This is a genomic window from Streptomyces viridiviolaceus, assembly GCF_014650995.1.
GTDB classification, from domain to species: domain Bacteria; phylum Actinomycetota; class Actinomycetes; order Streptomycetales; family Streptomycetaceae; genus Streptomyces; species Streptomyces viridiviolaceus.
Genome location: NZ_BMWA01000040.1, coordinates 1 through 57,085, shown reverse-complemented (window position 1 = coordinate 57,085; position 57,085 = coordinate 1). Strand labels below are relative to the sequence as shown.

Genomic DNA, 57,085 nt, shown 5'->3' with positions numbered 1-57,085 from the left:
AGGTTCTCCACTGGAACATGGCGGGCGCCGCCCGCAACGACGGGGACGGCCCACCGGTGGACCGCTTGATGGAAAAGATCAGCGAACTCGACCCGGACGTCGTGACCATCAATGAGGTGTGTCACAGCCAGGCCACCTTCCTGCGGGACGAGCTGCAGGACGCCGGCATCCAGATGTCCTGGCACTTCGGGCGCGCCTCCAGCAACTGGTTCAACACCTGCAACGGCCTGTTCGGTGCGGATGCGTGGGCAGGGAACGCCATATTCACCAAGGCGCCCATCGGGGAGCAGAAGGACTACTGGTTCAGCGGGAACGAGATCGTCGAGGAACGCAGCAACGAGACGCGCGGGTTCACCTGCCTGACCGCCTACTTCGCGCTCGCCGTGCGGACCTGCTCCGTCCACACCGACCCGAACGACGACAACGCCCGCGCGCAGACGGCGGCCATCGCGGCCAAGTTCGCCTCCGACGTGGACCAGCGTCCGTACCTGCTGGCCGGTGACTTCAACGCTCCGCCGGCCGTGCACCAGCCCAGCATGTACGCCCCCGAGGCCGGGGGCGCCGGCAAGTTCTACGAGGTGGGCTGGCAGCAGCCGAACCTGGGAGACGCCACACACGAGTTGCAGTATTCGCCCGCAGAGTGAGCGGCCCGTCACGTCAGCGGTGACAAGGCGTACGGCTCTCGCCGCAACGGGTGGCCCGTCTCGCTCGCCTCGCTCGCGGTGGGGAGAGGGGAGCCTCCTGATCCGGGGTGCCGCCCCGACGCCGCACAGTGCCCTGTGCCTGAACTTGGGTCCTGATGCCGACGGCTCCGCTCGTACTTCACCGACGGTCGGCGGGGAGAGCTTTAATCATTTCCCCGTTGACCAGGACGACGAAGCAACCGCAGCCACCGGTGCAGTACTCAACCTCGCCCTCAGACGTACGGTGGCGGGATCGGAGCGTCCACAACTGCGCTTCCCCTTCAGTCGGCTCATGGCAGACAGGGCAGCAATCCTGTGTCGACGTGATGGTGACCGAGGGTACGGGTGTCATTCCACCAACATGCTGTCACTGTCTATTGCACTTCAACCATTACATAGAGCGGAAGGATCAGCTGTCAGGGGTGCCAGGCCGGGCCTCCAGTCCGGCAGGCCGCCCAACCCGCCGCACCGACCAGGCACCGGCCATGACGACCAGAGCAACCGCTGCGAGCTGGCGTACGGTCAGCTGCTCGCGCAGCAGAAGGAAACCGACGGCCGCCGCCACGGCGGGGCTCAGCGCGAGAAGCACACCGAAGGCGCGGGCATCGATACGCCGCAGCACCGTCATGTCCAGCGCGTACGGAATCAGCGAGGACAGAAGAGCCACGAGGAGACCGGTGAGGAGAACCGGTGGGTGGGCCGCCACCGCAACGCCGTCCGTGACAGCGGAGACCGGGGTCACGACGCAAGCACCGCAGGCCAGCGCCAGCGACAGGCCCGTCCAGTCAGGAAACAGCCGTCCGACCCGCCGACTCAGGGCCACATACCCGGCTCGGCACAGCGCGGCGGCGCCTCCCAGCACCAGTCCGGCGGTAGACAGCGAGGCCCCCGGGCCCGTCAGCAGCAGTACGCCCGACAGTGCCAGCAACGCCACGACGAGATGCTCCAGCCGGCGGGACAGAGCGATCGACAAGGCGAGCGGTCCGAGCAGTTCCACGGTCGCGGCCACGCCGATCGGCAGGCGGCTGATGACCTGGAAATACGCCACATTCATGGCCGCGAAGACCAAGCCGAGCGGGATCACTGCACGCCACTGCACCGCCGTGACCCCCCGCAGAGACGGCCGGACAAGCAGCCAAAGGATCACGGCGGAGAAGAACAGCCTCACACCGGCCAGAGCCGAGGGACCGACGAATGCGTACGCCTCCTTGGCGACGGCCGACCCCGCCTGAAGACTGGCAATTTGGACCAGCATCAACGCCGGTGCCGTCGAGTTCCCCTGCCGCGACAAGCGGGCAGCCTGCACCATCGTGCCTCCGAGATCTCGTCGTATCCGGTGCCCGGCAGGCCACCCACAGCCATACGGCGCTTCGGCCTGGAGCCCCGGCGCCGGCCCGGGTCAAACGATGATGTAATTGTCTTATGCAGTTCAACCATTACGGCGGTGAGGCCGCCCGACTCGCAGCTGACCTGGTCAACCTGACCGAGGCACCCCACCCTGCAGACCTGGAACGGCTCCTGGCTGTACACGGCGTGGTGAACCGCACGCTCACCAACGCGCAAGCCGAGACCATCTGGACATGGAGCCGGCGCCTGGCCGCATGTTTCGGGCGCCAGGACCTCGACGAGCGTTGCGATGCGGTCAATGCGCTCCTCGCCGAGGCTTCGAGCAGCCCCCGTATCTCTCTGCACGACGGACGGCCCCACCTGCACTACAGCGCTACCGGCGCGGACCCGGCCGCGCACATCCGCGCCATCACCGCGGCCGGACTCGCCTACGTCATCTGCTCCGCCGACGCCGAGCGACTGGGACGCTGTGCACGACGCGACTGCGCTCTGGCTTTCGTTGACACCTCCCGCAACGGCAGACGCGCCTACTGCTCGGTGCGCTGCGCCAACAACGACGCCGTGGCCCGCCACCGCGAGCGACGCCACGGAAGCGCAACACCGATAACCAGACCAACAACACCAGCCGCTTGCCATCGCCTGTCCTCGGGGTAACCAGCTGTGACTGAGCGCGGTAGTTGGCCGCGCAGAGCGGTGCTCGGGCAAGCCCCCTTCGGGTACGTCTGGAGTCGCTAGGCTCCGGGCTCATGACCAGTGATTTGGGGTTCACCTGCGCGTGCTGCGGGGCCCACCACCCTGAGCTGCCGATGAACTACACGGCCGAGGCCCCCGCCGTGTGGGATCCAGCCTTCGCCGACGCCGACGACTGCTTGCTCTCTACGGACCAGTGCGTGGTCCGCGGGCAGCACTACTTCGTCAAGGGCCTGATCGAGATACCAGTCATTGGCAGTGACGAGGTGTTCTCCTGGGGCGTCTGGGTCTCGCTCAGCCGAGAGAGCTTCTCCCGGGCCTCCTCTGATCTGTGGGACAGGCCCGGCCGCGAGGCCGAGAAGCCGTACTTCGGCTGGCTCACCACCGATCTTCCGGTGTACCCGACGACGACACTCAACCTGAAGACGCGCGTCCATACCCGCCCGGTCGGTGAGCGCCCCTTCATCGAGCTGGAGCCCACCGAGCACCCCCTCGCCATCGAGCAGCACAAAGGAATCAACCTGGAGCGCGTGCGTGAGATTGCGTCGGCCGTGCTCCACGCCGGAGACGGCGCGCAGCGGTAATGGCTGACCAGCCCGTATCGCCCGTCCCGGTCGCGCCTGCCGGCCTGAGCCGCAGGGCCCAGCGGTTCATCGAGACGGAGGGTATCCGCGTTCGCCGGCAGGACATACGGCGACACCGCGACGCGTGGATCGAGCACGGGATCCCTGCTGCGGAGATCGAACGGGCAACTGCTTTCCAGGACCGCTGGGGCGGCTGGCTGCATAGGTCACAAGCGCGGACAGCGGATGTCCACCGCTTCGGGAGGCGGCAGAGCCATCGAAGGATTCGAACGGCGCGCGAGTGTCAAGTCCGGAGCAATACCGGTCTGCAGAAGGCTCCGTGAGCGCTGCACCCCGCAGGAGGCTGTCAGTCCCCGTTCGTAGGATCACGGCATGTCTGATGCCTTCACCGTTTTGTGGACCCATGACACGTGCCGTGCGCTACGCAAGGCGGGCCGCGTGGGCGAGCGACCGCCGGTCGCCTTCAGCGGCGCTCACTCCTCCCTGCCCGCGTGGACGGGGGCTCGCGCTGGGGACGAGGTGTACGCGCTACACGTTAACCGGCGCGAGGTGTTCGTGGTGAGTCAGATGCGAGTGGTCGACATGGAGCGACGCGACTGCTGCGGCACGGCCCCCACAACCTGGGAGGACCCTGCGTATCCCGGGCACGGCGACTGGTCGATGCTCGGCGCCAGCGGGTGCGGCGCCGAGGCGGTGCACGTGGACGCGACGCCCGTACGCTTCGATGTGACCATCCCCGGTGAACTGCTTGCGAGGCTTACCTGGCGCAACCGCCGAGGTCAGACCCGCGGTCTGAAGTACGTGGTGGACGGCCGTCTCGAGAACTCAGTCAGCCTTCAGGGGTTCTACCGTCTGACCCTTGAGGCCGCTGACGAGTTGGCGGAAGTCGTCGGCAGCCCTGCCCCTTGATGCTGACGGACGAGCAAGGCATTAGCACCCAGCACGCGTCGCGCCTCTGTCTGCAGTAGTTCTGGAAAATCGAACATGGCCGGGCTGCTGTGCCTCCCGAAGTGGTGAACATCTGCTGTCCGTCCTAGAGATCAACGAAGCCAGTTCTGCCAATGGCTCGTTGGGACACGCGAGACACCAATCGGCTCTGGCCCGCTGACCACTACGGCAGACGGTAAGGGCCCGGCGTCCCGAAGCCGGGATGCCGGGCTCTTACCGGGGCGCGATCAGGCGGGGCGGATGTTCTCAGCCTGCGGGCCCTTCTGGCCCTGTGTGACGTCGAACTCGACCTTCTGGCCCTCCTGCAGCTCGCGGTAGCCCTGGCTGGCGATGTTGGAGTAGTGGGCGAAGACGTCGGGGCCGCCGCCCTCCTGCTCGATGAAGCCGAAGCCCTTCTCGCTGTTGAACCACTTCACTGTGCCCTTGGCCATGACTGTCTCCTTTGAGGGAAACCGAGCACGCACCCTGCGCGACCGGGAGGTGATCGCCCTGGTCCGGAGAGGCGCTGAACAGCAAGAACGCCCGTGAAGCGATCACGGGCGAACAGAACTTCGGAACCACGACTGCTGATCACAACGCTATAACGGCATGACGGAAGCCGCTAGCGAAAACGCGCCAGCATCCGGCCCGGAACGGAGGGCTGGATCGCCCGTGAGGCTTGGCCGATGGTGATCAAGCAGTTTCGCGCCCTGCTTCTGCACAAGGCTGCGGCGAGGCATGGCCTCTCCCCGCCGCCGACTGTTCTCCGGGCGGGCCCCACCGATCATGCGTGACTAGCCCCTCCCCACACGACGTCACCTTCGACTTCCCGGAAACGGCTCGAGACCACGGACGAGCCGCCCCCGCGTGACCTCGTCGTCGAGTTTCGATGGGGCTCTACATCGGCTTCCTGCATGGCGGGCAGGGGCGGCAAGCGCTTCTGGGACACCGCCATCTGTCTGCCAGGCGAAGTAAGCTGCCTCGGGGCCCTCTCAGCCCACTTGCTCCTGAGCGCCGAGGACACCCGAGTCTCGACTACTGCGAGTGGGCCCAGTGCCGAGGCCCGCCGGGAGGCAGCGAACGCCGGAGAACACGACAGGGTGCACGAGATCTTCTCCAGCACCGGGCGAACGGTTCGGCCACGGTAGGTGGTACCGCTTTCACCGCTCCCTGTCCCCAGTCGCCGGGGTGATCCGATCGTGCCGAGGCACGCTGCGGGTGCCCCGCTCCGTCGGGAAAAGGAGATCGCACAGGCAGTGGATCACCCTGTCCCGCTCTGCGGGTACCGTCAGGGTATGAGTCATCCGCACCCCGAGCTGAAAGCCGCCCCGCCCCTTCCCGAAGGAGGGCTGCGGGTCATCGCCCTGGGCGGCCTGGGTGAGATCGGCCGCAACATGACCGTCTTCGAGCACGCGGGCAAGCTGCTCATCGTCGACTGCGGCGTGCTGTTCCCCGAGGAGACCCAGCCCGGCGTGGACGTAATCCTGCCGGACTTCACCTCGATCCGGGACCGGTTGGACGACGTCGTGGCCGTGGTACTGACCCACGGCCACGAGGACCACATCGGCGGCGTGCCGTACCTGCTGCGCGAGCGGTCCGACATTCCGGTCGTCGGCTCCAAGCTGACGCTGGCGTTCCTGGAGGCCAAGCTCAAGGAACATGGCATCCGGCCGCGCACGGTGCGGGTGCGGGAGGGCGACCGGCGTGGCTTCGGGCCCTTCGACTGCGAGTTCGTGGCGGTCAACCACTCCATCCCGGACAGCCTCGCGGTTGCGATCCGCACCCGGGCCGGGATGGTGCTGCACACGGGGGACTTCAAGATGGACCAGTTCCCTCTCGACGACCGCATCACCGATCTGCGCGCCTTCGCCCGCCTCGGCGAGGAGGGCGTGGACCTGTTCCTCACCGACTCCACCAACGCCGAAGTACCCGGCTTCACCACCTCCGAGCGTGAGCTGAACCCGGCGATCGAGCAGGTGATGCGCACCGCGCCGCGCCGGGTTATCGTCTCCAGCTTCGCCAGCCACGTGCACCGTATCCAGCAGGTCCTGGACGCCGCCCACCAGCACGGCCGCAAGGTCGCCTTCGTCGGCCGGTCGATGGTCCGCAACATGGGCATTGCCCGTGACCTGGGTTATCTGAAGGTCCCGTCCGGTCTGGTCGTGACTACGAAGGAGCTGGAGAAGCTCCCGGACCACAAGATCACTCTGGTGTGCACCGGCTCCCAGGGCGAACCGATGGCCGCGCTGTCACGGATGGCCAACCGTGACCACATGATCCGCATCGGCAAGGGCGACACCGTCCTGCTCGCCAGCTCTCTCATCCCCGGCAACGAGAACGCCATCTACCGGGTGATCAACGGACTCACCCGGTGGGGCGCCCACGTGGTCCACAAGGGCAACGCCAAGGTGCACGTCTCCGGGCATGCCAGCGCCGGCGAACTCGTCTACTGTTACAACATCGTCAAGCCCCGCAACGTCATGCCCGTACACGGCGAATGGCGCCACCTGCGGGCCAATGCCGAACTCGCCATCCGTACCGGTGTCGACGCCGAGCGGGTGGTCATCGCCGAGGACGGCGTCGTCGTCGACCTGGTCGACGGGCGTGCGTCCATCACCGGCAAGGTCCCCGCCGGCAACGTCTACGTGGACGGCATGGAAGTCGGCGGCGCCACCGAAGCGTCCCTCAAGGACCGTCTCACCCTCGCCGCCGAAGGCGTGGTCACGGTGGTGGCGATCGTCGACGCGGACACCGGCGCCCTCGCCGAGGCCCCCGACTTCCTGGCCCGGGGATTCGTCCACGACGACGCCACGTTCGAGCCGGTCATCCCCATCATCGAGAAGACCCTGGCCACCGCGGCCGAGGAGGGCGTCGGGGACGCGCGCCAACTCGAACAACTCCTCGCCCGCGCCGTGGCGAACTGGGCGTTCCGCACCTACCGCCGCAAGCCCCTCATCATCCCCGTCATCATCGACGCCTGAGGCACAGCCCGGCAGCACGGCCCCCGGCCCCGGTCGCGGCCCCGCCGGCACCGAGGTCGGGCACGGGAGTCAGCAGCCACACCCGGCTCCTGACCGGCGGCCACCATGCAGGAGAAGCCGGTGCCCTGCGAACCGGAACACCGCGTCATATCGAAGGAATGCGAAACTCGAATTCGGGACGGTCCCACGGCACGGCGGGCGGGTTCGCGAACGCGGTCCCGATCCGCACTGCACCTGCGCGGTGATAGAAGTCCGCGGCGGGAAGATGCGACACGACCCTGACACGATCCAGCCCGGCGGCACGGGCCTCGGACTGCATGTGCGCGACGAGCAGCCGTCCAATACCCCGTCCCTGCGCTTCGTCGGCGACGAACAGCAGGTCGAGCTCCGGTGGAGCGAGGACGAGCGAGTAGAACCCGAGGACCCGGCCTCCATGCTCGTCGGCGCCGACGGCTACGAATGCGCGGTGGGCCTCGATGTAATCAGGACCGACCCGGTAGCCCGCGACTGCGGCTGCGTACTTACCCTCGTAGGCGCCTGAGCCACGCACGAGCCGCGTGAGCCGTTTGGCATCCCGCGCAACGGCCCTCCGTATCGTGACCGGCTGGCTGATCGGGGAAGTACGTGAACTCATCGGGAGAGTATTTCGCACCGGGAAGTGCCTTCGTGCGGCAGGTCGGCCGCTCGGGCAGGATTCCTGCACCGCTGCCGGGAACCACTCCCCCAAGCCCCGATCGACCACGTCAATGCCGCCGAATCGGCCGACCGCCAGCAGCAACCGGACGCCCGGCAACGCGCGCCGTCGCCGTGTCCTCGCTCCGGATGCTTCCAAAGAGGACAACCGAGTACAACGGCGCCCGCGCCGGACGCTGCAACCCAGCTATTCGGAAGCCCCGCCGAGCCGCACCGGCGGGGCTTCTCATCGAGTGCCGCTCTCACGCGCCTATCGCCAACTGCATCGCTCCCACCGGACAGGAAGCCTCTGACCTGGCATTACGCGCCCGGTTTGGACTGCTCGGACGCCCATGGACGGTATTTACAACCTGTTGAGGAGTCGACCTGCGGCTTCGGCTGCTTTGAGGCTGCGGACCATGTCGTCGAGGCTGGTGAAGTAGATCGAGTAGCCGGCCCGGCAGGCCGCGACTGCGAGAGCGACGGCGATGTGCTCTTGCCGACCCCGGGCGGGCCCAGCAGGGCGGCGTTCGCCTAGGACTCCACGAAGGACAGGGTGGCCAGGTCTTTGACCTTGCGTGGGTCGAGGTCGGGCTGGAAGGCAAAGTCGTACTCGTCGATCGTTTTGTGGTGTGGGAGCCGGGAGAGTCGCAGGCCCTGGCGGAAGCGGCGGTCGTCGCGGACGGCGAGTTCCCCGGACAGCACCAAGTCGAGGTAGCCCATCTTTCCTTCGTCGGCCCGCCGGATGTACTCGTTGATGGTTTCGGTCAGGTGGGGCAGGCCGAGCTTGCCGGCCGTGGTGCGGATGCGGGTGCGGGTGCTGACCAGCTCGCTCAAGACGTTTCCCTCGTGCTCGGGTGGGTGGTGAAGGGGCGGGTGCCGGTCAGCTCGTCATAGACCGACAGCCTCCATGCGTGGCTGGACAACCAACGCCAGCACAGACCGACCCTCGGACTCGGGGGCAGCACGAGGGCCGGCCTCGCTTCACCGACAAGGACTGCTGCGGCAAGTCGTAACACGGCACCACCCACGTCTACTGCGGGCGGGGTAGAGGAATGTCTCCCGGCCACAAGGGGCGCCCAGCTTCCGTCCGGGCGAGCTTCCTGCCGATTTCGACCAGGACCTCGCTCCGGTCGACGGGCCCGAAGACCTGGTAGCCCTCGGTCGTCGGATCGTAGGCACGGACCTCGCTGCGCGGGCCTGAGCACACCAGCGCGCGGGCGATGGGCGGCAGACCCAGGCCGAGAGCGTCGCACGCGCTGTCCTGGGTGAGCTGGAGCAGGTCCGCGGTGATCGCTGCCCAGTCACCGACTTGAGGCCAGAGCGCGCCGCCGTCCAGTTCGTGGGTGAGCGTGGCCAGGGGCACGATCTCGCCCGGGCGGCGGCCGCGGGTGACGCGTTCGTGGATGCGGGTGCCGTCGGGCTGGCAGACACGGGGGTGCAGCAGAGAGGCTGCGGCCACCAGCGAGGTGTTGATCTCCTGTCCGTGGGTCGGGTAGTAGGCCTCGTGCGCGAAGAGCAGGTACACACCGCCGGTGGACTGCTCAGAACCGTGGTCGGGCATGTCGGTTTCCTCCTTCATCGGTGAAGCGGGCACTGAGGGTTCGGCTGAGGGCTAATGGCACGGGGCGGGACCGGTGCGGCCCGCCGGCTGTCTACCCCGGCCAGCCGGGGCAGGCGGAAGGCTCGTCATCGGCCGTGGGCGTGAGGATCTCGGCAGTTTGGGCGACGAGTTGCAGCATCAATCGTTCCCGGGTGATGAGCACGCCGGAGACGGAGAGCGTGTCACGGCGCTGGAGGAGGTCTGCCGTGTCGAACAGCTGGTGGTGGCTGATCTGAAGGGCGCACTGTACCTGGTATTGGTCGCTGCGGGCGGCCGCGTCGTTGAGCGTGGCGTGCAGGGCGGCCAGGCGGTGGAGGTAGCGGCAGGCGGGCCGGCGTCGAGGATGCGGACGCTCTCGCCGACGCGGGCATCGAGTACGTCGGGCAGGTGCTCCACGAGCAACGGGCCAGGGCGGCCGCCGGCAAAGTGATGGTGAACGGGATGCCGTGCAGACTGGCGAGGGTGGCCGCGATCAGGGCGAGAACCGTGACAGCGGCCGTGCCCGGCCGTACGGCCAGTGGGCCGAGGCGGATCCGGTGTGCCGGCCGCCTCGTGAGCCAGCGCAGGCCAAGGCGCTGGGCGCGGGTCGCGAGCGGGCTGAACACGGCGATCCGGTCAGGGTGCTTGGGGCTGGCCCCGTCGGCCGGAACCGTCCAGTCGATCCACCCCCATCCCGTCCGTTCACGGATCAGGACGGGCTCGCAGCCCTCCGCGCATCCGGCGCCGCAGCAGCCGTGGCCGCTGCGCAGCGCGCAGTCCTGTTCCCTCTCCCACCTCCGCGGCTGCTGCCGGAAGGGGCGCAGCCCCGGTGCAGGCCCGGTGGCCGGTGGTGTCCGGGTGGTCATGGCGTACTTCCCTCCGTCGGGCCGGTGAAGGTCGTGGCGCAGGTGGTGCAGCGTCCGTCGCCGTGGGGGTGGGCGCGGCGTGGGGTGGGGCCGGGGCAGGTGCGGCACAACGGCCAGTCGAGGCAGGCCGGGCAGAGGTCTTCGCCGGGGGCGGTGCCGGGGACGCCGCAGCCGGCGCATTCGACCAGTGCGCGGTAGGTCAGGGCTTCGGTGACTGTGCGGGCCGCGGGAGCCGTGAACGACCGCTCGGGCGTCGAGGGAACGCGCCGCTCGTCGTCCAGGACGTCGCCGGAGTGCTCTGGGCCGGTGAGGGTGGCGGGTGGTGGGTAGGCCTGGGCGGCGCGCAGACGGGCGGCGATGATCGCGCCGACGCTGGTACGCACCGGGGCCGGCAGGGGGCGGCCGGCGATGACGTGGCGCAGCTGGGCGCTGGTCCAGCCGGACTCCAGCATCACGGTCACGACGCGGCCCTGATCGGTCAGCGCCTTCCCGGTCAGCAACAGCTCGGGCTGAGCGGCTCCGATCTCCAGCAGCAGCTGGATCCCGGGATGCATCTCATCAGCCGGAGGCACGGGCGGGATCGCCGGCAAGGCGTCGGGCGCCGAAGGTGCCGCGGGCGAGCTGTCGGCCGAGGACGCTGCTGCGTCCGGCCGGCCCGTCCCCGAGGAGACGGCCGAGCTGGCGGCGCGGTCGCAGGGACGGAGGGGTCTGGTCTTCTGCTTGGTGGTCTTCTTTCTGTTGGTCTTCTTAGTGCCGGGATCAGCCAACGTAGGTTCATCCACTGGTGGATAACCCGACTCTGGTTGTGACCTGCGGCTTTGCAGGGCGGGCAGGTCGGTGATGAAGTACACCGCCGCACCGAGGGTTCCGTCCTGGCCGCGCTCGCGTTCGCGGACCAGGAAGCCGTGCTGTTCCAGTTCCTTCAGCCCACTCTTGACGGCCGCCTCGCCGTCACGGCCGCAGCGGGCGAGGTCGGCGACCGTCATCCGCCAGCCCTCCCGGTGCGTGGAGAGCAGCCCGAACAGCCCCTTCGCCTTGAAGGACAACCGGGCCGTGCGGAATAGACCGTTGGCGATCTGCGTGAACTGATCCCCCGCCATCACCCCGCGCCGGATCCCCGCGCCAAACCCATCGGCCGACCCGGCCTCCAGGCCCCCAGCCACCGAGCGGGCCCCGGACGGCACGTCGCTCAGGACGGCTGGGTGGTCGGTGATGCAGTAGACGCTCTGCCCGAGGGTGCCATCCGGGCGGCGCAGGCGCTCACGGAGCAGATAGCCGTGCTCCTCCAGTTCCCTCAGGCCGACGCGTACCGCTTCCCGGCCATCGGGGCCCATGCGGACGAGGTCGGCGATCGTCACCTGCCAGCCGCTGCGGTGCGTGCTGACGTACCCGAAGATCCCCTTTGCCTTGTAGGACAGTCGGCCGTCACGGAACAGACCGTTGGCGATCTGCGTGAACTGATCACCGGCCATCACCCCGCGCGTGATCCCCGCACCGAAGCCGCTCACCGCGGCTCCCCGCACACCGGGTACACGCGGCCGCCGAGGACCTTCAGCCGGACCACGGCCACGAGCCGGACCAGGCCACCGGATGAGGAGACACACACAAGATCCATGACGGTCAGCCCACCGGCCACCCCCGACCAGGCAGACGACCACAACCCCCGACCACCGGTCACGAACTGACAACAAGCACACCGGCCTGCCATGGTCGGACCCATGGTCGGCCCAACCACGGGTCTCACCGGGCACGGCAGGGATGCACGCTCGCGACTGCTCAACGCCCCCGACGTACGCGGTGCGCAGCCGCTGCACAACGCAGGCCGGGTTCTGCACAGTCGGCGTGGGAGGGCGGTTGTGCACAGCAAGAGTTAGCGCTCACCGTCCTCCCCTCACGCCGGGTACGCGCGAGGGCTGGGCCCTCAAACGACGAGATCCAGGACAGTGACCTCTCCCCCGCCCCGACCAGGCAGCCGCGTCAGGTTGGCGGATCTCTGCCCGACTGGGCGCGCTACGTCCGGGCCTGGAGCAGGGCCAGCACGGCGGCGGCGTAGGCGCGGGATCGGTCCCAGACGGCGAAGTAGTCGGTGTGCAACTGGTCGAACTCCTCATCCCGGCCCGGCTGGACACGGATGCCGCGGCTGCGGCCGAGAACGCGGTCGGCGCGGCGGCTCGCTTCCGGGCTCAGGCCGCGGATCGGCGGCAGTGACCGGCCTCCCATGAGCGTGCCGTCAGGGATGAAAGATTCATAGAGACTGTCGCGTTTCCGGTAGCCCACGCGGCTGGCCTGTAGCAGGCGTGCCTGCTTGGCGACTTCCTGCACCAGCGGGTCGTCCGGGCTCTCGAGCCGAAGCTCGGGGCCGGGAGACGGGATCGCCCGCCAGATGCCGGCGTAGGTGGCGTTGATGGTGTTCATCCACCACTGGGGCACGTAGCGGCCGGGCACGATGCGCGGCCGCGGCAGGTGACGAGGTGCCCGCTTCCCGCCTGCGCGCCGGGTGAGGATCGTGCCGGCTGCGCGCAGCAGGGCGCCGTCGTGTGCCTTGCTCAGGGCCACCGCGACCCGGATCTCTCGGCTTGCCGCCTTGTACTGGGGGGTCTGCACGTACGCGCGGCGCCGGCGCTCGTATTCGGCGGGCTCGAAGTCGTCACGATGCGGGCTCTGGGCGAATGCGGCCTCCTTCGCGTCTTCGACGCGCTGGGCGGCTGCCCGGGCTCGGTCGAGCTGAAGTCCGAAGCGTTCGACAGCCGCCGGCCACGGGTCCCCCACCACTTGCTGATCCCCTTCCCGCTGGTTCTCGGGCGGCCAGGCTATCGGTCCGAGGGCCACCTGCGGCGCCGTCGGAAGTGGCTTGGCTCCGTCGTCCGCGTCGGTGCGGCCGTCGCCGCGCTCGGTCCCCGACCACCCGTCGCGAAACCGCGGCATGCGCACTGACCAGCCATGGTCGGCCCCATGGTCGGGCCCATCCCGCACCCCCGACCAGACGAGCCGCCACCACCCCCGACCACCCGTCGCGAAAGCGCGGCATGCGCACTGACCAGCCATGGTCGGCTCCATGGTCCGGCCGACCAAGGGGCCTTTCGCGTGCGTGGCGAGTGTGCGCACTCGCGGCTGCGCAACGCCCCGGCGCTCAATGTGCAGGTGGCTGCGCAACGCGTTGGGGGTCCTGCACAGTCGGCGTGGGAGGGCGTTTGCGCACAGCGGGGATGCGCAGTCGCCTCAGGCTGCGCAGTCGGTCCGCTGGTGCGCAGCCGGGAGCCCCGCCGTCGTCTTCCCGGGTGCCGGCGCGTGACTTCTCCTCCCTCGCCGCTGTGGTGGGTGGGGTCCGGTCGGACCTGTGGGTCGTGGTCGGGCCCTTGGTCGGGGTTGTGGTCGGGCCGACCACGGGTTTCGTGACCTGTTCGTGATCGTGGTCGGGGTTGTGTGGTCGGTGGTCGGGTCGGGGCTGATGGATTTCCTCTTGGTCAGCAACAACCGTTCCTGACCTGGGAGTTTGACCATGCCCCCTGGCAAGAAGGCTTCGCGGAGCGAGGCCGTCCCCGCGATTGCTGCGGGCGTCGAGCTGGAGAAGATGCGGCGGCGCGTGCGTCTGTCGCGCCTGGCTCTGTTCACCGCGATCGCGGCCGGCCCCATTGCCCTGGGCGTCGCGGTGACGTCCGGCCCGGCCACCGCCAAGGCTGCCGCCCCCCACAAGCCGGCCCCGGTGCGCACTGCAGCGGACACGGCCGACCCCACGGGCTATGCGCAGATGTTCATCGACGCGTGGCTGCGCAGCAACGCGGATGAAGCGGGCAGTGCGCAGGCGCGTCTTGCACAGTCCCTCGCACCGGACGTCGCGCTGCCGGATCCTGCAGCCGGTGCACCGTCCAAGCTCCGGTCCGTGACCGCCGTGCGCAGTGTGCAGCGCAACGGGAGCGCGTGGGCGGTGACGGTGGCTGCGCAGTACGCCGACAGCACGGTGCGCTACTTCGTCGTCCCCGTGGCCACCGACCGGACGGGTGTCTCGTTCGCGGTGACCGGTGCTCCGGGGGTCGTGGCCGGTCCGGCCCGGGCCACGGTGCCCGCATCCCCGTACACGGTGAGCGTTCCTTCCGACGGTGCCCTGTCGTCGACGGTGGGTGAGTTCCTCGGCGCCTACCTCACCGGCACCGGAGAGGTCGACCGCTACCTCGCGCCCGGGGTGAAGCTCACGCCCGTCTTCCCCGCCCCCTACCGGGCGGTCACGGTGCGGGAGGTGTCGGCTGTCGAGGAGGCCGCGGCCGCCGGGCAGGTGCCGGCCGACGGGACGAAGGTCCGGGTCATGGTGCAGGCCGAGGCGCGTGATGACGCCGGCCGGTGGCCGCTGGCCTACGAGCTCGCGCTCACGGCCCGCTCCGGCCGGTGGGACGTCGCCTCGCTGGAGTCCGGGACCGTCCAGGGCGGGGGTGCGCGGTGAACATGGTGCGCGACGTAGTGCTGGCCGGGCAGCTGGACGATCTCGGTGACAGCTGGATCACCATGTTCGAGGACTGGGCGACCAAGGGCCTGCAGGCCGGACTGATCGTGCTGGTCGTCGTGATCATGGTCCAGAGGTTCAGCCTGAAGGCCGGGATCGGCGCTCTCCTGCTGATGATCATCGCGCTGGGCTTGTACGACTCCCGTGAGGATCTCGCGGATATGTTCACCGACGAGGTGAAGAACCCCGCCAACGGCGCCCCCGCCGTCCCGGGACTCGTGCAGGGGACCGACCCGGCCGCGCGTGTGGGCTCGGGTGGCGCGGGAGGGCTGCTGTGAGCGCGGCTGCCGCGAGCAGGGTCGGGCGTTTCTACACGACCGCGCGCCGTCATCCGTGGGTGCTGGGGAAGGTGGCCGACTGGAAGATCCCGCTCGGTCCCTACACTCCCGCGCAGATCGCCGTCCTCGTCGGTGGTGGCTTCCTCCTCGTCAAGACCATCAGCTGGTGGTCGTGGATGGGCCCGGTTCCCGTCGTGGCCTGGGTGCTGGCCGTGTGGGCGGTACGCCGGCCCAAGGTCAAAGGGCGTGCCCCGCTGCAGGCGGCGCTGGGCTGGCTGCTGCTTGTCTGGCAGCCACAGGGCGGCCGGACGGGTGGCAGGGCCGCCCGCGACCACGCCGCCCGCCCCGTACTGGGCGGCTTCACCCTCGAGGGAGCTTGTCCGGCTGTTCCTGCGACGGTGCGGGAGCGCGCCGCCCAGGAGCCGGATGACGTCCGGGCCCGGGACGGCCGCCGGTCGGCGGTGTTGCCTTCTCAGCCGCTGGCGCGGCCGGTTCCGGAGTCGGGCGTGCAGCAGCTCCTCGCGCTCGCCGGACAGGGCGGGGGTGTGCGGTGAGGGTTCCGGTCCGTCACATCGCCGGGCACCTGGTCTGGTCGACACAGGGCAGCGTGTGGGCCGTCTACCGCCTGCACCCCGGCCCCGACGCGAAGGGGCAGCGGGCGGAGACGGTTCAGGGCACCTACGTGCCCGCCGCGGTCCGGGATGAGCAGCTTGCCAAGGTCACGCATTTGGTGCGGTCGTTGTCCGGGGCGCCGCGGTTGTTCGGGCTGTGCGCGCAGGTCGATCCCGGCGAGGTCGCCCTCAGGATGATCGAGGGCATCGAGCCGGCTGGGCAGGCTCCGGGTGAGGGTGCGCATCCGTGGGTGGAGAACGTCGAAGCGACCCTGGATCTGCTGGAGGGCCAGGAGATGCACCGCCGCACGCTGTGGCTGGCGGTGCCCCTGCAGAACACCGCCGCAGGCGGGCAGGTGGCCACGTCGCTGGGAGCGATGTGGGCAGACGTCGCACCCGTGCTGGGCATGCGGGCCGCGCCCGTGGCGCGCCGTGAGGTGAGCGCGTACCGCGAGCAGGCGTCGCGGGTGGAGGCCGCGCTCGCCGGCGGCATCGCGTTCCGTCCAGCCCGTCCGGCGGAGATCGTGTGGATGATCCAGCACGCCCTGCACCGCGGCCTGACAGAGCCGCTGTTGAGCGAGGCCGAGACCAGCGACCTGTACGGCGGGCACGTGCAGGGCGGGGTGCTGCGCTCCCCCAGTTACGCCGACCTCGGCCAGGCACGCCTGCAGGAGGGCGGCATCGACCCCGGGCTGGACGATGCCGACGAGCTGAAGGGCGCGGGCCGTATCACGCGGTCGGGCCGTTCCGCCTGGTGGCGGCTGCAGGCCGGGTCGCCGCTGCGGCGGCGGTGGCTGCAGGTCGAGTCCGATGCCGGGGTCGGTTACCAGGCGCAGTTGGCGTTGGCCGAGTGCCCGCCCGCGGTCGGTGCGGAGGCCGCGGATCTGTTCGCTCAGCTGGAGATGCTCGACTTCCCGGTCGACTACGCCGTCGACCTGACGCTCGTGCCGGCGGAGAAGGCGCGGGATCAGGTGCGGCGCAAGAAGAACGAGCTGATCGACCAGGCCGACCAGTACGACGCCCGGCCCACCGGCATGCCCGCCTCACTGACTGACGCCGCCCGGGACCTGGGTGAGCTGGATGCCCGGCTGTCGCGCACCAGCGTGGAGGTGGAGGTGCAGTCGGTGACGGTGCTGACGGTGTGGGGGCCGACCGCCGCCGTCTGCGACGCCCGCGCCCGGGCCCTGGCCGCGCTGCTCAGCGGCGCCGACTACCGGGCTGTACGGCCTGCCGGACTGCAGGAAGCCCTGTTCGCCCTGGGGCTGCCCGGGACCGCGCGGCCGGGCGTGCTGCGGGAGTTCACCCAGCACCAGGTCTCCGAGGACTGGGCGCTGTCCGGGGCTTTCACCACCAGTGAGGTCGGCGATCCGAACGGGATGTTCCTGGGCCTGGACCTGGACTGCGGCACCACCCGCCCCGTGATGATCAACGTGGCCGACGCGCCCAAGCAGGACGCGTCGGCGTCGATGGGCATCGTCGGGGATCTCGGGGCCGGCAAGAGTGTGCTGCAGAAGCTGATCGCGGAGGCCGTGTGGGCGCGCGGCGGCTGCGCGATCTGCATCGACCGCACCCCAGTGCGCGAGTGGGCCACCTTCGCCCGCAGCGCCGCCCGGGGCCGGGTGCAGATCGTCGACGCCGCAAGGGCCGAGGTGTCCATCGATCCGCTGCAGATGTTCGACGGCCCGGAGGGCCGCCACTACGCCCTGTCCTACCTCACCCTCCAGCTGGGCATCGGCCCGATGAGCACCAACGGCGAGGTCCTCCACCACGCCGTCGAGCGGGCCGCCGCCGGCGACAAGCCGTCCATGCAGCGGGTGGTGAGTGTGCTGGAGGAGATGGCCCGCGCGGAGGCGGGCAGGCGGCAGGACGCGGCGGCCACCCTCGCCGGTCTGATCCGAGTCGTGGCGACCAACCCGCTGGCCCGGATGGTGTTCGACCCCACGCTGCCGCCGGTCAGGCTGGATGCCTCCAGCGCCTCCGACATGATCGTGATCACCACGGCCGGACTGAAGCTGCCGCCCAAGGCCGCGTTCGACAACCCCGACGTCCTGCACCAGCAGCCGCTGGAAGCCCTGATCGGCCGCGCGGTGCTGTATCTGATCGCGGCGCTCGCCCGGCAGACCGCGTTCGAGGAGCCTCAACGGTTCACCGCCGTGGTCCTGGACGAGCTGTACTGGCTCACCTCGTCCGCGGAGGGCACCGCGCTGGTCCACGAGATCCTCCACGACGGCCGCAAGCACGGCGCCGGCCTGATCGCCGGATCCCACGACGCCGAGGAACTCGGCCCCGACCGCGGCCTGATGGCCTACCGGGCACTGGCCCGCACCACCGACAGCACACGCGCCCGCCGCGGTCTCGAGTTCATCGGCCTCAACCCCGCCGACGAGGAACTGGTGCGGCTGGTGACCAGCGGACTGTCCCCCGTCGGCCACAGCGGCCGCGAAGGCGAATTCCTGCTGACCTGCCCCCGGCAGAACACCGGACGGGTCAAGACCGTCATCCCGCGCATCGAACGCATCACCACATCCATCACGACCACACCAGGACGTCAGGTGCACGCTGCTTCGCCTTCCGTGCCTGAGTCGCCCGCCGGTACGGCCGCCGAGAACCGTCCGAAGGAACACATCTGATGCCCTCTACCCGTGCCCTCTCCCGGCGCCGTGCCGCGGCCACGAGTGTCCTGACCATCGTGGTCGTCATGGTCGGCGTGCTCGTCCTGGCCGTGGGGGTGAGCGTGCCGGAGACGTGGTGGCCGCACACGGGGCAGGCCTTCGCCACGGATACTCGCCCCACGGGCCAGGACCCGTGCGCGCTGATCGTTGACCCCGCCGAAGACCATTGCGAGCACGGCACCGCGACCACTCACGCCGCCAACCCCTCCGCCGGTCGCCCAGATGTCGCCGGCGCAGTGTGGAGGCTGGCGGCTGCCGGTGCCGGCCTGGCCGCTCTCTTCGTGTGGCGTCGCCCGAGCGCTGCGAGTCAGAGGCAGCGCTGACATGTTCCGTCCCCACCGCGCGACCCTCCGCTCGGCCGGCTTCACGGTGCTGCTTGCCGTCGTGTTCGTGATGGTCAACAGCCAGGTCGTGTACGCGGCCGGCAGCAACAGCGAGACCGGTGACCTCCTGGCGCCGCTGAACATCACCTCCTCCGAGGGCGTGCCGATCAACGGCTACGAACTGAACGCCGAAGGCGGATCCATCGTCGCCTTCAAGACCCATGCCCTGGCGTTCGCCCTGTCGGGGCTGTTCACCCTGATCCGGCTGCTGGTCGGTCTGGCAGGGTGGGCGATCGAGGTCGCCTTCCGCTTCCCGCTGCTGAAGATCCTCACCCGGCCGGCGCAGGAGGTCGCCGACGCCTACAACGATGTGGTCGTCGACCAGCTCGGGCTGAAGGGGCTGCTGCTGGCGTGGGCGTTCGTGTTCGCCGGCTTCATGCTGGTGCGCGGCCGGGTCAGCCGCGGTCTGGGGGAGATCTTCCTGACCCTGCTGATCGCTGCGTTCGCCGCCTCGGCGTTCGTCCGCCCCGACTACCTGCTGGCCGCCGACGGCCCGCTTAGCCAGTCGCAGCAGGTGGGTGCCGAGGTCGCGCAACGCAGCGTGAACGCCTACGACTGGGGCGGCAAGATCGCCAGCAAGTCCCCCTGTGACGGCATGGCCGGCCGCCAGGAGCTCAAGTGCATGGAGCAAGAGGGCGAAGGCCCCGTCACGGCAGCGGAGGTGGCCCGCCCGATCCAGGACTCGGTCACCAACGCGCTGGTCGTCAAGCCGTACATGCTGCTGCAGTACGGGCGGATCCTCGACCCGGCCAAAGACTCGGACCGCAAGGCCTATGCGGTCCATCTGAAGTGGGTCACCGGCGGCTACAAGACCGGGGACGCCGAACAGGAGAAGAACGACCCCTGCGAGAAGATCAAGGGCCCCGGCAAGAGGTACTGCGAGCGCGGCGATGGCGACAACGGCACGGAAGGCGGGCTCCCCGAGTTCACCCCTGGCGGAGAACTCCTCGATGCGGCCCACCCCGTCCTCAGCGAGGAAGACCAGCAGTTCGCCGCGTTCCTCGCCGATCTGAAGAAGAGCGGCGACGTCGGCAAGGCCTGCGCCGCCTACGCGCAAAAGCCCACCTGGTGGCGGGTCGGCGGCGCCGCCCTCCTGCTGATCGGCGCGTTGTTCATCTGCGGGATGCTGCTCTCCTCCGCGATCGTGCTGCTGGGCACCCAGGGCGTGTGCGCGGCGGCCGCCGCCGCGGGCGGTGTCGCCTTCATCGCGGGCATGCTGCCGGGGCCCGCGCGCCAGTCGGTGTGGAAGTGGTTGTCGCTGTGGGGGATCGCGGTCCTGGCCGTGGTCGGGATCTGCGCGTTCATTCCGTTCTTCGGGATCGCCGTCGATGCCACCGTCACCAACGGCCCCGACCTGATGGTGGAGCGGATCCTGCTCATCGACGTCCTCGCCATCGCGGGCGCCGCTGGGCACCGCCGCCTCCTGATCGGCATCGCCTCCTTCGGACGCCGGATGGCGATGCGGATGCGGTACGCGAAGGTCGGCGGCACCCACCTGCCCGGTGACACCTCCGAACTCGGTGCCACCCTCGCTATGAACTCGCCCGCCGCGCTCGGCGGCCACGGAGGGGGTGGGCTGCGTGCCCTCGCCGGCGGGGGCGGGGGCGGCCGGTTCGGGATGCTCGGCACCCGGCAGCGGTTGATGGGCGCGCTCGGCTCCCTCGTCGACGGCGCGGGCATGCCCGTGGACACCGGCCGGATCCTTTCCGAGGCCACGGCTGAGGCCGGGCGCGGCCTGGCCCCGCTCTCCGCGGCTGCGGCCGTGGGTGGACTGGGCGCCCGGCTCGGCGCCAAGGGCACGCACTGGCTGCTGATCGGCCGCAGGCCGGACAAGGAGCAGCTGGCCAAGTGGCGCAAGCCCACCGCGGACGGAGACCCGGGCGCGGGCGGCCCGTCGGGCGGCGGGGATGGTGGTGCAGGCGGTACAGGGCCGCGTCGGCCTTCAGGCCCGCCCGACCGGTACCGCAACGAGGACGGCGAGGTCGTCGACCGGCGCAGCGGTCAGGTGCTGCACGACCAGAACAGCGACCGCACGCTGTTGTCGACCCGGGCCCACAACCGGCTGGTGCGTTTCCGCGGGTACCGCATCCTTCACCGGGGCGGCCGGGTCGCGTACGGGGCGACGGTCGGGCTGCCGGCCAACGTCCGCCGGGCCCGGTCGGGTGGTTCGCGCTACTCCCAGGACGTCCGCCAGCAGGTCCGGGTCTGGGGCAACACGCTGCGCGAGGACGGCCGTGCCTGGACCGCCACCGGACGCCATGTCGGCCGGGTCCTGCAGGAGCACGCCGACGACCGCGGCGGACCCGTACCGTTCACCGGCCGCCGCCTGCCAGCCGCATCCACGCCACGGACCGCGACCGGCCCGGAAGCAACCCCGCGCCGCAGTGCTCCACCCAGCCTTGGGCCCTCTACGGCTTCCCGAGGCCTGTCGGCCCGCGGCCGGCCAGGAGGGGCCCGGTCCGAGGGCAGGGCCGAGGAGCCACCTGCGGCAGCTGCGTCTCCGCCGGCATCAGCCCGCCGGACGGGCAGCGAGCCGGTGCCGCGCCCTGACCGTGGAGGTCCTGTGCTGCCCGGCGGTGGCAGGGCGCGCAGCCAGGCGCGCGAAGAGGCGCGGGAGCGGATGCAGGAGTTGATGCGCAGGACGGCGCCTGATGCCGAGCGTCTGCGCCAGGAGCAGTCCCGGCCGGATGGCCAGTCAGGCGAGGGGGGTGAGCAGGGGTGAGGCCTGTCCGGCGGCGTCGCCGTCTCACGCGGTGGGGGTGCGCAGGAGTGCTGCTGTTGTTCGGTGCGGTGTGCTGCGCTGCCCCGTTCGCCAACTCGGTGGGCGCGTACGTGGCCCTGGCCACCGGGGCCCGGGACGATGGCGGTGGGATCGCGGTGGGCGGCAGTGTCGCCGACATCCCGCCTCGGATGCTGGCCGCCTACCGGAACGCCGCCCAGCAGGTCGGCAGGCACGTGCCGAAGTGCCGGGGGATGCGCTGGCCGATCCTCGCGGGCATCGCCAAGGTCGAGTCCAACCACGCCATCGGCCGCAGTGTCGCCGGGAACGGCGACATCCGGCCCAAGATCTTCGGGGTTCTCCTCAACGGCTCCGGTGCGGGCGGGAACACCACCGTCTTCCCGGACACGGACGGCGGCCGCTGGGACGGCACCGCCACCGGCGAACGCGCCGTCGGCCCCTTCCAGTTCCTGCCCTCCACCTGGGACGGCGTCGGCAAAGACGCCAGCGGCGACAAGAGAGCCGACCCGCACAACGCCGACGACGCCGCCCTCGGCGCCGCCGTCTACCTGTGCGGCAACGGACGCGACCTGACCAAGCAGTCCCAGTTGGCAGCCGCGATCTTCCAGTACAACCGGTCCAACGAGTACGTCGCCAACGTGCGCGGCTGGATCGACCAGTACACCGCCGCCGCCAAAAGCCCAGACCTGGGCAACGTGTCGGGGGATGTCCGTACCGTCATCGAGGCGGCGCTCGCCCAGCGGGGTGTCCCGTACTCGTGGGGCGGCGGCACCGCCAAGGGGCCCAGCACGGGCATCTGCTGCTCCCCCAGCGGCAAAAGCGGCGCAGCCATCAAGGGCTTCGACTGCTCGGGCCTGACCACCTACGCCTACGCCCAGGCCGGGATCCGTCTGCCACGCACCGCGGCCGCCCAGGCCGGCGTCGGTCAGCGGATCCCCGCCAGCGCGGGAACGCGCGCGCTCAAGCCCGGCGACCTTGTCTTCTACGCCTACGCCCCGGGCCGCGACTCCACGATCTACCACGTCGGGATCTACGTCGGCGCGGGACAGATGGTCAACGCCGCCCGCCCCGGGACGGTCGTGCGCCTGGACGCGGTCGACGCGATGTCCGGCTACGCGGGAGGAGCCCGACTGCTATGAGCACCCCCTCGCCCCGCTCCCCGCGCCTGCTGCTGACCGCCACCCTCATCCTCACGGTGGTGGGGGCGGCCATGCTGACGTGGCCGCCCCAGTCCGGCCCCCGAGGAGCCGCCGCCCCGGTACGCCAGGCCGACACCACCCCGAAGGGCGACCCGGCGCCGTCGTCCTCCAGCGCGCCGCCCGCCGCCAGGAACACACCCAAGGTCGCCGAAGCCCCGGCGCCTACGCCGTCCATGTCCACGTCCACGTGGGCGCTGCCGCCGCACGGCGAAGGGACCGCGGGTGACCGGGCCATCCAGCAGGCCCTGAACACCGCCTGGCCCGCCGACCTCGACGCCGTCGACGAGCGGCAGCTGCTCACGGCCGGCCGCGCGCTGCTGCGAGCCGACGCGACCGGTGTGGGCCGCGACCGGTGGCCCGCCTACTTCGCCGCCTCCCAGCAGGAGGTTGCGCCGGCGTTCGCCACCGCTCGCTTCCGTATCCAGGCCGCCATCGCCCGCCAGGACGGCGCCCCCGACCGGGCGGTGGTGCACCTGGTGTGGGCGGGCACCGACCGCGGCGGCACCCACACCGACGGCCGCATCACCGACCTGCACTTCACCCGCACCAGCCCAACGAACAAGGAAGAAGGTCCCGCGTGGATCCCGCAGCCCCGTACCTGACCCTCGCCACACCGCTTGGCGACGTCGTCGGTCTGCTGTCCGGCCTGGCGGCCGCGGCAGGCTGGCTGCTCACTCACTGGTATCTCCTCGCCCTGCTCGTCGCCGGGTGCTGGGGTTTGGCTGAGTGGGTCGTGCGCCGCCTGGCACGCCGGGCGTCGGCCGAGCGGATGGCGCTGGAACTGGTGCCGGCCAGACACTTCGATCCGGGCCTGGAGGAGATCTTCCGGCGCGGGGTGCAGCTCGCCAGGGCGTCCACGTCCATGCCGTGGTGGGCACCGCGCCGTACGAAGACGGTGCAGATCAGGCTGCGTGCCGACGGGTCGAGCCCGCTGCGCTACCGCATCGAAGGACCGGCCGGAGGTGAACGGCTGCTGTCCATCACTCCGTTCGGACCGGCCGTCACCGTCCAGCGTGGCCGTCCAATCGCCGACAAGCCACGCAAGCATGTGGTGCGAGCCGAGTTCATCCTGCGAGGCAAGCCCACCGCCCCGCTGCGGGACGTCCCGCTCGATCCGGACCCGCTGCAGCCTCTGGTCGACGCCGTCTCCGACCTGCGGGCCGGACTGGGAGACCTGGCCGAACTGCGGCTCGACGTCCAGCGCGCCCCGAAGTGGACGCTGCGGGCCAGGCGGGTGCAGCTGATGTCGGACGCCCGCCGCCGGGAGCGGCGCGAGGCGCAGCGGGCGGCCCGGTGGCTGCGGCAGGACGCCGGTGGCGTGGAGGACTCGCTGGGCTGGCAGTTGCAGCAGCTGATCGGCGGCAAGCAGAACGGGGCGGGGGGTGGCCGGCGGCTGGTGATGCCGCCAGTGCCACGCCGGGTGGAACCCGCCGAAGCCTTGGGGAAGCTCGCCGACGACGACCACCTGGTGCGCGTGCAACTGCTGGTGATGTGCGCATCCGACACCGAGGGGCGGGCCGAGGCACGACTCGCTCAGCTCCAGGCCGGCCTGGACGTGTTCGGCGGCGGCTCTCGGTGGGCGATGCGCGGCTGGCACCTGGGCCCGTGGCGCCTGGGGGCGGACCGCTGGCCCAGCCGGCGCGGCTTCGAACGCCGCTGGAATCTGGGGCACTGCCAGCCGCCCCGCCCGAACTGGGTCCGCCTGGAGGAACTGACCGGTCTGCTCAAGCCGCCCACCGTGCACTGCCGGCTGCCGCTGCTCGCCGGTGACCTGCCGACCTTCGAATTCGGCAACCCGGAGCTGCTGCTGCAGGGCATCTATCGCAGTCCGGACGGACGGGAGCGCCTCGTCGCCACCTACGCCAAGGAGACGTTGTTCGAGGTGGGTGTGGGCAAGGCGGGCGGCGGCAAGACCGAGCGGGCCCTCGCGCAGGCGATCGGCTGGGCTCATGCCGGTGGCGGGCTGATGTTCGTCGACCCCCACCGCGACTCCTGGCCCCGCGCCCTGCCCTTCCTCGTCCACGACACCCTCGCGGACCGCATCGCCCTGATCGACCTGGGCGCCCACGGACCTGCCCCGCAGGTCAGCTCGTGGAACCCGCTCGACATGCGTCACGGGCAGGTCGCGCACGAGGTCGTCGAGGCCACCGCGGACGCCTTCGCCTCCGTCCTCGGCTGGGACGACGCCACAGCCCCCCGCGCGCTGACCATCTTCACCGCCGCTCTCGCCGTCCTCGTCGCCGTCAACGACGCCGCCTGCCAGGCCGGACGGCCCGAGGACCAGACCACCCTCTTCCACGTGCGGGCCCTGCTCACCGACACCGCCTTCGGTGCTGCCGCCCTCGGCGGTGTGGAGGGGCGCCTCGACGAGGAGACCCGCGCCTGGTGGCGGACCGTGTTCCCCACGCTGCCCGTCGATGCCTTCGCCGTCGTTCTCAACCCGATCACCCGCCTGGTCGCCAACCCTGTCACCCGCGCCTTCCTCGGCCAGCCGGCCGGCGTCTACAACATCCGCGCAGCCATGGACTCGAAAATGATCGTGTGGGTGTGCCCGGGCGGCAACGGACCCACCGACCGGCTCATCACCGCCCTCCTGGCCCGGGACCTGCTGCGCGCGGTCCGTTCCCGCCGGGACACCCCTGAGGCCCGACGGGTGCCGTTCCGCGCCTACTTCGACGAGCTGATCACCCTCACCGGAGCCGCACCCGAAACCATCGCAAGCATGTTCGAGGACTTCCGCAAGTACCGGGTCCACGTCCACGGCATGACCCAGCTCCTCGCCCGCCTGCCCACTCCGGTGCGGCTGTCCCTGGTGCAGAACGCCTCCACCCTCGCCTCCACCGCCGGCTCCCAGTCCGCCATCGCGCCCATCACCGCCGAATGGGGCGACGAGCCCGGGCCGGATGTCGTCGCCGCCCTGGACCGGTTCGACCATTACGTGTCACTGACAGTCAAGGGCCGCCGCGTCGGCCCGATCAAGATCACCGGACCGCACCTCGACGACGTCTTCGCCGCCTACGCCCGCCCCGACAACGCAGCGGCACTCGAGCGCGCCGCCCGCACCACGGCCGGCACCGCGTCCCTGGACGAGCTCACCACCCGCGCCAGCAGCCAGATCGGCCGGGTCAACGCCTTCCTCGCCCAGCTCGCCCCCACCACCACACCCGATACCGAGGAGAAGACCTACAAGTGACCGCCACCACCCCAACCGCGCCCACCGCTCACACCCCGAGCCCCGTCGAAACGCTCCCAAACCAGCTTCTGACCGCACTGGGGCAGCACCGGATGGCCACCACCAGCCAGCTCCACGCCCTGCTCCGCCCCCACGCCAGACGCCAGACCGTCAACACCCCGCTGAACGAGCTGCGCCGCGAGAACCTGGTCGACTACACCGTTCTCCCCCAGTCCCGCCGGACCCGCGCCTGGTATCTGACGGGTGACGGGGCCCGGATGGTGAAGGACTTCCCCGCCCTGCGAGGACGGCCGCCGTACCCGATCACCTCCGCCACCGCCGCCTCGCTGAAAACCCCCCATACCCTGACGGTGCTGCGCACCCACCTGGCGTTCGTCGCCGACGCCCGACCAGCGCGGCGACGAGCACGGCCCCCTGGACTGGACACCCGAGGTGTCCCACCCCCTCAGCGACAGCGAGAAAGTCATCACGGACGCGCTGATGCACTACACGCTCACCGGTCCAGGGCAGCGGACCAAGCTCAGGGCGTTCGTCGAGGTCGACCGCACCACCATGAGCAGTGAACGCCTCGCCTCGAAACTGATCGACTACGCACGCCTGTGGTCCTACGAACCACAGCCGGCCGGACGGCAACGCTCCCGCCAGCCGGCCCTCTCCGGCCCCTCCTGGCTGCGCTGGTACCCCGTCTACCCCCGGATCCTGTTCGTCCTCACCGGCGGCTCCCGGCAGGTCATGGACCACCGGACCAGCGACCTGCAGGCCATGGTGGCCCAACACCCACTCGTCGCAACGATGGCCCGAACGGTGCCCTTGGGCGCCGCGGTGCTCGACGACATCGAAACGCATGGGCCGACCGGCGACGTCTGGGTGCCTCTGCGTGGCGGCGAGCCGCGGTCCTGGACTGAACTGTGAAGTACAGCCTGCGGTCCGCTGGCGCGGTCAGCTGCCGCTCTCTCGAGCAAGTGTTTCAACGTATCTAGCCAAGTGGCCTGTTAGCACTAGTGACGAGCGAAGAGACAGGCAGACAAGTCGACTTCGGAAGCAGAAAGTGACCAGATACGTCCAGAGTTGTAGGGGTGAACTCCACCACCACGCTGGGAAGTTGGCTGGCAGATGCGTAATCTAGCGATCACGCAAACGCATCACCGCAGCTCGACCAGGCCGCGGAACTGAGTCGTCATGCGCAGGCGGCCGGGACATCGGCCCTAAAATCGCGCAATACGGGGAGTCCGTGTGACACGAGAACCAGAGCACCGCACAAGGCGCGGCATCGTGTGCATCCGCAAGCAGACATCCGCACTGCTCGTGGCCGGCAGCCTCATGGCCCTAGTCGGCTGCAGCGCCGATTCGTCGGCTGGCGATTCCAAGGAGCCTTCGTCCTCCACGTCTGCGGCATCTCCGTCGCCTTCTCGCACCACAGCCTCGCCCACCGCCGACCCGGGCGCCGCTATTGAGGCGGCATATCGCAGCTATTGGGATGAGAAGGTCAAGGCGTATGCCAACGGGAGTGTGCAGGGGACACAGCTGAAGAAGTTCGCCGTAGCTGAGGCGTACGCGGAGGCTGAGGCGGAGGTGAAAGCCCTCAAGACCAAAGGACTGGTGGCAACAGGTCAGCCGACGCTGGCACCGCAGGTGACTTCTGTTGACACCGACCAGAGGGTGCCGAGGGGCGCGTTGACCGACTGCGCGGACGTCTCGGACTGGAAACTCGTCCAGCAGTCCGACGGCAAGGAGGTCGAGCTTCCCGAGGAACGGCTGACCAAGTACGTCGTCAAGGCCGCGGCGGAGAAGTGGTACGGCCGTTGGGTCATCGTCAAGGTAACTCCCCAGGACAAAGCATGCTGATGAGACGAGCCAGTGCTGCGTCTCTTGCCTGCTTACTGATCACCGCCGGAGGAGCTCCCGCGTACGCGGGTGATGATCCGGATATCAGCAAGGGAACCTGCGACCTCATGTCGTTCTGCGTCGGAGTGCGCGTCCCCGGCAAGACCGGCGACACGGACAGCGGCAGCAGCCAGGGAGAGCAGACCTCCAGAGGTAAGGGGGCGGCACCTGCGCGGGACTGCCACGTACGCAAGATGGACCCCCAGCCGCCGCCTGGAAGCCAGTACTACCGCGACGGGGAGACCGTCTACGAGCGAGTATGCGTGGCCGACGGGCAGGCAGGTCTCGTCGATGTGGAGGTCGTCGGCGCCGACCCCGGGCAGAACGTGCCTGCAGTGGATCCCGAAGTCGTCGCCCAGCAGGCCGTGGACAAGATGACCCTGCTCGGCCCCGACATCGCCAGCCCGCGGGCGAACGGTAAGTACACGGTCGGCGTTCCGATGTGGATGTGGGTCAACCAGAGCGCCACGACCTTCGGACCCAACACTGCGTCAGCGTCGGCGGGCGACATCACGGTCACCGCAACAGCGAAGGTGTCGAAGATCGTGTGGCAGATGGGCGACGGCACCAGCGTGACGTGCAACGGCCCCGGCACCCCGTACACCGGCTCCGCGGACATGACCCAGTCGCCGACCTGCGGACATCTCTATTCCACGACCTCGGCCAGTGCACCTGGCGGCAGGTACGCGGTCACCGCGACGTCCACGTGGACGATCGACTGGCAGGGCGGCGGTGAGGCCGGGCAGCTGACGGAGGTCCGGCAGTCCGACGTACAGGTGCCGGTCGGTGAGCTGCAGGTCGTCAGGTAGAAGCCGCCGGAAGGAACAGAACGTTGAGCAAGACGAAGGAACGCGCTGGTGCTGCCAGTGCGAACGGAGTACGCCAGCAGGCGCAGGTCGCCGGACCGGTCGCTCCCCCGCGGGTGTCCGCCCGCAGGCGCCGGCCAGGTGTCATCGCGTTGTCACTGGCTCTCATCGCCGCGGGAGGCGCCGGTGTTGCCGTCCTGCTGCTCCAGGTGGGACAGCGCACCCAGGTGGTGACCGTGGTCCGGGACGTCCAGGTCGGCCAGGTCGTCACCGAGCAGGATTTAGGTAAGGCCTCGGTAGCCCTGGACCCGGCCGTGAAGGCCGTACGTGCCGATGACGTGGACTCGGTGGTGGGCAAGCGGGCGGCGGTGGAGCTGAAGCCTGGCTCGTTGCTGGCCCCGACGCAGGTGACGAAGGACTCCCTGGTGAAGGCCGGAGAGCAACTGGTCCCGATCGGCCTCAAGCCCGAACAGGTCCCCGCTACTGCCCTGGTGCCGGGCCAGAAGGTCCGGCTGGTTCATGTGCCTGCCCAAGGCGCGGCGGACACAGGTGGGGCGTCCGACGATGCTTCGCCGAGGACCATCGCGGGGCGGGTGGTGAAGGCGTCGAAGGCCGCGCCCGGCACTGGGGTGGTGGTCGTGGACGTGGCCACGTCGGCGGCTGAGGGACCCACGGCTGCGGCGTGGGTGGCGGCGGGCACGCTGCGTCTGGTTCTCGACGCGCCGGAGGGCAGCTGATGGCGGTCATCGCGCTGGCTGGGTGCAGCGGTGCTCCCGGCGTGACCACCAGCGCTCTCGCTCTGCTGCTGTCGTGGCCTGTGGAAGTGGGCCGGCGGATGGTGCTGGCCGAGTGTGATCCCGACGGGGGCGCCGTGCTGCACGGCCTGCTGCAGGGCACCCTCGGGGACCGGTACGGGCTGCGGAACCTGTCGGTCGCGGCCCGGAAGGGCGAGTTCGGCGAGGCGTTCTGGCGGCAGCTGATCGATCTGAGCAGCGAGGACGGCAAGGCCGAGTCGCCACGCGACCGGTTGCTGCTGCCCGGAATCACCGATCCTGCGCAGGCGGCGAGCCTGAGCTCGGTCTGGAAGGGGCTGGCGGTGATGTTCCGCGGTATCGACGCCGACCACGGGCACGACGTGCTGGTCGACCTCGGCCGCCGCGGAGCCGTCGGCCCGTCTGGTGTCCTGGCCGAGCAGGCCGACGCCGTGCTGGTCGTCGTCCGCAACACCCTGCGCTGTCTGCAGGCCGCGCAGGGCCGGGTCAGCGAGCTGGAGGAACGCGTCGGCAACGTCGGCCTGATCGTGATCGACGAGGGACCTTACCCGGCGGGTGAAGTGCAGCGCGTGCTGCAGGTACCGGTGGTGGCGACCCTTCCGTACGCGCCGAAGGACGCGCGCGTGCTCTCTGACGGGGCCGACCAGCCACGCCATTTCACCAAGGCTCCGTTGATGAAGGCGGCCCGCACCGCGAGCACCCTGCTGGTCCAGCGGGTGGCTGCGCGTCGTGCCCGTCTCGGCCCGCACCGTGCCCCGTCGAGGGATGCAGAGGTGACGCATGCGCGGTAGGCCCCTGCACGCCGACCCCACGGTCGCCCCTCCTCCCGGTAGGCCCAGCGCTGCCCCGCCACGGCAGGTGAACGCTTCGCCCACGGGCACTGCCTCGAGCAGCCGTGCACTGGGTACGGCCACGCCCCAGGTCACGGTGGACTACAAGGTCGCCCGGCACATCGCCTCGCAGGTCGCCAAGCAGCGCGAGGAGCTCCTGAAGACAGCGCCGGACATGGACCGGGCCAGCGAGGAGCAGCGCTGCCTGGACTGGATCACCGAGGCTGTCGCGGTGTGGTCGGATGCCGCAGCGATGACTCCGCAGCAGGACGAGGCGCTGCGGCGTGCCGTCTATGACCTGCTGTACCGGGCGGGGCGGCTGCAGCCGTATCTGGACGATGAGCGGGTTGAGGACATCATCATCCAGGGCCCGGATGAGGTGTGGCTGGACTACGGCGACGGGGAACGCCGCATGGTCGGGCCGATCGCGGACTCCGAGGAGGAGTTACTGGAGCTGTTGCGGGAGCTGGCCCGGGGGTCCGGGCACCAGGAGCGGACCATCTCCACCGCGAACCCCACCCTGGCGCTGTCGCTGCAGGACGGGTCCCGGCTGCAGGCGGTCACGGGGCTCGGGCCGATGACGTATGCGGTCATTCGCCGGCACCGCGTCTCGCACGCTGATCTGGACGATCTGGTCCGGCTGGGCACGATCGACCCGGTCCTGCGCGAATTCCTCGGCGCTTGTGTGCGTGCGGAGAAGAACATCATGATCGCGGGGAAGCAGAAGGCGGGGAAGACGACGCTGCTGCGGGCGATGCTCAAGGAGTTCGACCCGGAGACGCGGTTCGCGACCATCCAGACCGAGGACGAGCTGTTCGCCCACGCCAACGGCTACCACCGCCAGGTCGTCTCCCTGATCGGACGGGAGTCCAACGGGGAGAAGGACCTCACCGGGCGCGGTGCCGGCGAGGTCACGCTGCTGGACCTGATGCACCCGGCGCTGCGGATGTCGCTGGAGCGGATCGTGGTCGGCGAGGTCCGCGGCCCGGAAGTTGTGGCGATGATGCAGGCCCTGACCAACGGGGCCGGCGGCAACCTGTGCACGATCCACGCCCGCCGCCCGGACATCATCTTCGACCGGATCGCCGAGCTGTACGCGCTGGCGCAGGGCAATCTGTCCGAGCAGCTCGCCTACCGGCAGACCGCCAACGGCCTGGACTTCATCGTGTACGTCGACATGACGGACGAAACGCAGATCGGCGGCCGCCGCCACCGCTACGTCTCCCACGTCCTGGAGCTGACCGGGATCGGTGAGTCCGGTCGTCCCGCCACCAACGAGATCTTCTCCCCCGGCCTCGAGTTCGGTGAGCTACGGGCCGTGCCGCGGATGGATCCGGGCTGCATCGACGACCTGCGCCGCGTCGGTTTCGACTCCAGCCTGTTGCAGCAGCCCTATGGGGCCTGGCAGGCGCCGCTGCCGCTGAAGGTGGGTGGCGTCCAGTGATCGTGCTGTGGGGGCTGCTCAGCGGCATGGCCGTCGTCGGCGGGCTGATCGGTCTCGTCGCCGGGATCGTGGGGTCGGCAGCGCCGCGCCGGGACCCCTGGTGGCAGCGGGTGCTGGCCCGGCGCGGCCCGGACGAGACGGAGGATGTCCGGATGCGGCGGCGGGCCTTGTCCGTCGCCGCGGCCGGGGTGTTCGCCGCGGTGTGGCTGGCCTCGGGGAACTTCGTCGCAGGGGTCCTGCTCGGTGCGGCGGTGATCGGTGTGCCGTGGCTGGTCACCCCGGGGCAGATCGCGGCGGAGCGCATCGGCCAGCTGGAAGCGCTCAGTGAGTGGACCGGGCGGCTGGCCGGCTTGCTGCGCCTCGGCATGGGCCTGGAACAGGCAATGATCACCAGCCGGCAGAGCGCCCCGGACGAACTCGCCGCCCAGATCGTCAACCTGTCCGACCGGCTGCGGCTGGGCTGGCGTCCGGAAGACGCCCTGCGGGCCTTCGGTGACGAACTCGGCGACGTCACCGGCGACAAGGTGGTGGCCGCGCTGATCCTGTCGGTCAATGACCGCGGGCCGGGCCTGGCCCAGGCGCTGGAGGACCTGGCGGGCAGCGTTCGCGACGAGGTCGCCAAGAAGCGCAGTATCGAGGCGGACCGTGCCAAGCCGCGGACCACGGTGCGGTGGATGACCATCATCACCGTGGGCATCGTGGTGGCCGGTTTCTTCGTCCCCTCCTACACCGCCCCGTACTCCACGCTGCTGGGCCAGCTGGTCCTCGCCTTCCTCACCGCCGGGTTCGTCGCCACCCTCGCGCTGATGCGGCAGCTCGGCGCCTTCCGACGCATCCCACGGTTCCTGGTCACCGATGCGGCCAGCACCGTACGGCTACCCGCACCCGCTGCCGCCTCTGACGTCGAACGTGAGCCGGAAGGGGCCACTCTGTGAACCTTCTGCCTGTCGTGCTGACCGGCGGGACGGTCGGCGCCGGTGTCGCTCTGCTGGTGCGGGAGATGCTGCTGCGGCCGCAGCCCGCCCTGGCCCCGGCCCTGCAGCGCACGGCGCCGGGCAGCCTGCCCGTGGCCGCCGAGCAGGATTTGGACCGGGACGAGGTGTGGGGGCGGTGGCTGCTGGCCCGCTTCGAACGCCTGCCCGGCGTGCGGGTGCCCGTCAAGAATCTGGCCCTGCTCGGCCAGGGCCCAGGCCAGTTCATGCTGAAGAAGACCGCACTCGCCACGCTCGGGCTGCTCTGCCCCGTGCTGGTCACGATCCCGTGGATCGTGGCGGGCATCTCACTGCCCTTCTACGTGCCGGCCGTCGTCGGACTCGCCGTCGCCGCACTACTGTTCATCACCCCCGACCTGGCCGTGCGCGACCAGGCCAAGCGGGCGCGGGAGGAGTTCGCCCACGCCCTGGTCGCCTACCTGGACCTGGTCGCGCTCAAGCGCGCAGCGGACGCAGGCCCCGCCGAAGCCCTGGAGAAGGCGGCCGCCGTCGGACAGGGCTGGCCCTTCCTGTACCTGCAGGGCGCGCTGCGCCGGGCCCGCCTGGAGAAAATCCCGCCGTATCAGGCGTTGAGTGAGCTGGCCGCCGAGTACGACCTGCCCGCCCTGGACGACGTCGCCGACATCATGCGCGGCTCTGCCACCGACGGCGCCGCCGTCTACAAGGCGCTGCGGGCGCGGACCGCCGCGCTCAGCGCTGAACTGCTGGCCAATCAGGCCGCGGAGGCGAATGCCGCCAGCGAGAAGATGACCGCTCCCGGCGCGCTGCTGGCGGTGCTGGTCATGCTCCTGATGGCGTTCCCGGCGGTGATCCGCATGCTCACCGTCTGATCCCAACCGAACCGACCACTGGCAAGGAGAGTTCCGTGAAGTACACCGCCGTCCGTTCCTACCGTGCCATGCACCGGCTGACCACGCGGCTGGAGGAGGGGCTCGCCGAGATGCGGCGGCGCCCGGACCGGGGCGACATCAGCATCACCACCGTCATCATCTGGGTCGCCGCCGTCACCGGCGCCCTGGTGATCGCCGGGACGATCGCCGCAGTCATCGCCAAGTACAACGGAAACCTGAACGGCATCTGATGCTGGACCCCACCCGCCTGACGGAATGGTGGCGGGGGCGCAGATGGGCCGACGACCGTGGGGACGCTTCGATCCAGATGGCCATCGTCTACCCGTTCGTGCTGCTCGCCGCGATCGCCGTCATCCAGGCCTCCATGTGGTACTACGCCCGGCAGATCGCCCTGACCGCCGCCCGGGAAGGAGTCACCGCCGCCCGCGCCTACCAGGCCGGCCCCGCCGACGGCACCGCCCGCGCCCGCCAGGTCCTGGGCCGTACGGCCGGGGACAGCCTGCGCTCTACCAGCGTCAGCGCCAGCAGCGACGGTGAACGCGTACGGGTGCAGGTCAGCGGGGTGGCCCAGTCACTCCTGCCCGGGGTCCCGGGGCTGACCATCACGCAGTCGGCGTCCGCGCCAGCCGAGAGGTGGACGAAGCCATGAGGCCCTTCCACAGGGTGACGCGACGCCTGGGCAGGGCGCGAGGTGACGAGGGGAGCGTCGCCATCGAGGCGGCTATCGTCATCCCGCCGCTGATCATGTTCGTGTGCCTGGCCCTCGCCGGCGGCCGCCTCGTCACCTCCGGCGCGAAGATCGACGCCGCCGCGGAGGACGCCGCTCGGGAGGCGTCCATCCACCGCACCGCCGCCTCCGCCCAAACCGCAGCCCAGGCCGCGGCCGCCGAATCCCTCAACGACCAGGGCATCGACTGCGCGTCCAGCAGCGTCGCTATCGACACCAGCGGGCTGAGCGTGCCGGTAGGCCAGGTCGGCACGGTCACAGTGACCATCACCTGCGCGGTCAGCCTGGCCGACCTCCTGCTGCCCGGGGTGCCTGGCTCCAGAGATCTGACGTCAACAGCCACATCGGTAGTTGATGCCTACAGGGCCCGGGCTTCATGAAGATGATCTGGGTGAGCGCACGCGCGCGTAGGTGGGACGACCGCGGGGGCGTGACCGTGTTCGTGGCGGTCTGCGTCGTCGCACTGATCGGGATCATCGGTGTCGCCGTCGACGGGGGCGGCAAGATGCGGGCCACCGAGCGCGCCGACCACGTCGCCGGGGAAGCCGCCCGGGCCGGCGGGCAGGCCGTCGACCCGACCACGGCCATCAGCGGCGAAAGTGTCGTCGTCAAGCCACAGGATGCCATCGCCGCGGCGCAGGCCTACCTCCGGTCTGTCGGCGCCACCGGCACGGTGAGCGTCTCCGCAGACGGCAAGACGCTCACCGTGCACACCACCGGCACCTACGCCACGAAGTTCCTGCCGGTGGTCGGGATCGGTTCCATGCCGGTCACCGGCCACGGCTCCGCGACGCTCCTGCACGGCGTCACCGCACCCGAGTAGAGGAACCCTGATGCGCAGCACCCACGCTCCTGCCGCAGCCGGCCGCACTCCGGTCCAGGTGATCACAGGCATCGTGAGCCTGCTCGTCCTCGCCGGCGCCGTGGTCGCGCTGCCGCTGCTCCTCACCTGGGCGACCCCGGTCATCTGGGCCGCCACCCACGACGACCTGGCTCATCTGCTGGACCGGCAGGACACCGGCGCGGCGTTCCTGGCGCTGCTGCTCGTCGTCGGCTGGGTCGGCTGGGCGCAGTTCGCATTCTGCGCCGTGCGGGAGCTGGCCGCGCAACTGCGCGGGCGCACCTGGCGGGTGCCGCGCGGGTTCGGCGCCTCGCAGCGTGCCGCAGCCGCGCTCATCGGCAGCATCCTCGTGCTGCTGCCCACCAGTTCAGCCCTCGCCTCCGACGCGCAAGCGGCGACCAGCGCAACCGCGACCCGGCTGCCGGGCCAGGCCGGCGAGCAGCCGTCCTCCGAGCAGGTGCAGCCGGGCTCCGGGACGAGCTCGGCGACGCCGGTGCGTACCGTACAGGCGGGAGAGAGCCTGTGGAGTATCGCCGAACGGGAACTCGGGGACGGCGAGAGGTGGCGGGAGATCGCCGCCCTGAACGAGGGCCGCGCTATGGCCGACGGCCAAGTCTTCCAGTCGAACAGCTTCCTGCGAGCCGGATGGCAACTGCAGATGCCCTCTGACGTCACATTTCCAGGCGGCGACCGCACCCAGCTGACCGCCGAGGCGGCGGCCGATGAGGCGAGCGTGCATGTGGTCACCGTCGATGAGGGCGACTACCTGTCGAAGATCGCCGAGGAGGAGCTCGGCGACAGCGATGAGTGGCCCACGCTGTTCGCCGCCAGCCGCGGCAAGCCTCAGCCCGACGGCCTGCCTGCCATCACCGACCCGGATGTGATCTACGCGGGGCAGCAGATCACCGTGCCCGACGCGCAGCGCGACGAGACGCCGCCCCCGGGCGGCGAGTCGGACAGCCAGGAGCGTACTCCCCCGCCTGCTCAGGCACCGGACAGCGAGCAGACGCCGGACAGCGGGCAGGCGCCCGCGCCAGACCGAACCACGGCGCCCGCACCCACCTCGCCGGGTCCCCCGAGCAGCCCGTCTGCCGAACAGCCCAGTCAGGGACGCTCCCCCTCCGCGACGGCTCCGGCGGCGCCGCAGCCCAGCAGCAGCGCCCCTACCGTCGCGCCGTCCTCACCGGCCCAGACGCCCGACGCTGCAGCCACCTCCGCCGACCCCGCCGCGGCCGCGCCGGCGCCGGCCAGGGCCGACGGTCCGTTGAACCTGCGCATCGTGCTGGGCGCCGGGGCGCTGCTGGCCGCCGCCATCACCGGCGCACTCGCTCTGCGCCGCACGCTGCAGCGGCGCCGCCGCAAGCCCGGCGAGACGATCGCCATCGCAGGCGAGACCTCCCCGGCCGAGGCACAGCTGGCGGCGGCCGCCGAACCCGGCGGTGCCGCGCGCCTGGACGTGGCCCTGCGGACCATGGCCCACCAGGCGCAGCAAGACGGTGCGGCAGGTGTGCCGGGGGTGCAAGCCGCGCAGATCGGCGCCCGCACAGTCCACGTGCTGCCCGAGGACCTCTCCCAGAAACCGCTGGCGCCGTTCGTCTCAGGGAAGGGCGGGTGGTGGGTTCTGGACTCAGACGCCGTCCTCCTAGACGAGGACACTGCCCGTGACGTGCCAGCGCCCTACCCGGGCCTGGTCACCATCGGCAGCACCCAGACGGGGGACCTGGTGCTGCTCAATCTCGCCCGGGTGTCCGCTCTGCTGCTGGACGGCAACCCGGTGCACATCACCGAGGTGTGCACCTCGCTCGCTCTCGAGCTCGGGATGAGCCCGTGGGCGGGCGACGTCGAAGTCGTCACGATCGGGTTCGGCGAGGACCTGCCGCAGCTGCTGCCCACCGCGCGGATCGCCCACATGCGCCAGCCCACGCACGCGCTGCGCGACCTGACCGAACGGTTGCTGGAAGCCCACCAGATGCCTGACACCGCCCACCAGCCCTACCTGCTGCTGTGCGCGTCGGCTCTGGATGCCGACACCGCCTGGGAGTTCGCCGACGTCATCGCCAAGGCGGGCGACGTCCCGGTCACCTTGGTGGCCCCGGCCAGCACGGCCGCCCCGCACTTTCCCGAGGCGGAGATCCTCAACGCCTCGCTCAGCACGCCGCAGGCCCTCGAGTCCGCCGGCGGAGAGATCACGGTTCAGCGCCTGGAGCACGCCGCCTACCTCCAGATCACCACCGCGCTGAAAGTGTCCGCGCAGCCCGCCCACCCGGCCGAAGGCGCATGGAAAGACGTCCCGGACGAGACCACCAGCGTGGGCCAGCCGCAAGAGCCGACCCGTGCGGAGCAGAGCGAGCAGACGGAGTCCCAGGTAGCGGTCACGTCCGCAGCCCACACGGGGCCCTTGGTGGCGCCGGACGCGGAGACGAGCAGCGAGGTCTTCCCTGCCCTGCTCGCCGCCACTGCCGACCCTGCCGGGTTGCGTCTCCTGCCAGCCACCACGCCAACGCCCCAGGCGCAAGTGGAGTACCCGCCCGGCACGGACACTCCACGTCCCCGGACCGCAGAGTCTGCGGAATCTGGGGAAGAGAAGCCTGACGCCGCGGGGGCACCGGTGGTGAACACGACGGCGAAGGCGGGGGCGGTCGTGGATGCAGCCCGTGACCTGCACGCGCCGGAGATCCGGGTACTGGGCCCCATTGAGGTGACGGGGGTCGACAGCACCGGCCACGGCCCCCGGCTGGCACAGCTGGCCGCGTTGCTCCTTTTCCGGCCCGGGCGCAGCGCCCAGATCCTGTGTTCCGACATGGATCCCACCCATCCGTGGAGCCTGAGCACCCTCAACGCCCGGATGCAGGGCCTGCGCCGTTCCCTGGGCAGCGACCCCGACGGCAATCCCTACGTGCCGCGCCGCAAGACCGGCGAAGACCCCTACCGCCTCTCCCCCGCCGTACGATGCGACTGGACCCGCTTCCTGCAGCTCGTCGAACGCGCCCTGCCCTCGGGTCCGGCCGGTCTACCCGACCTGGAGAAAGCACTCTCACTGGTGCGCGGCAAACCGTTCGGGGGAGCTCCCCTGCCCTGGGCCGAGCCGCACCAGCAGGAGATGACCACCCGGATCGTCGACGTGGCACACACCGTGGCCACCTACCGAACCGCCCCCGGCCCTCACCGGGACCTCAGCGCCGCCCGCCAGGCCGTAGCGACCGGCCTCGACGTCGACAACACCGCCGAGCTCCTCTACCGGGACTGGTGTCGGCTCGAACACGCGGCCGGGAACCGGCAAGGGCTGCACACCGCGATCACCCGCGTCCAACAGGTCAACCGGACACTCGACTGCTCCCTGGAAACGGAGACCGAGCAACTCATCAACGAACTCCTCGACGACTCCGGCAGTGGGGCGCGCAAGAGCCTGTAATCACCGTTCTCGTCCGCAGGGCGGTTGCGTCACCCGTGCTGGACGTCGGCGTGGTGGCGGGTGAGGGCCTGCCAGCGCCGCTCGAAATCGGCGGCGTGCTCGGCAACGTAGGCGGTGGTGATGGGCTTGTTGTACTGGCCGGTGATTCCTTGGGCCGCGCAGTGGCGCGCGACGGCGTCCGCATCGGGTTCTTCACTGCCCGTCCGGTGTTCGGCCCAGACGTTGTAGACGCGGGAGGGCAGAAAGTAACGGCGCAGGTTTGCCGGGCTGACCGGTTTTCCGCCGCGGCCGTGTGTGCCGTGCAGTGCGAGGTGGGCGGACAGTTCCTCGGCGGTGGGCTCAGCACCGTGCTCAGCCTGGTACTCCATCCACCCGAGGTAGTAGCGGTCGGCCGTGGTGAGGACGGTGTTCTCCGCTGTTGAGGCTTCCGGTCCTGGCGGCGGGTCGAGGCGCGCATCCACCCGGGGGCTGCGCTTGTCCTTAGCGGCCTGAGCCCCCGCCGAGGCCGTCTCGGGTTCCTGTGGCGCGGTGGTTTCGTCCGCGACCTGACCGTCGGAATCGGCGGTCGGTGCTTCGGCATCCTGTCCGCTGGTGGACTGGTGTACCCGGAAGCTGTTGACGAAGTCGGCCAGGTCGTCGCCGGTGATGGGCCGGCCGCCGTCACCCGTGATGGCGTCCCGCTGGTAGACGAAGGCCGCCAAAGCGTCGGCATCCGGGAAGGCGCCGTGCTCTTGCGCGTAGGTGAGCCAGGCACTGTGGAAGTAGTCGTACCAGTCGATGGATTCGTCAGCCGGCTCCGGCCCGTCGGTCACCGCCGGCTCCCCGACCGGAGCCGCATAGCGCTCCTGGAGGGCCAGGAGGAGGGGCTGCACCTGGTCCTCGGCGAGGGGGTTGCCTGCCGCTGTGGTGACGCCATAGACGTCGCGGAGCCACAAAGCCCACTGCATGGGGGTCGGCTCGACCTTGTAGCGCGCGAGGAACGCCTGGTAGGCGTCTGCGAACCGCTCGGCGTCTTCCCCGGTGGCGACCGCCGCGCCGTGTGGTCGCTCGGGAGCCGCTGCCGGATGCTCCGCCGGGCGTGCCTGCGTGATCTCCGCCGGCGCCGGCCTGTCGTCCCGTCCGGCACTGGGTGTGGTGTCTTCGGCCTGGTCGGCGGGTGCGGAGATCCGTTCGACGGTGAAGAGGACCGGAGGTTCTTCGATGCCCGCGGCGGCGAGACCGGCGAGCGCGGTCTGCGCCAGAGGGACACCGAAGCGGGCGAGCCGCAGCGGCATCAGTGCTTCGACGGGTGCCTTGCGGCGCCAGGCCCGGCCGTAGCGGGAACGGAGACTGGCCTGGTAGACGAGCCGTTCCTGCTCCAACTTGATCACCTGGTCGTAGGAGCGCAGCTCCCACAGCTTCATCCGCCGCCACAGAAGGAAGGTGGGCACCGGGGAGAGCAGCCAGCGGGTGAGGCGCACGCCCTCCATGTGCTTGTCGGCGGTGATGTCCGCGATCCGGCCGATCGCGTGCCGGGCGGCCTCGACGGCCACCACGAACAGGATCGGGATCACCCCGTGCATGCCCACACCCAGCGGGTCCGGCCACGCCGCCGCGCCGTTGAACGCGATCGTCGCCGCCGTCAGCAGCCACGCCGTCTGCCGCAGCAGCGGGAACGGGATGCGGATCCACGTCAGCAGCAGATCCAGAGCGAGCAGGACGCAGATGCCCGCGTCGATGCCGATCGGGAAGACGTAGGAGAAGTCCCCGAAGCCCTTCTTGACCGCCAGCTCACGGACCGCCGCATACGAACCCGCGAAACCGATCCCGGCAATGACCACAACGCCGAAAACCACCACACCGATCAGAACCCGGTGCGCCCACGACAGACGGGTCAACCCCTCCCCCGCGCCCATCACACCCTCACCTCAGACCCAACCAGTTACACAGTGACACGCAGGCCACAGCCTTTCACGGACACGCTTGCCACTGCGACGGTTCGAAGCAACTCCCGCCCCCCTGCCGGTACAAAACCAGTCACTTGAGCAAAGCGCGGCGTGCAACCAGTCACCCAGCGGGCGATCGAGCCAAGCCCGCACTACCCTGCAGGACGCGACCCCTCAGCCTCGACGGTACGCGGCCGACCGGGGCCGCGGCCGTATCCGGGCCCGCCGAGCAACCAGGACGCGGCAGGGGCCAATCACCGCCCGCGACCAGCCGGTGTCCCGAGAATCCTGTCCGCGCCCGCGCTCTGCGGTACACATGCACAGGAACGCGTTGCTACCCGCCTAAATGCCCCAACCCGCCGCCTGGTGCAGGGCCTGTCGGCGAGTACGGATGTCTACGCGCGAGCCCAGGCTGGCCCCCGTGCACCGTCACGTCTGAGCTGTCACGCGGTATCTAGTGCCGCATCAGGCAACGTTCGCCCTGCTGTGGTGTGACGCGCCCACTCGGATGCTTGGCCGGGTGGCATGGGGCGGCCACCTTCGTCGTGCGTCGATACCAGTACAGGCCCACGCACTTGCCTGATAGATTCACCCTAAGTAACTAACCTTCCCGGTCAGTTGGTATCCGCCGGGGAGGCTTTTTCATGCGCGGAAACAGAGTGCCTTGGGCTGAAGTCGACCAATCTCACCACGGAGTCTCATGTCAGACATCTCCCTGCGCCTCGCAGACCCTGCCGACAAGCCCACAACCGAACGCCTGTGGCTGATGTTCCGACATGACATGTCGGAGTTGGAGGGTGACCTGCCCAACCCCGACGGATCCTTCCGAGACGAATGGCTTCACATGGCGTTCTCCGAACCCGACCGGGCACCGTATCTCCTGACGAACGGTGACCGGCCCATCGGGTTCGCGTTCGTCCGCGGTCTGCTTGGTCCGACGCGCGTGATGAACAGCTTCTTCGTGGTACGCGGGGCGCGACGGGCGGGGACCGGAATGCGCGCTGCTCAGGGCATCGTGGCCCGGCATCCGGGGCAGTGGGAGATCGCGTTTCAGGATGCCAACCCGGGCGCGGTGGAATTCTGGCGTCGCGTCGCCACAGAGATCACCGGCGACACCTGGACCGAGGAGCGCAGACCGGTGCCGGACCGGCCGGACTTGGCACCTGACGTCTGGATCTCGTTCAGTACGACGGCCGGATCAAGCAACGTTCGCCCTGTCGACGAGGACGCGTAGGCGCTTGTCGTCGGCATGGCGGTTACGCCAGATGGTGTAGCGGCGGATCATGCTGCCCTGCTCCTTGTGGGTGGCGTGGTCGGTGCCGTCGAGGGTGAAGTAACGCAGGGCCGTGAACTGCGCCTCTATGCGGTTGAGTCAGGAGCTGTTGGTCGGGGTGTAGGCGATCTCGACGTTGTTCGCGGCGGTCCAGGTGCCGACCCGCTGGCATTTCTTCGTGGTCAGGTGTGGGGAGAAGTTGTCGCAGACGATCGCGAGGCGGGTTTCGGGTGGGTGGAGGGTCCGCAGGTAGCGACAGAATTCCAGGACTGCGTGCGCTTCTTCACCGGCTTGATGTGGCCGTAGAGTCTGTTCTTGGCCAGGTCCAGGGCGGCGAACAGGTGCCGTACTCCGCCGTAGCGGTTGTAGGTCGCCCGGCGCCTGCGGCGGGGTTCGCGGTCGGTGTCCTTGTGCTTGCCACCCCATTCGGCCCACTGCCAGCCCGGGTGCGGTATCAGGTTGAACGGTCCGAACTCGTCCATGCAGAAGATGACTTCGGGTTCGTCGGCCTCGGGTATGACCTCGCCGTCGGCGATCGCGTAGAGATGTTCGACCCGGGCCTTCTTGACCGCGTAGTCCGGGTCACGGGAGGTCTTCCAGGTCTTCAGGCGTTGAAAGGAGACGCCTTCCTCGCGAAGCAGGATGCGCAGGCCCTCGTGGCTGATGTCGTCGACCACCCCCTCGGCGACCAGGAAGTCCGCCAGCTTGGTCAGACTCCAGGTGGAAAACGGCAGGTCGTGCTCGGCCGGCTTCGACTTCGCGATCTTCTTGATCTCGCGACGCTCGGGCAGCGAGAACGTCTTCGGCCGGCCTCCCTTGTACTTGGGAAACAGGGAGTCGAAGCCGTCGGTGTTGAAGTTGTGGAAGTCCCGAACCCGGTCCGTGCTGGTGAACGACACTTCGGCAATCTTGGCCACGGTCATGCCCTGCGCGGACAGCAGCACCATCTGGGCCCGCCGCCAGGTCACCACCGAGCCGGTGCCCCTGCGGATGGTCCGAAGCAGCCGTCGGCCTTCGTCATCGTCGATCTCGCGTACTCGCACTCGTTCTGCCACCTGGACAGGGTGACGGCCACGCGCCGCCCGGCACAGCACCCCAACGGCACGTCAAATCACAACAGGGCGAACATTGCCTGATGCGGCACTAGGAGGGGTGCGACAGCGAAGACGCTGCGCAAGGTGTGCCCGAGCCGCACATGAAACCGGCCTTGCCCCCTACCCTGGCAGTGACGAAGCTGCTAGAAGGGGCAAGGCCTTGATGTCTTCAGATGCTACCCCGGACCCGTATGCCGATCCGCTGAGGTTCGGCCAGAGGGCACAAATCCTACGTGAACGCCGTGGCATGACTCAGACTCAGGTCGCCGATCTACTCGGGATCTCGCCGCACACCTACCGCAAGATCGAGAACGGGCAGCAGAAGGCACCTGGCATTGAGACGGTGCTCCGCCTCGCTGAGATTCTCAGAGTGCGTGATCTGGCAGACCTTACGGGACGGTCGGACGCTCACGTGGACCTGTTCGTCGGGCCCGGCCACCCGAGACTGGCTGCGGTCAAGGCCGCCATCGATGCGTTCCCGCTCACCACGAGCGTCGAACCGCCACCGCTGGTGCATGTTGAAGCCCGGCTGCACGCTGCCTGGCGGGCACGCCACCAGTCGCCCAATCACCGCGAGGCGATCGGCGCACTTCTGCCGGACCTCATTCGGGATACACAGCTGCTCGTACGGCATGCGGACACTGCCGCCGAACGACGCGTGGCGCAATCCCTGCTGGCCCAGACCTATTCTCTGGCACAGTTCTTCATCGCCTACCAGCCCGACAGTTCGCTGCTCTGGCGGGTCGCCGAACGCGGCATGATCGCGGCCCAGGAGAGCGAGGACCCTCACGCGATCGGGGTCGCCTCCTGGCTCTTGGCGCAAGCTCACCGCGATACCGGGCCCCGCCACTTCGACGCGGCCGACGCGGTAAATCAAGAGGCCGTCCGCTACCTCTCACCGTTTCTCCCCAATGCGTCCGACGAGGTCCTGGCCATCGCCGGCGCGCTGGAATTCGAGCTCGGTTACACGGCCGCCCGCCGTCGCGACACTGGCACGGCATGGCGGCACTGGGACAAGGCAAACGACATGGCGGCTCGCCTGCCGTCCGACTACTACCACCCGGTCACCAGCTTCTCCCAGGCCATCATGGGAGCCCACGCGGTAACGGTGGCGGTCGAACTGCACCAAGGCGGCGAGTCCGTGCGGCAGTCGGCGAAGGCCGACAAGGCCATCATCAAGTCCCGGCCACGCCGCGCGCGACACCGGATCGAGGAAGCTCGCGGTTTCCAGCTGGACAACCAGCCGGACGTGGCCGTGGCCTCCCTGGAGAAAGCGTTCGAGGCGGCACCGGAAACGATCCGGTACAACGGCTACGCCAAGACGATCCTTCTTGAGGAGATTGAATCAACGCACTCGGCCCGCCGCCGTCGCGCGGCTGACCTGGCAGCAAGGGTCGGCATCCTCGCTGCCTGAGCGTAGCGACCGGATCACGGTCGGCGGTCCCGCAAAGGCGCCTCTACGGTCGAAGCCCAGACCCCGGCAAGGTGGATGAGACCTCCCGGGGCGTGGCCAACGCTCAATCCGTAGAGGGAGCGTCGACATGACGAACCGTACCCCGCCGGCCGACAACCGCCCACCGGGCGCCAAGCTGACTATCCGCGTGTACACGGTGAACCGCCGCGGCGAGGTCGCTGATGACCGCGGCACCGTGACGGTAATGGACCGGAAGGGACCGCTGCCCCTGCACCACGGCTTCCCGCCCTGCCAGTGCCCCCGCCACCGGACCGGACGGGCGGTAACCGAATGAACGGCACTCAGCAGGACACTGCCACCGCGCCCGTCGACCTGACGGTGTTGCGGGAGACGGCCGCGGTCCTCGTGAGCCGGGATGCCACCGCCGTCCCGTTCCCGGAGAACGCGGACGTGGGTGTCCTCACGGAAATGGTGCGCGGCCACTTGGCGGTTTTGATTCCGGAGTTGGAGCTCGCAGCCGCGAAACTGCCGGAGGAGAGCGTGGCCCGGTACTGCGTGCTCGCCTGTATCGGTGAGGCCCGGGGCAAGCTGAGTGTGCAGGCGTCACCTCGGTACGGCGGTGCACTCGGCTACGCCCGTCGCCTGGCCCGCGTCCTCAACGCCCTGTGTGACCACTACGAGAAGCTGGGCGCGCTGTGACGGCGATGCGTATTGAGTGGCGGCCCGAGGACGCCGGCTCCGGACCCGCCCGCTTGCAGCGGGTCGCCGTCTACGGCGGGCCGGGTGACGACACCTTCCTGCGCCTTGCCGCCCACCGCCGGTCCTGCATGAGTTGCCGGTTTACCTACTGCCCGACCGGGCGGGAGTTGGCCGACGCATGGCAGGCCATCGTGGACCGCATCAGCGGCTGAGGCCGGTCCCGCCCGCCCCGGCGATACAGGGGCCCCATGGCGACCGCAGGGTCAGGGTCGCAGCCCGCACCCGCGCCTGCCGGGGGCCTCGAGCCGCGGCAGACACGAGCGCCGTCCACGGCGGGCGGGACTGAGCCGTCGCTCGGTCCTACCGCTGCTTCCTTTCACCCTCGTACGACAGTCACCCCAGGCGGAGGCATCAAGAATCATGGTCAGTCCCCTCTTACCGTCCGAGCGGCTTGCCGTGCCAGCGGGCACGACGCTGGTGCTGTATGCCTGTCTGCCCGTCTCACTGGGGGCGGCTGCGGACCGTGTTCTTGACTCCGCCCGGCGTTGCGCGGTGGAGGCGGAATGCGAGGTGGTCGCCGAGTACATCGACCGAGGAGACCCTCTGGGTGACCGCGACGGATGCGCAGGCTGGCACCAGGCTCTCGCTGCGGTCGAGGAGGGACGAGCCGGGGGCGTGGTCACGCCTCTGATGGTGATGCTCGGGCGTGGCAAGGCCGCGCATCTCGCCGCGTGGCAGCGGCGTACGGGCGCCTATCTCATCACCTCCTCCGTGATCGACACCCCCGAAGCCTGTGGCCTCTCCCAGCACGACAGCGTCCGCAGGCCGAAGGGAGTGAGCTCTTCGCCATGACTGCTGGCCCCACCGCAACCGGTGCCTTTAGGTACGTCGCCTTTCTGCCCTGCACTCCCAGCGTCAAAGACCTGGCGGGAGACTTCATCTCCAGTGTGCTGGCGACATGGGGCACATGCACGCTGCCCGCCGACCGTCAGGCAGTCCTGTGCGAGTTCCTGACCAACGCCGTGGACAACTCCTCGTCGCCCACGCTGAGGATCGTGCTGGACCGGTTCCCGGACAACGTCGTGCAGATCCATATCGACAGCCCCTCCAACGGCCGAGCGCCCACAACGTTGACCAGGCCCGCCAAGCTACCCGGCAAGGTCGGCGAGACCACCCGAGAGCGAAGGAACTTGATCATGACCGTTCCCGCACCGACCACGCCACTCACCCCTGCCGAGCGACGCGTCGCCCAGCACCTCGTACGCGGAGTTACCCCCCAGTCCATCGCTGCCGGGACCGGCCTGTCCGCAGCCACGATCCGCCAGTACGTCCGTGAAATGAGGGAGAAGCTTCACTGCCCGCCCCGTTGCCCGCTCCCGGTCCTCGTGCATGCGCTCCTCGTCTCGGGAGAGACCACCCCACCCCCGACGGACAGGCCGGCCCCGGAACTCAATCCAGCCGAGCAGAAGCTGCTGCGAGCCATCGTGGAGCAGAGCACGACCGCCGGCATCGCCTTAGCTGCGGGCATCGCACCCGCCGACTATCGCTCCGCTCTCGATGCGCTGCTGGACACGGCTGGAGCGGCCGACGCCACTGAGCTTGTCGTTCTGGCCCACGCGTGGAACGTGATCCGGACCGGCCAGGAGGCGCCAGCGCCGAACGGGGCAGACCGATGAGCATCGCCAGAAACCCCATGCGCTCGGTCGGCAGCAAGACGAGCTGTACGGCGCCGCGGTCCGTCCCGGGTCCGTACGAAATGCCTTCCCTGCGCACCGACGCGGAGAGGGCGGAGGCCGCCGCACCCGTCGAGGAGCGCCTGTGCTGGCTCACACGGTGCAGCCTGTCCGTTCCCGCCCGCATCGACGTTCCAGCCGTTTTCCGCGACGCCGAGTGCACGTCGGCGGGGCTGTACGACGAAAACGCGGCCTGGCCAGGAAGGCTCCGCCGCATAGTCCGCGCTGGCCTCACGTACTGGGCCGACCAGACCTGGTCGATACCGCGGCACTGCTGCTGACCGAGCTGACCACCCATGCTCCCCGCCACGGCCACGGTGACGACATAGGCATTCGCGTCTACCTCAAAGACGATCGCTGCGTAATCGAGGTGGTCGACGGTTCGCCCACACGTCCCACCCTGCGACACGCCAGCTCCAACGACGAGCATGGCCGCGGCCCGTTCCTCGTCTCGGCCCTGGCCGACGACTGGGGCGTCAGCGACGACGTCACAACGACCTGGCCCACCCTCCCCCTGACCAAAGGACCGTCCGACATGGAACCCACCACAGTGACCGCGCCGGTCTTACGCGAGATGCCGCTGGAACTCCCCGCAGACCTCAGCGCTCCGACGACGGCTCGCATTGCAGGCCGATCGCTGCTCACGATGCTGAACTGGCATGGGAACGTGCACGCCGCGATCGACGTCCTGCACATCCTCGTCGACAACGCCGCGGAGCACGGACTCACCCCCGGCAAGGCGGGGCAGAGCCTCCACGCTCGCCTCTGCGTCACGCAGGCCGACGCACTGCTCATCGACGTCACGGACCCGAACCCGAAGTTCCCCGACTTCCACGCAGCCGTCGACGGCACCATGGGCCGCGGCCTGTGGAAGGCCCGGCAACACGGGGCGCGGCTCTCGTGGTTCGTCGCCTCCGACTTCGAGGGCAAGACGGTGCGGGCCGCCATCCAGCCGGGGCGGATGGTCCTGTGAGCGCCCCGGCCGCGACGCTGCCCACCGGCGCCGAGATGATGCAGCACCTGGTCGAGACCGCTGGTGCAGCATGTGAGCCGGCCGCCGACATGGCCGACCTCACGCAGGTGATCCGCACCCTCCTGGCAGTCGAGGCCCGCCGCGACGCACGCGTCCGCCTGGGCGGCAACCTGTTCGACGTCGTCATCACCGGCGCCGGCGTTCAGGCACGTTCCGCCGTGGCCCTGATGGACGAGATCCAGGGCGGATGCGGCCCCGTGATCGAGGACCCCGAGAACGGATGGCTCTACTGGCTGGCGCAGCTCCGGCCCGAGCCGACACCGCACGCCGCCGCCACGGCCCGCCTCGGCATCGCCCCCTGAGGCACCGTGTCCGTCCACGAGTGACACCTCGGGACGTCGACGGACACGGCCAAGCCCCTGCGGCCGGGTGATCCGCCCCCAGCCGCAGGGCCCCACCACCGTTTCACCGCTACCACGCCCTTCATCGCCTTCCTGCAGCCGACTCACGGAGGACCACAGTGGACCGACCGACAACGCCGTACGCGACGCCGCGGACGGGGAAGATCACTCTGCCCACGCCCGTGACGGTTACCGCGTCCGGCGTCGCCTACGCCGGTCCCGTGCAGGACGCCCTCGAGCGTGACCTGGACGGGGTGCTGTGGGCACTGTGCGCCGGCGCGACCACGGGCAAGCCCGAATACGCGGCCGAGCTCCACCCCGAGCGGCAGCGGACCGCGATGGAAACCCTGCTCTGCGTGTGCTGCATGAAGCCGGCCGTCCGCGACCGACGCGGAATGCGGTGGGTTCTGCCCCTCCTCGACGACGCCGTAGACGCGCGCTGGGAGAACGTTCGCTCCGCGATCCCGCTGATGTGCGAGGCCTGCACGGAACAGGCACCGCGCCTGTACCCGCGGCTGCACGAGGGTCACGTCAAGCTCCGCATGCGCGAGGCCGAACCGATCGGCGTGCGCGGCACGCTCTACCCCCGTCCCAGCGGGCGGGGCGCGCCCGGCCCCGACGCCCTGATCCTCTACGACTCCCCCGACTTGCCGTTCGTTGTCGCCCGCGAGGCCGTCCGCGAACTGCGCCGCACCACCGTGGTCGCCTTCGCCGCGGCCATCCCCTGACACCTCTCCGGCGGCCCGGCTCGCCTCCCAGCGAAGGGAACTTCCCATGTACGCGATTGGCCTGTGCGTCGATGAGCAATACATGCTGCCCGCCCTGACCATGCTCACCTCTCTGGCGGACAGCCTTCCCCCACGCACCCGCAGGGATGTGGCCCTTCGGGTCCTGACGCTGGACCTCAAACAGACTCAGGTCAACACCATGGCCGACCTGGTGAAGCGTCTCGGATTTCAGTCCTTCGACCTCCGCTGGTGCGCGCCGTCGAAGGCATCCTGTCTCAGTGACGCCGAGTACATCAGCATCACGACCTACCTGCGCTTCCAGTTCACACCGGCCTTCGTGGGTCGCTCCCACCTGGTTTATGTCGACACGGATGTGCTGATAACCGGAGACCTGTCCGGCCCGCTTTCGCAGCTGCGAACCGGGCATCTGGGGGTGGTGCGAGACGAGTTCAACCCGGCCGTCGGCGAGTGCCCGGCACTGCCTGGACTGGCGGAAAGGTGGCCGCACCTGCGTGGGCGTGTGTACTACAACGCAGGAGTCCTTTGGACCTCGGTCGGGCTTCTGGCCACGATCCGCCGCGGCGTGGAGTACGCGCTTGTCCAGGGACGGCAGCACATTCTGCACAACGACCAGGACGCCCTGAACATGTGGCTGCTGGCCTCTGGGCGTGCCCAACCCGTCGCTCCTGACTACAACCGGTTCGAGGTCCAGCGCTTTCTGCAGCGCGGCGATTGGGTACGCCGAGTAGTTCGTCGCCCCCTGAGCACGGGCGCCGACACGGTCTTGCTGCACTTCGTCGGCCCGGAGAAGCCGTGGCAGGCGGAGTGCCCAGCGACGGAGGACGTACGCGAATACCGGGCACACCTGCGTCGCACGGTTCGCTACATCCACCGCCTAGGCGACTTGAGCGTTGAGGCGCCGGGTGGTGCGCGGTGAGCCGATCGGAGCCCGTGGTTGCGCGAGCTTGCGCCCTCCTGCTGAAGGCTTCGGCCCGCGACGTCACCACGCTGGTTCTCACCCCGAAAGCCGGCGTCTACCGGGTCAGGCTGACTGACGGCCGTCGCGTCGTGGTCAAGCTGTACGCCCCTGCCCGCTCGTACACGGCCTTCACCGAACGGGACCTCATGCGGGCGGTGAGTGCTGCCGGCCACGTGGCCACGCCGACCGTGCTCGCCTGCGGAACCGTCCCACCGCACGGTGCGACAGTGCTCATCGCGAGTGATCTCGGCGAGAGGACACTTGGCCAAGCTGTCCGAGACAAGGCCGTCTCCGAGCGGGAGGCCATGCACCGCTGCGGGAGGATCCTGGCCCAGATCCACCAGGTGCCTGTCGCGCCGAGCCTTGTGGCGCACCGCAGCTTGGCGCGGCAATGTGCCCTCCTGCGCCGCGTGGGTCCTTCCGAGCTGCTTCACCGCATCAGGCCAGCGCTGGACCGCGTCGAGGCTGCGTGCGACATGCCGGCGCATCTCGTGCTGTGCCACGGCGACCTGCACCTGGAAAACGTTCTTCTCCCGATGCGCGGCCCCATGGCGGGCACCGAGCACGTCATCGACTTCGAGGAGACGACTTACTGCGTACCGGAGTACGACCTCGCCCAGACACTGGTCACCTGTGACGTCATGACCGGCCCGGCCCGAAATCACCTCGTGGCCGCGCATGGCGGATCTGTTGCTGCGGGGCTGCTGGACGCCTTGATCATCTTCCACACCGTCCGCGGCTGGACCTACGCCGCTCTGGCCGAGAAGCGGGACCGCGGCCTCTGGGCTGCCCGGCTCGACCACGTCCTCGCCACGTTCGCACCTCTTCTGTACCCGCAGCGGAAAGGCCACTGATATGAACCGCCCCGAAGTGTCGGTGGTGATCCCGGCCTTCAACGAAGCCGACTACCTGCCGCGATACCTGCCCAGCGTCATCCGTTCGCTGCGCGCGTGGGCAACAGACAGCGGCGGTTGCGGGGAAATCATCGTCGTAGACAACGCCTCCACGGACGGCACCGCAACGGTCGCGGCCTCGCTCGGCGCCCATGTCATGACCGAGCCGGTGCGCAACATCGGACGGGTCCGCAACACCGGAGCGGCCCACGCTGCGGGGCGGTACCTGTTCTTCGTCGACGCGGACGTTGAGGTTCCAATCCAAGCGGTCACCGTGCTGGTCAGCCTGCTCTCCTCGGGTCAGCACGTGGGCGGCGCCTTTCCGCCGCATTACACGCCCAAACGCCTTGGCGCCCGGCTGCTGTGCTGGTACTGGGACGCGTATCGGCGCCGGAACCGTGGCGCCCAAGGCGTTGCCCAGTTCTGTACTGCCGAGGCCTTTCACACGTTGCAGGGCTACAGGTCGGACCTGTTCATGAGCGAAGACGTCGAGTTCTTCGCTCGCCTGCGGGACATGGGCGACCAGACCGGCCAGCCCGTCGTCCTCGTTGAAGCTCTGCGCGTGAAGCCCTCAACCCGCCGCTATGACCAGTGGCCCACCTGGCGCATGTGGTGGTGGCAGAACCCCATCACCGCCCGCCTGCGGCTCGATTCTGCAGCGTTCTGGCGGCACTGGTACCGCTCCACCGTCCGATGATCCACCGGAGGCAAACACCCATGCACACCCTGCCCCAACCCGACGCCGCGGGCATCTACACCTTCCCTACCGACCTGGCCGAGGCACACTTCCAGTGGCAGCAGGAGCTAGGCAATCGCAAGCCCGAAACGCAAATCCTGCACATCCCCGCTCCGCTGACCGGCAGGACGTACCTCATCGAACAGCGCCAGCCCGCCGGCAGACCCGTTGTCGCCATTGAGCCGCACCACGACGACTTTGCCCTGTCCGCGTCGGGCCTGTTCCTCACCCGCCCGAGACCGCTGACGGTGATCACCGTCTTCACCCGCTCCACCAGCATCGACCCTGCCTTTGCAGGCACCTTCGCCACCGTGGAAGCAGTCTCCGCACTACGCGCGGCAGAGGGCGCCGCGGCTCTCGAAGCCTTCGGCGCCCGCCGGCACCTCTTGGGCCACAGCGACGCCGCGCGCCCCTACCGCGCCTACGACAAACAGCGCCTGGACGACATCACTCACGAGCTCGCGGCCCTCCTGGCCGACCACGGCGACGCCGAGCTGCTCGCCCCTGCAGCCGTGACACGTCATCCCGACCACCTACTGGTGCACGAAGCCGCGCGCCGACTCGGCTGCCGCTGGTTCTGGGAAGACGTCGCGTTCTGGTCCACCTACGCCCTCGCCGGCTGCGATCAACATCTCTTCCGCGCACGCGTCGGCAACAGCCTGGCGCCGGAACTCTCCGACTTCACGGACGCCCTACTGGACAAGCTCACGCTCCTGCACTTGCACGGCTCCCAAAAGCACCCGGCGTCCAAACGCTTCAAGCCGCTCCGTCACGCTTGGACCGTCGCCGCCGACCTCCTCGACCAGACGCAAGGACCCCGATTCGCCGAGCGCTTCTACCGCCTGGAGACGGCATGAAGGTCATCGCCTTGGAAGGCTCGTCGTACGCGGGCAAGACCACCGCCCTTCGCCACCTGCGCGCCAGCACCGACCCTGACGACGTCGCCATATTCAGCTGCTACGTCCAGCACTTTGCCGAGCCGCAAGACATCCCCCTGGCCCGCACCGAATCCGCAGCCCAGCAGATCGAGGCCTTCGAGGCGTTCATGAGGATCGAGGCTGCCCGCGTTGCGCAGGTATCGGCCAGGGCCTTCGGGACGATCGTCCTGGACCGGTCGGTGGACACCCTCATGGCGCACGCGCGCGCCATGGACTGCCTCTACGGCTTCGGCGTCCACGCCCACGTCCGCCGGCGCCTGGAGGACCTGGCACACCTCCGGCCGGACCACACGATCTACCTGGACGTCTCCTACGAGACGCTTTCCCTGCGTAGGAAGGCAGCCGGACACGTCGAGACGGAACCCGAGTACTTCCTTCACGACCCGGCCTTCCTCGCTCACACCCGGGCCTACTTTGTCCGGCCCGAGCACTTGCCGGTGACGCGAGAAATCACCGTCGTACCCGGCGAACAGCCGCCAGAAGCTGTCGCCGGGGCCGTCCACTCCCTCGTCGAACTGTGGAAGCGTTGACCATGACCAAGCCGACCGTCCTGTTCGCTTGGCGCAGGACCCCGCCGCCCTTCCTGATCGGCGGAGCAGAGGTTTCACAGCAACTCCTCGCCGAGGAATTCGCCGCGTCTGGCTGGAACGTCCTCTACCTCGGCTGCCATGAGCCGCCGTGGAAGGCGCCCTCCGACCTGCCGCCGATGAAGAAGCACCTCGTCGAGCACCGCATCCCGTATGAGGAGACAGCCGGAGACTTGCGCTATGTGTCCAACGGCGTGCACTGCCGGGCCGTCCGGCAGGGCCGGCTTCCGGCCGCCCTCGATGCCATGCTGCGGCGGCACGCGCCCGATCTACTGATCACGGCCCAGGAAGGGGCCTCCGAACTGGTAGTGCAGGCGCGTCGCCGCGGGGTGAAGGTCGCCGCATGGCTCCATTCCGTCTCCTCGACCAGCCTGGGCGCCTTGCACGGCCAGCCGCACTATGCGCTGGCTACGTCTCGCTTCGTCGCTTCCTGCGCTCGCGCGCAAGAAGAGACGACGGTGGTCCTCTTCTATCCGCCCTTCACGCGGCCACGCCCGGGGTCGCCAGCGACCAGCGATGCACTCCTCATGATCAATCCCGTCCCGCAGAAGGGCTCTGCCCTCCTGCATGAGCTGATCCAGCAACAGCCACGACAGCCGTTCACCCTTGTCGAAGGCTGGTGGGACACCTCGAACGAATTCGCCCACTACCCCAACGTCAGGTATGTGCACCGCACCTACGACATGCACACGCTCTACGCACAGCACCGGCTATTGCTCGTCCCGTCGGTCGTAGACGACGCCTTTCCCCGTGTCATCATCGAGGCCGGCCTCCACGGCTTGCCTGCCATCGGCAGCCACGTCGGTGGCATCCCGGAAGCCATCGGGTCAGGCGGCGTCCTGGTCCCCCGTGGCGCATCAGCCCACCACTGGGGTCAGGCCATCTGCGGAACGAACAGAGCCCACCTGTCACAGCGAGCTCAACGGCGTGCCGAAGCTCTCGTACGGCCCTGTCTGCCGGAACTGGCGATAGCCGGCGTCATTGCGTGAATGCGGCCTCGACCTCGCCGAGCCGGTCAGTCCACCAGTTCAGTAGTTCCTCGTCAGTTGTGAACAGGTGATCACAGGAGTGGTCGCCGCGGTTGTAGTGGAATTCGAGCTGCCAGTAGTCCGTCATGCGCTTCCACCACAGCCGGCGCACCCCGTCGAGCGCAGCATCATCGCTCAGTGGGACAACGCTCCGGTACCCGTCGATGAAACCGCGCAGCCGCTTGAGATCGAAACGGCCGTCGACGCCGAATTGCACCTGCGCGGTGCGAGCGACCTCCTCGGCATACGGGCGGACGCCGAGCCGGTCCCAGTCAAGGACGGCCGCGATCTGCCCGTCACGCCACAGCACGTTCCGGTACTGGAAATCACCATGCGTCCAGCCGAAGGGGCCCAGTGGGATGCCAGCGGCGGGGCGCAGGTGAGCGTACTTGTCCAGCAAGATCCTGCGCCGTTCCATGAACTTAGCCACCGTGCGGTCGAACTCGGACGGCGCTGCGGAGCTGCCGACGATATCGCTGAAGCGCTCCGAGGCAGTCACGGCCTCGGCGACGCTGGTGACCTTGGCCGGAGGCAGCTGGTCCGGCGCGTTTCCCGGGGGCTGAGTGACCAGCGCCAGGTGGATCCGCCCCAGCATGATCCCGAGTTCAGCGACCTGTGACGCGGAGAGATCGACGCCACGCTGATGGCTACCGTCGATCCATGGGAGGACACAATATGCGTGACTCCCGACCTCGGCCACCAGGTCACCGCTGGTGGTACGGAGGGGCACGCACACGGGGATCTGGCCTCTAGCCAGTGCTGACAGGGCAGTGAGATTGCGCCGGGCCTTTTCCAGCGAGACGTCCTTGATCCGCTTCACGGCGTACCGGCCGTGTGTTGTCGTGACCTGCCAGTTGTGATTCATCAGCCCATCGGGCAAGAAGTCGTGCTTGATCGGCTCGCCAAGGCCGAAGGCTTCAGCAAGGACAGAAAGATCACTGGTAAGGCTTACGTTGCCGACGGACATCACCCGACGACCCTACGCTTGCCGGGCAGGCCGAATCCACCGATACAGACACCTGCGGGTGGTGTAACAGAACCGGGTCGTTGACGTTGGAGCTGTGAGGTGCGCTCATGAGTTGACGAACGGATCCGAGCGCTGACGCGTCTCCCAGAACGGCCTTGGAGCGGGCCCGGATGATGGGAGAGACCTGCACGTGACCGACGAGTCCACGTCCCGTTCCGCCACCGTCAACAAGCACCCGCACAAGTGGGTCGTCGCCGCCGAGGTCCGAGTCGACGAGTCGGTGGCCCGCATCGCGGACTTCCGCGGCTCCTTCTAGACCAAGGTCAAGCAGCGCATCGACGCGCTGGACGCCTTCCTGCAGGGGCCAGCCGCCTGCATGGAGCCGGAACGTCCCTCATGGTGCTACGGCACACCCGGCCTCGGCCGCGCCCTGCAGCTCGCTGCCCTCGCCCGTCACGACACCCCGGAACGCCAGATCGCCGAGCACACCGTGCTCAGCTCCCTCACCGACCCACCGCAACTCGCCCAGCTCCATGAGGCCACGGTCTGCCACGGCTGGGCCGGATTGCTGCTGGCCTACGACCGCATCGCCGCCGACGCCATGACCCCCGACATCGCACACCAGTTACCGAAGATCCACGCACGGCTCGACACGCACCTGGTGCGGCACGGCGTACCCCCGGACGCCGGTCTGCTCACCGGCAACGCCGGCGTCCTCCTCACGCTGCACGCCCTGCGCACTCCCCGCCCCGCAGCCCTGGGGTGGGAGACGTGCCTCCTCCTTGAGCTGAAAGGTCCACCGTGAACCAGACTCCGACCGCCAGCGAGCTCCGCAACAGCCTCGTTGACGACGTGATCATGAATGTGAGCCTGACCCGCGACGTCGAGCGCGCCCTGCGGACGGTGAGCCGCGAGACGTTCCTCCCCGGCGTCGACCTCAAGGACACGTACGCCGACCAGGCCGTGATCATCAAGGACAACCCGGGCGGACCGCTCGCCCTGTCCTGCGCATCGGTGCCCTCCGTCGTCGCGATGATGCTCGTCCAACTCGACGTCCAGCCCGGCGACGACATCCTCGAGATCGGCGCCGGAACCGGCTACAACGCCGCACTGCTCGCGGAACTCACCCGCACCCACGGAAGCGTCACCACCATCGACATCGACCCCGACGTGGCCTTGCACGCACGCACCATGCTCAACCGTGCCGGGTACGAGCGCGTGCACGTGAGGGAACGCGACGGACTGGTCGGCGCCCCAGAAAACGCCCCCTATGACCGGATTCTGGCCGCTGTGGGCCTATGGGATGTGCCGGCGGCCTGGTGGGACCAGCTCCGCGAAGGCGGACGCCTCGTCCTCCCGCTGCGCTGGCGAGGCCAAACCCAGTCCGTGGCCCTGACCCGGCGCGGCGACACGCTCGTCTCCGACGACATGGCGCTGTGCGGCTTCGTCCCGATCATCGGGCAGGACGGTGAAAGGACAGCTGCCCTCAACACGGACGACACCATCCGCGTCCACCACGACGAGGACCAGGCCGTGGACGCCGACGCGCTCGGCGCCAGCCTTCGCGGCGCGCCGGTCGAGGTCCTGTCCGGCCAGCGGATCGGCGGAGAAGAGTCGTTCGACGGGGTGTGGCTGCGCGCCACCGCTGGAGGCGATCGCGTGTGCCGCCTGGAGGTCACGCCGGACGCTCTGGCCCAGGAGCGGATTCTGCGGCCCGCCGTCCCCGGCCGGAGCCCGCTCCTCGTCGACGGCGACTCCTTCGCCTACCTGATCGTTCGCCGTGAATGCGCCGACCCTCAGCGGCCGTTCCGGCTCGGCGCGGCCGCGTACGGTCCGCGTGCCCAGTCGCTCGCTCAGGACCTCATCGCCCACATCGAGGCCTGGGGCAGCGCACGCACTTCCGTTGCCCGCCTGACCATCACTCCGGCGAAGACCGACGCAGCCGCTGGACCGGGCTTCGTGATCAGCAAGCGTGAGAGCCGGCTGACGCTGACGTACTGAACCGTGCCCGTAAGTGCCTCCTCCTTCCCCGGGCGGAGGCACCTTGACGTGCGAGGAGAGAGCGGACTTGTAACAGATCAGGGCCGTTGACGTTCCTTGCTGCCGCAAGGTCCTCGGCGAGGTGAGCAGCCCGGAGCTGCAGACAGGGTCAACGCGCTGCTCCCGGGTACGGACACAAAGGACTTCCCAATCGTGATGTCAAGCCGCAGCGGTGACGGGAGGTGAACCTTGGTAGCGCTCTCCGTCACGGATC

The 57,085-nt window shown here is 69.5% G+C and carries 53 protein-coding genes and 4 pseudogenes (1 of these 57 cut by a window edge); 47 read left to right on the top strand and 10 right to left on the bottom strand.

The annotated features are described in order from the left end of the window. A protein-coding gene (locus tag IE260_RS37575; RefSeq protein WP_189880332.1) for an endonuclease/exonuclease/phosphatase family protein crosses the window boundary here: on the top strand, positions 1–644 show its 3' portion. 103 nt of this gene lie to the left of the window's left edge; only the last 644 of its 747 coding nucleotides appear in the window; the start codon falls outside the window, past its left edge; the stop codon is at positions 642–644. A 448-nt stretch (positions 645–1,092) separates the two neighbouring features. Here IE260_RS37575 and IE260_RS37570 read toward each other — a convergent pair whose 3' ends face one another. Next, positions 1,093–1,992, bottom strand: coding sequence for an EamA family transporter (locus IE260_RS37570; protein WP_189880329.1), 900 nt, complete (start codon positions 1,990–1,992; stop codon positions 1,093–1,095). Positions 1,993–2,105: 113 nt separating this feature from the next. Between IE260_RS37570 and IE260_RS37565 the strand changes: the two genes are divergently transcribed. From IE260_RS37565 to IE260_RS37555, 4 genes and pseudogenes are all read left to right on the top strand, one after another. After that, a complete protein-coding gene (locus IE260_RS37565) occupies positions 2,106–2,684 on the top strand; it encodes a CGNR zinc finger domain-containing protein (protein WP_189880328.1) in 579 nt (192 codons plus the stop codon). 152 nt (positions 2,685–2,836) lie between these two features. Continuing rightward, positions 2,837–3,304: a DUF2199 domain-containing protein gene (locus IE260_RS37560; protein WP_229881712.1), complete on the top strand. Its 468-nt coding sequence runs from the start codon at positions 2,837–2,839 to the stop codon at positions 3,302–3,304. Beyond that, positions 3,304–3,498, top strand: a pseudogene (locus tag IE260_RS42900) (hypothetical protein); the annotation flags it as partial. The gene IE260_RS37560 and the pseudogene IE260_RS42900, both read left to right, overlap by 1 nt. Before the next feature lie 178 nt (positions 3,499–3,676). Continuing rightward, positions 3,677–4,213 carry a hypothetical protein gene (locus IE260_RS37555; protein ID WP_189880323.1) on the top strand — a complete coding sequence of 179 codons (537 nt, stop codon included), beginning with the start codon at positions 3,677–3,679 and terminating at the stop codon, positions 4,211–4,213. Positions 4,214–4,479: 266 nt separating this feature from the next. Here IE260_RS37555 and IE260_RS37550 read toward each other — a convergent pair whose 3' ends face one another. Continuing rightward, complete coding sequence (locus tag IE260_RS37550) at positions 4,480–4,683, bottom strand: cold-shock protein (protein ID WP_014670069.1); 204 nt, start codon at positions 4,681–4,683, stop codon at positions 4,480–4,482. An 843-nt stretch (positions 4,684–5,526) separates the two neighbouring features. Between IE260_RS37550 and IE260_RS37545 the strand changes: the two genes are divergently transcribed. Next, the gene (locus tag IE260_RS37545) at positions 5,527–7,212 is read left to right on the top strand and encodes a ribonuclease J (RefSeq protein WP_189880321.1); all 1,686 of its coding nucleotides are present in this window, start codon (positions 5,527–5,529) and stop codon (positions 7,210–7,212) included. Positions 7,213–7,357: 145 nt separating this feature from the next. Here IE260_RS37545 and IE260_RS37540 read toward each other — a convergent pair whose 3' ends face one another. The 5 genes and pseudogenes from IE260_RS37540 to IE260_RS37520 all read right to left on the bottom strand — a co-directional run bounded on the left by IE260_RS37540 (position 7,358) and on the right by IE260_RS37520 (position 13,257). Beyond that, the gene (locus tag IE260_RS37540; protein ID WP_189880319.1) at positions 7,358–7,846 is read right to left on the bottom strand and encodes a GNAT family N-acetyltransferase; all 489 of its coding nucleotides are present in this window, start codon (positions 7,844–7,846) and stop codon (positions 7,358–7,360) included. Positions 7,847–8,251: 405 nt separating this feature from the next. Next, positions 8,252–8,721: pseudogene (locus IE260_RS37535) on the bottom strand (ATP-binding protein); the annotation flags it as partial. A gap of 196 nt (positions 8,722–8,917) precedes the next feature. After that, complete coding sequence (locus IE260_RS37530; RefSeq protein WP_189880317.1) at positions 8,918–9,448, bottom strand: hypothetical protein; 531 nt, start codon at positions 9,446–9,448, stop codon at positions 8,918–8,920. Between the two features lie 880 nt (positions 9,449–10,328). Next, positions 10,329–11,840 (bottom strand): hypothetical protein, encoded by a 1,512-nt coding sequence (locus IE260_RS37525; protein WP_189880315.1) that lies wholly within the window; start codon positions 11,838–11,840, stop codon positions 10,329–10,331. A gap of 502 nt (positions 11,841–12,342) precedes the next feature. After that, positions 12,343–13,257, bottom strand: a complete 915-nt coding sequence (locus tag IE260_RS37520; protein WP_229881711.1) for a hypothetical protein — start codon at positions 13,255–13,257, stop codon at positions 12,343–12,345. Positions 13,258–13,831: 574 nt separating this feature from the next. Here IE260_RS37520 and IE260_RS37515 point away from each other — a divergent pair. The 22 genes and pseudogenes from IE260_RS37515 to IE260_RS37410 all read left to right on the top strand — a co-directional run bounded on the left by IE260_RS37515 (position 13,832) and on the right by IE260_RS37410 (position 38,463). After that, positions 13,832–14,767, top strand: a complete 936-nt coding sequence (locus IE260_RS37515) for a conjugal transfer protein (protein WP_189880313.1) — start codon at positions 13,832–13,834, stop codon at positions 14,765–14,767. A 2-nt stretch (positions 14,768–14,769) separates the two neighbouring features. After that, positions 14,770–15,105, top strand: a complete 336-nt coding sequence (locus IE260_RS37510) for a hypothetical protein (RefSeq protein WP_373303460.1) — start codon at positions 14,770–14,772, stop codon at positions 15,103–15,105. Then, on the top strand, positions 15,102–15,659 hold the full coding sequence (locus tag IE260_RS37505; protein WP_189880310.1) for a hypothetical protein: 558 nt from the start codon (positions 15,102–15,104) through the stop codon (positions 15,657–15,659). Before IE260_RS37510 ends, IE260_RS37505 begins: the two co-directional genes overlap by 4 nt. Next, on the top strand, positions 15,656–18,346 hold the full coding sequence (locus IE260_RS37500; protein WP_189880308.1) for an ATP-binding protein: 2,691 nt from the start codon (positions 15,656–15,658) through the stop codon (positions 18,344–18,346). The genes IE260_RS37505 and IE260_RS37500 overlap by 4 nt, the downstream gene beginning before the upstream one ends. Continuing rightward, the gene (locus tag IE260_RS37495; protein ID WP_189880306.1) at positions 18,346–18,711 is read left to right on the top strand and encodes a hypothetical protein; all 366 of its coding nucleotides are present in this window, start codon (positions 18,346–18,348) and stop codon (positions 18,709–18,711) included. Before IE260_RS37500 ends, IE260_RS37495 begins: the two co-directional genes overlap by 1 nt. Position 18,712: 1 nt before the next feature. Beyond that, positions 18,713–21,493 carry a hypothetical protein gene (locus IE260_RS37490; protein ID WP_189880304.1) on the top strand — a complete coding sequence of 927 codons (2,781 nt, stop codon included), beginning with the start codon at positions 18,713–18,715 and terminating at the stop codon, positions 21,491–21,493. 47 nt (positions 21,494–21,540) lie between these two features. Beyond that, positions 21,541–22,650, top strand: coding sequence for a C40 family peptidase (locus IE260_RS37485; RefSeq protein WP_189880302.1), 1,110 nt, complete (start codon positions 21,541–21,543; stop codon positions 22,648–22,650). After that, the gene (locus tag IE260_RS37480; protein ID WP_229881709.1) at positions 22,647–23,312 is read left to right on the top strand and encodes a hypothetical protein; all 666 of its coding nucleotides are present in this window, start codon (positions 22,647–22,649) and stop codon (positions 23,310–23,312) included. Before IE260_RS37485 ends, IE260_RS37480 begins: the two co-directional genes overlap by 4 nt. Then, positions 23,288–25,903, top strand: coding sequence for an ATP/GTP-binding protein (locus IE260_RS37475; RefSeq protein WP_189880300.1), 2,616 nt, complete (start codon positions 23,288–23,290; stop codon positions 25,901–25,903). Before IE260_RS37480 ends, IE260_RS37475 begins: the two co-directional genes overlap by 25 nt. Beyond that, positions 25,900–26,815, top strand: a pseudogene (locus IE260_RS37470) (replication-relaxation family protein). The gene IE260_RS37475 and the pseudogene IE260_RS37470 overlap by 4 nt, the downstream one beginning before the upstream one ends. Positions 26,816–27,175: 360 nt before the next feature. Then, positions 27,176–27,748 (top strand): hypothetical protein, encoded by a 573-nt coding sequence (locus IE260_RS37465; protein ID WP_189880299.1) that lies wholly within the window; start codon positions 27,176–27,178, stop codon positions 27,746–27,748. A gap of 107 nt (positions 27,749–27,855) precedes the next feature. Continuing rightward, positions 27,856–28,596, top strand: a complete 741-nt coding sequence (locus IE260_RS37460) for an ATP/GTP-binding protein (protein WP_229881708.1) — start codon at positions 27,856–27,858, stop codon at positions 28,594–28,596. 23 nt (positions 28,597–28,619) lie between these two features. Next, positions 28,620–29,330: an SAF domain-containing protein gene (locus tag IE260_RS37455; protein ID WP_189880297.1), complete on the top strand. Its 711-nt coding sequence runs from the start codon at positions 28,620–28,622 to the stop codon at positions 29,328–29,330. Continuing rightward, positions 29,330–30,157, top strand: coding sequence for a CpaE/TadZ family protein (locus IE260_RS37450; RefSeq protein ID WP_189880294.1), 828 nt, complete (start codon positions 29,330–29,332; stop codon positions 30,155–30,157). The genes IE260_RS37455 and IE260_RS37450 overlap by 1 nt, the downstream gene beginning before the upstream one ends. Continuing rightward, positions 30,147–31,640: a TadA family conjugal transfer-associated ATPase gene (locus tag IE260_RS37445; RefSeq protein WP_189880292.1), complete on the top strand. Its 1,494-nt coding sequence runs from the start codon at positions 30,147–30,149 to the stop codon at positions 31,638–31,640. Before IE260_RS37450 ends, IE260_RS37445 begins: the two co-directional genes overlap by 11 nt. Continuing rightward, a complete protein-coding gene (locus IE260_RS37440; protein ID WP_189880290.1) occupies positions 31,637–32,575 on the top strand; it encodes a type II secretion system F family protein in 939 nt (312 codons plus the stop codon). Before IE260_RS37445 ends, IE260_RS37440 begins: the two co-directional genes overlap by 4 nt. Further along, the gene (locus IE260_RS37435) at positions 32,572–33,462 is read left to right on the top strand and encodes a type II secretion system F family protein (protein WP_189880288.1); all 891 of its coding nucleotides are present in this window, start codon (positions 32,572–32,574) and stop codon (positions 33,460–33,462) included. Before IE260_RS37440 ends, IE260_RS37435 begins: the two co-directional genes overlap by 4 nt. A 35-nt stretch (positions 33,463–33,497) precedes the next feature. Next, a complete protein-coding gene (locus IE260_RS37430; RefSeq protein WP_189880281.1) occupies positions 33,498–33,713 on the top strand; it encodes a hypothetical protein in 216 nt (71 codons plus the stop codon). Then, positions 33,713–34,132, top strand: a complete 420-nt coding sequence (locus IE260_RS37425; RefSeq protein ID WP_268255020.1) for a TadE family protein — start codon at positions 33,713–33,715, stop codon at positions 34,130–34,132. Before IE260_RS37430 ends, IE260_RS37425 begins: the two co-directional genes overlap by 1 nt. Continuing rightward, the gene (locus IE260_RS37420; RefSeq protein WP_189880354.1) at positions 34,129–34,590 is read left to right on the top strand and encodes a TadE/TadG family type IV pilus assembly protein; all 462 of its coding nucleotides are present in this window, start codon (positions 34,129–34,131) and stop codon (positions 34,588–34,590) included. Before IE260_RS37425 ends, IE260_RS37420 begins: the two co-directional genes overlap by 4 nt. A gap of 2 nt (positions 34,591–34,592) precedes the next feature. Beyond that, entirely contained in the window at positions 34,593–35,033 is a 441-nt protein-coding gene (locus IE260_RS37415; RefSeq protein ID WP_189880352.1) for a pilus assembly protein TadG-related protein, read from the top strand. 10 nt (positions 35,034–35,043) lie between these two features. Continuing rightward, on the top strand, positions 35,044–38,463 hold the full coding sequence (locus tag IE260_RS37410; protein ID WP_189880279.1) for a LysM peptidoglycan-binding domain-containing protein: 3,420 nt from the start codon (positions 35,044–35,046) through the stop codon (positions 38,461–38,463). A 29-nt stretch (positions 38,464–38,492) separates the two neighbouring features. Here the strand turns inward: IE260_RS37410 and IE260_RS42260 are convergent, their stop codons facing one another. After that, positions 38,493–40,358, bottom strand: coding sequence for a DUF2637 domain-containing protein (locus IE260_RS42260; RefSeq protein ID WP_229881705.1), 1,866 nt, complete (start codon positions 40,356–40,358; stop codon positions 38,493–38,495). A gap of 730 nt (positions 40,359–41,088) precedes the next feature. Between IE260_RS42260 and IE260_RS37400 the strand changes: the two genes are divergently transcribed. After that, complete coding sequence (locus tag IE260_RS37400; protein ID WP_189880277.1) at positions 41,089–41,622, top strand: GNAT family N-acetyltransferase; 534 nt, start codon at positions 41,089–41,091, stop codon at positions 41,620–41,622. On the opposite strand, the pseudogene IE260_RS37395 reads toward IE260_RS37400, so the two are convergent. Beyond that, positions 41,587–42,716: pseudogene (locus tag IE260_RS37395) on the bottom strand (IS630 family transposase). The gene IE260_RS37400 and the pseudogene IE260_RS37395 overlap by 36 nt on opposite strands. A 202-nt stretch (positions 42,717–42,918) precedes the next feature. Here IE260_RS37395 and IE260_RS37390 point away from each other — a divergent pair. The 15 genes from IE260_RS37390 (at position 42,919) to IE260_RS37320 (ending at position 53,825) form a co-directional block, all read left to right on the top strand. Continuing rightward, entirely contained in the window at positions 42,919–44,169 is a 1,251-nt protein-coding gene (locus IE260_RS37390; protein WP_189880275.1) for a helix-turn-helix domain-containing protein, read from the top strand. Positions 44,170–44,296: 127 nt separating this feature from the next. Continuing rightward, positions 44,297–44,503 carry a hypothetical protein gene (locus IE260_RS37385; RefSeq protein ID WP_189880273.1) on the top strand — a complete coding sequence of 69 codons (207 nt, stop codon included), beginning with the start codon at positions 44,297–44,299 and terminating at the stop codon, positions 44,501–44,503. Next, positions 44,500–44,868, top strand: coding sequence for a DUF6415 family natural product biosynthesis protein (locus IE260_RS37380; RefSeq protein WP_189880271.1), 369 nt, complete (start codon positions 44,500–44,502; stop codon positions 44,866–44,868). The genes IE260_RS37385 and IE260_RS37380 overlap by 4 nt, the downstream gene beginning before the upstream one ends. 5 nt (positions 44,869–44,873) lie before the next feature. Then, positions 44,874–45,080, top strand: a complete 207-nt coding sequence (locus IE260_RS37375; protein ID WP_189880269.1) for a hypothetical protein — start codon at positions 44,874–44,876, stop codon at positions 45,078–45,080. Between the two features lie 463 nt (positions 45,081–45,543). Beyond that, positions 45,544–45,720, top strand: a complete 177-nt coding sequence (locus IE260_RS42255) for a KH domain-containing protein (protein ID WP_229881703.1) — start codon at positions 45,544–45,546, stop codon at positions 45,718–45,720. After that, positions 45,717–46,544 (top strand): helix-turn-helix transcriptional regulator, encoded by an 828-nt coding sequence (locus tag IE260_RS42250; RefSeq protein WP_229881702.1) that lies wholly within the window; start codon positions 45,717–45,719, stop codon positions 46,542–46,544. Before IE260_RS42255 ends, IE260_RS42250 begins: the two co-directional genes overlap by 4 nt. Before the next feature lie 142 nt (positions 46,545–46,686). Beyond that, positions 46,687–47,574, top strand: coding sequence for an ATP-binding protein (locus IE260_RS37360; RefSeq protein ID WP_229881701.1), 888 nt, complete (start codon positions 46,687–46,689; stop codon positions 47,572–47,574). Then, the gene (locus tag IE260_RS37355; RefSeq protein WP_229881700.1) at positions 47,571–47,936 is read left to right on the top strand and encodes a hypothetical protein; all 366 of its coding nucleotides are present in this window, start codon (positions 47,571–47,573) and stop codon (positions 47,934–47,936) included. The genes IE260_RS37360 and IE260_RS37355 overlap by 4 nt, the downstream gene beginning before the upstream one ends. Before the next feature lie 221 nt (positions 47,937–48,157). Next, complete coding sequence (locus IE260_RS37350) at positions 48,158–48,703, top strand: hypothetical protein (RefSeq protein ID WP_229881699.1); 546 nt, start codon at positions 48,158–48,160, stop codon at positions 48,701–48,703. 46 nt (positions 48,704–48,749) lie between these two features. Then, entirely contained in the window at positions 48,750–49,640 is an 891-nt protein-coding gene (locus IE260_RS37345) for a glycosyltransferase family 8 protein (protein ID WP_189880265.1), read from the top strand. After that, positions 49,637–50,536 (top strand): aminoglycoside phosphotransferase family protein, encoded by a 900-nt coding sequence (locus IE260_RS37340; RefSeq protein WP_189880263.1) that lies wholly within the window; start codon positions 49,637–49,639, stop codon positions 50,534–50,536. The genes IE260_RS37345 and IE260_RS37340 overlap by 4 nt, the downstream gene beginning before the upstream one ends. Position 50,537: 1 nt before the next feature. Further along, positions 50,538–51,272, top strand: coding sequence for a glycosyltransferase (locus IE260_RS37335; RefSeq protein WP_189880261.1), 735 nt, complete (start codon positions 50,538–50,540; stop codon positions 51,270–51,272). A 20-nt stretch (positions 51,273–51,292) separates the two neighbouring features. After that, entirely contained in the window at positions 51,293–52,168 is an 876-nt protein-coding gene (locus IE260_RS37330; RefSeq protein ID WP_189880259.1) for a PIG-L family deacetylase, read from the top strand. Next, a complete protein-coding gene (locus IE260_RS37325; protein ID WP_189880257.1) occupies positions 52,165–52,779 on the top strand; it encodes a dTMP kinase in 615 nt (204 codons plus the stop codon). The genes IE260_RS37330 and IE260_RS37325 overlap by 4 nt, the downstream gene beginning before the upstream one ends. A gap of 2 nt (positions 52,780–52,781) precedes the next feature. After that, positions 52,782–53,825, top strand: a complete 1,044-nt coding sequence (locus tag IE260_RS37320; RefSeq protein WP_189880255.1) for a glycosyltransferase — start codon at positions 52,782–52,784, stop codon at positions 53,823–53,825. On the opposite strand, the gene IE260_RS37315 is transcribed toward IE260_RS37320, so the two are convergent. Beyond that, positions 53,815–54,831: a phosphotransferase gene (locus IE260_RS37315; protein ID WP_189880342.1), complete on the bottom strand. Its 1,017-nt coding sequence runs from the start codon at positions 54,829–54,831 to the stop codon at positions 53,815–53,817. The genes IE260_RS37320 and IE260_RS37315 overlap by 11 nt on opposite strands. Before the next feature lie 190 nt (positions 54,832–55,021). Here IE260_RS37315 and IE260_RS42720 point away from each other — a divergent pair, with 190 nt between their 5' ends. The 3 genes from IE260_RS42720 to fxlM are packed head-to-tail and all read left to right on the top strand — an operon-like array spanning position 55,022 to position 56,832. Then, the gene (locus IE260_RS42720; RefSeq protein WP_268255015.1) at positions 55,022–55,147 is read left to right on the top strand and encodes a hypothetical protein; all 126 of its coding nucleotides are present in this window, start codon (positions 55,022–55,024) and stop codon (positions 55,145–55,147) included. 60 nt (positions 55,148–55,207) lie between these two features. Beyond that, positions 55,208–55,636 carry a lanthionine synthetase LanC family protein gene (locus tag IE260_RS37310; RefSeq protein WP_189880253.1) on the top strand — a complete coding sequence of 143 codons (429 nt, stop codon included), beginning with the start codon at positions 55,208–55,210 and terminating at the stop codon, positions 55,634–55,636. Then, a complete protein-coding gene (fxlM, locus tag IE260_RS37305; RefSeq protein WP_189880251.1) occupies positions 55,633–56,832 on the top strand; it encodes a methyltransferase, FxLD system in 1,200 nt (399 codons plus the stop codon). Before IE260_RS37310 ends, fxlM begins: the two co-directional genes overlap by 4 nt. The last annotated feature ends 253 nt before the right edge of the window (positions 56,833–57,085 follow it).

Bases quoted from the DNA above. Each gene is read 5' to 3' on its own strand.
- IE260_RS37510 (WP_373303460.1), top strand. From the start codon at position 14,770: ATGGTGCGCGACGTAGTGCTGGCCGGGCAGCTGGACGATCTCGGTGAC.
- IE260_RS37400 (WP_189880277.1), top strand. From the start codon at position 41,089: ATGTCAGACATCTCCCTGCGCCTCGCAGACCCTGCCGACAAGCCCACA.
- IE260_RS42260 (WP_229881705.1), bottom strand. From the start codon at position 40,358: ATGGGCGCGGGGGAGGGGTTGACCCGTCTGTCGTGGGCGCACCGGGTT.
- IE260_RS37310 (WP_189880253.1), top strand. From the start codon at position 55,208: ATGGAGCCGGAACGTCCCTCATGGTGCTACGGCACACCCGGCCTCGGC.
- IE260_RS37345 (WP_189880265.1), top strand. From the start codon at position 48,750: ATGTACGCGATTGGCCTGTGCGTCGATGAGCAATACATGCTGCCCGCC.
- IE260_RS37565 (WP_189880328.1), top strand. From the start codon at position 2,106: ATGCAGTTCAACCATTACGGCGGTGAGGCCGCCCGACTCGCAGCTGAC.
- IE260_RS37460 (WP_229881708.1), top strand. From the start codon at position 27,856: ATGTCGTTCTGCGTCGGAGTGCGCGTCCCCGGCAAGACCGGCGACACG.
- IE260_RS37445 (WP_189880292.1), top strand. From the start codon at position 30,147: ATGCGCGGTAGGCCCCTGCACGCCGACCCCACGGTCGCCCCTCCTCCC.
- IE260_RS37450 (WP_189880294.1), top strand. From the start codon at position 29,330: ATGGCGGTCATCGCGCTGGCTGGGTGCAGCGGTGCTCCCGGCGTGACC.
- IE260_RS37520 (WP_229881711.1), bottom strand. From the start codon at position 13,257: ATGCCGCGGTTTCGCGACGGGTGGTCGGGGACCGAGCGCGGCGACGGC.
- IE260_RS37390 (WP_189880275.1), top strand. From the start codon at position 42,919: ATGTCTTCAGATGCTACCCCGGACCCGTATGCCGATCCGCTGAGGTTC.
- IE260_RS37315 (WP_189880342.1), bottom strand. From the start codon at position 54,831: ATGTCCGTCGGCAACGTAAGCCTTACCAGTGATCTTTCTGTCCTTGCT.
- IE260_RS37530 (WP_189880317.1), bottom strand. From the start codon at position 9,448: ATGCCCGACCACGGTTCTGAGCAGTCCACCGGCGGTGTGTACCTGCTC.
- IE260_RS37495 (WP_189880306.1), top strand. From the start codon at position 18,346: ATGCCCTCTACCCGTGCCCTCTCCCGGCGCCGTGCCGCGGCCACGAGT.
- IE260_RS37375 (WP_189880269.1), top strand. From the start codon at position 44,874: ATGCGTATTGAGTGGCGGCCCGAGGACGCCGGCTCCGGACCCGCCCGC.
- IE260_RS37480 (WP_229881709.1), top strand. From the start codon at position 22,647: ATGAGCACCCCCTCGCCCCGCTCCCCGCGCCTGCTGCTGACCGCCACC.
- IE260_RS37555 (WP_189880323.1), top strand. From the start codon at position 3,677: ATGTCTGATGCCTTCACCGTTTTGTGGACCCATGACACGTGCCGTGCG.
- IE260_RS37330 (WP_189880259.1), top strand. From the start codon at position 51,293: ATGCACACCCTGCCCCAACCCGACGCCGCGGGCATCTACACCTTCCCT.
- IE260_RS37320 (WP_189880255.1), top strand. From the start codon at position 52,782: ATGACCAAGCCGACCGTCCTGTTCGCTTGGCGCAGGACCCCGCCGCCC.
- IE260_RS37410 (WP_189880279.1), top strand. From the start codon at position 35,044: ATGCGCAGCACCCACGCTCCTGCCGCAGCCGGCCGCACTCCGGTCCAG.
- IE260_RS37380 (WP_189880271.1), top strand. From the start codon at position 44,500: ATGAACGGCACTCAGCAGGACACTGCCACCGCGCCCGTCGACCTGACG.
- IE260_RS37570 (WP_189880329.1), bottom strand. From the start codon at position 1,992: ATGGTGCAGGCTGCCCGCTTGTCGCGGCAGGGGAACTCGACGGCACCG.
- IE260_RS37425 (WP_268255020.1), top strand. From the start codon at position 33,713: ATGCTGGACCCCACCCGCCTGACGGAATGGTGGCGGGGGCGCAGATGG.
- IE260_RS37540 (WP_189880319.1), bottom strand. From the start codon at position 7,846: ATGAGTTCACGTACTTCCCCGATCAGCCAGCCGGTCACGATACGGAGG.
- IE260_RS37415 (WP_189880352.1), top strand. From the start codon at position 34,593: ATGATCTGGGTGAGCGCACGCGCGCGTAGGTGGGACGACCGCGGGGGC.
- IE260_RS42250 (WP_229881702.1), top strand. From the start codon at position 45,717: ATGACTGCTGGCCCCACCGCAACCGGTGCCTTTAGGTACGTCGCCTTT.
- IE260_RS37385 (WP_189880273.1), top strand. From the start codon at position 44,297: ATGACGAACCGTACCCCGCCGGCCGACAACCGCCCACCGGGCGCCAAG.
- IE260_RS37420 (WP_189880354.1), top strand. From the start codon at position 34,129: ATGAGGCCCTTCCACAGGGTGACGCGACGCCTGGGCAGGGCGCGAGGT.
- IE260_RS37325 (WP_189880257.1), top strand. From the start codon at position 52,165: ATGAAGGTCATCGCCTTGGAAGGCTCGTCGTACGCGGGCAAGACCACC.
- IE260_RS37335 (WP_189880261.1), top strand. From the start codon at position 50,538: ATGAACCGCCCCGAAGTGTCGGTGGTGATCCCGGCCTTCAACGAAGCC.
- IE260_RS37490 (WP_189880304.1), top strand. From the start codon at position 18,713: ATGTTCCGTCCCCACCGCGCGACCCTCCGCTCGGCCGGCTTCACGGTG.
- IE260_RS37560 (WP_229881712.1), top strand. From the start codon at position 2,837: ATGAACTACACGGCCGAGGCCCCCGCCGTGTGGGATCCAGCCTTCGCC.
- IE260_RS37550 (WP_014670069.1), bottom strand. From the start codon at position 4,683: ATGGCCAAGGGCACAGTGAAGTGGTTCAACAGCGAGAAGGGCTTCGGC.
- IE260_RS37515 (WP_189880313.1), top strand. From the start codon at position 13,832: ATGCCCCCTGGCAAGAAGGCTTCGCGGAGCGAGGCCGTCCCCGCGATT.
- IE260_RS37545 (WP_189880321.1), top strand. From the start codon at position 5,527: ATGAGTCATCCGCACCCCGAGCTGAAAGCCGCCCCGCCCCTTCCCGAA.